This is a genomic window from Azospirillum canadense, from assembly GCF_025961225.1.
Taxonomy (GTDB): Bacteria; Pseudomonadota; Alphaproteobacteria; order Azospirillales; family Azospirillaceae; genus Azospirillum; species Azospirillum canadense.
The window spans coordinates 1,866,390-1,922,457 of record NZ_JAOQNG010000010.1 but is presented as its reverse complement, the minus strand read 5'-3'; the positions used below and the strand labels follow the sequence as shown (position 1 = coordinate 1,922,457).

The following is a 56,068-nucleotide window of genomic DNA, read 5'->3' as shown; positions in this document are numbered from 1 at the left end:
GGCACCGGAGACGCCGCATGCTCCATCCCCTGACATATGAGCCCATCGTCCGCGCCGCCTTGGCGGAGGATCTCGGGCGAGCCGGCGACATCACGACCGACAGCATCATCCCGGCCGACGCCACAGCCACCGCCCGGCTCGCCGCGCGCAAGGACGGCCGCGTCGCCGGGCTGGACGTCGCCATCGCCGCCTTCCGCACGCTCGACCCGGCCGTGGAGGTGGCGGTCGAGCGCCCGGACGGCAGCGACGTCGCCCCCGGCGGCACCATCGCCACGGTCACCGGCCGCGCCCGCGCCCTGCTGACGGCGGAGCGCACGGCGCTGAACATCATGGGCCGCCTGTCCGGCATCGCCACCGCCACCCGTGCCCTGGTGCGCGAGGTGGAGGGGACCCATGCCCGCATCGTCTGCACCCGCAAGACCACCCCCGGCCTGCGCGTTCTGGAAAAGCACGCGGTGCGGCTGGGCGGCGGCTTCAACCACCGCTTCGGGCTGGATGACGCGGTGCTGATCAAGGACAACCACATCGCCGTGGCCGGCGGCATCCGCCCGGCGGTGGAGCGCGTGCGCGCCAACATCGGCCACATGGTGAAGGTGGAGGTGGAGGTCGACACGCTGGACCAGTTGGAGGAGTTGCTGACCCTTCCCGTCGACGTGGTGCTGCTCGACAACATGGACCCGGCAACCCTGCGCCGCGCCGTCGCCCTGGTGGACGGCCGCATGGTGACGGAGGCGTCGGGCAACGTCACGCTGGGCACGGTGCGCGCCATCGCGGAGTCGGGCGTCGACATGATCTCCGTCGGCTGGCTGACCCACAGCGCCCCCAACCTGGACATCGGCCTCGACATCTGAGGGGCCATGCCCGATCCTTCCACGAAAGAACACGTGGGAGGACGCATTGTCGGCTGACGTGAAGGAGTCCCTGTTCCGCCGGATCGAGGAGCGGCGCGACGAGCTGGTCGCGCTGACCCGCGACCTGATCCGCATCCCCACCGTGAACCCGCCAGGCGATGCCTACACCGATTGCGCGGAGTTCATCGGCCGGCGGCTGGCCGCCCGCGGTTTCCAGCTGGAGTATGTGCGGGCGGAAGGCGCGCCGGGCGACAGCGACCGCTACCCGCGCACCAACGTGATCGCCCGGATCGAGGGGCGGCGGCCCGGACCCTGCGTGCACTTCAACGGCCACATCGACGTGGTGCCGGCCGGGCGCGGCTGGACCGTCGATCCGTTCGAAGGCGTGGTGAAAGACGGGCGCGTCTACGGCCGCGGCGCCTGCGACATGAAGGGCGGCATCGCCGCTTCCATCATCGCGGTGGAGGCGATCCTGGAGGAGGGCATCCCCTTCGGCGGTGCCCTGGAGATCTCCGGCACGGTGGACGAGGAATCGGGCGGCTATGGCGGGGTCGGGCATCTGGCGAGGCTCGGCTACTTCTCCCGCCCGCGTGTCGACCATGTGATCATCCCGGAACCGCTGAACGTCGACCGGGTCTGCATCGGCCACCGCGGCGTCTGGTGGGCGGAGATCGAGACGAAGGGGCGCACCGCCCACGGCTCCATGCCCTTCCTCGGCAACTGCGCGGTGCGGCACATGGGCGCCGTGCTGCACCGGATCGAGACGGATCTGATCCCGCGGCTGGCATCCAAGCGCACCGCCATGCCCGTGGTGCCGGAGGGCGCGCGCCAGTCCACCCTGAACGTCAACGCCATCCATGGCGGCCAGCCGGAGGACCGCGAGGGCCTGCCGAGCCCGGTCGTGCCCGACAGCTGCCGCATGGTCATCGACCGCCGCTACCTGATCGAGGAGGATCCGGACGCGGTAAAAGCGGAGATCGTCGGCATCCTGGACGACCTGCGGCGCGAGCGCCCCGGCTTCGACTATGAGCTGCGGGAGGTGCTGGCCTTCCTGCCGACCATGACCGACGCCGACGCGCCGGTGGTGCGCGCGGTGGAGGCGGCGATCGAAACGGTGCTTGGGCGCCCGGCGGTGCAGGTGGTGTCCCCCGGCACCTACGACCAGAAGCACATCGTGCGCGTCGGCCACCTGAAGGACTGCATCGCCTATGGCCCGGGCATCCTCGACCTCGCCCACCAGCCGGACGAGTATGTCGGCATCGACGACATGGTGCATTCCGCGCAGGTCATGGCCCTGGCGACGCTGGATTTGTTGGGGGGACGGTAAAGTCCCCTCTCCCGCCGGAGGCGGGCGAGGGGACTTTACGCCGGCGCCACCCGCGGGAAGCGCAGGGTGAACCGCACCCCCGCCCCGATCTCGCTGGTCACCTTGATCGTGCCGCCCAGGCGTTGGGCGACGAGGTTGTAGACGATGTGCAGCCCCAGCCCCGTGCTGCCGTGGGCGCGGCGGGTGGTGTAGAAGGGGTCGAAGATGCTCGGCAGGTTGTCCGGCGCGATGCCGCGGCCGTCGTCGGTGTAGACGATCTCCACGCTGTCGGGGTCGGGCTCCGTCACCGAAATGCCCAGCTGGCCGACATGCCCGGCCTCAAAGCCGTGCACCAGCGTGTTGGAGATCAGGTTCGTCAGGATCTGCGCCAGCGCGCCCGGGTAATTGTCGAGCTGGATGTGCTCCGGGCAGTCCACCGTCAGCCTGTGGCCCGGCTTCTGCCACATGGGGCGGAGGCTGAGCACGAGGTCGCCGATCCAGTCGTCCAGGGTGAAGACCCGCCGTTCGTCGCTGGTCTGGTCGGCCGCCACCTGCTTGAAACCCTGGACCAAGTCGGCGGCGCGGCTGAGGTTGGACAGCAGAAGCGTCGTGGAATCCACCGCCGTCGTCGCGTAGGCATCGAACTCGGCGCGGCGCAGCTTGCCGGCCTCGATCCCCTTGGCGATGCGGTGCGTCTCGTCGGCCAGGAAGGAGGCGGCGGTCAGCGCCACGCCGAGCGGCGTGTTGATCTCGTGCGCCACGCCGGCCACCAGCTGGCCGAGTGCTGCCATCTTCTCCGCCTGGACCAGCTGCTGCTGGGTTTCCTGCAGGCGGGCATGGGCGGCGCTGACCTCGTCCAGGGTCCGGCGCAGCACCTCCGATTGCTCGCTGAGCGCGCGGGTGCGGTCGGCGACCTGCCCTTCCAGGTTCCGGTTGAAGGCGGCCAGCTCGTCGTAGAGGCGCGCGTTCTCCAGCGAGATGGCGATCTGCGCCGCCAGCAGCAGCGGCGCCTCCAGCCGCTGGTCGACGAAGGCGTTGGTGACGAGGTTGTTCTCCAGATAGAGCAGGCCGACCAGCTGCCCCTGGCGGGCCAGCGGCAGGGTCAGCACCGACTTCGGCCGCCGCGCCCGGATGTAGGGGTCTTCGGCGAAGCGCGGATCGGCGACGGCGTCGGCCAGCACCACCGGCTCCAGCACGCGGGCGGTGTAGGCGACCACGGTCGCGGGAAGGCGCGGCCCGCCGTCCTCGGCCGGCGTGTCCGGCGCCAAGCCCGGCAGGGCGCGGTAGACGTCCGCCGATTCGTCGCCTTCCGCGGCCAGGACAAGCTGGCCGTCCGACCGGCAGAGGAGCAGCGCCCCGCGCTCCGCCCCTGCCACCTCGAACACCGTGCGCAGCAGCCGGTCGACCAGCGCCTCCCGGTGGATTTCGCCGGAGATGGCCTGGGCGGCCTTCAGCACCGCCTCGATGTCCAGCGCCCCGGTGTTCAGCCGGTCGGTGGAGGAGGAGCGACGCGTCGCCCGAGTTGGCGTCCCGTGGTTCTGGGCCGCCAGTTCGGGGAAGCGGCGTTCCATCTCCGCGACCTTGGCCCAGGCCTCCCAGCGGCGGTAGACGTCGCGGGCCTGCGTGCGGTGGAAGAGGGAGAGCGCGCCCATGCCGCGCTCCGCGTAGAAATCAGCGGCGCGCTCGTTCGCGGCGGCCAGCTCATGCGTGAAGCCCGACTCGCCGGCCGCGGCGATGGCGGCGGCGTAGCGCAGGGCCGCGACCTCCGGCTTGTTCAGCAGGCGCAGCTGTTCGGCCTCCAGCAGCAACAGCCGGTGGCGGTGGTTGGCCGGGCCGACGGCCGTGCTCTTGCGGAACCAGCGGATCGTCCGCGTCAGCGCACGCCCGGCGCGCCGCCGCTCCGCCTGGGTGGAGAAGGGGCCCATGGCCTCCACCAGACCGCTTTCGAACAGGGCGACGGCCTGCAGGTAGTTGCCGCGCTGGGCCTGGGTGTAGCCGGCGAACTCCTTGCGGATCGCGCGGGCCTCGGTGGCGGCGCCGAACATGCGGGCGATCTGCATCTTGACCAGCAGGAAGCCGGCGACCGCGAAGCTGTTGTTGGCCGCCTTCAGGTCGGCCAGCGTCTTCTCCTCGTCCAGGTAGCGGCCGGTCAGGCGCCAGGGCGTGGCGGTCCCCTGGCGCAGGTTCTCGATGGCCTGGGCGAGGCCGGCGACGAAGGGCGTGTAGAACTGGAAGCCGATGCGGGTCAGCCGGCGCAGCACGTCCTGCGACTCGGCCTCCAGCCGCGACAGCTCGGTCCCCATGTGCCAGCCGATGCGCAGCCACGTCACCAGCGTGTAGCCGGCGTCGTCGCTTTCCCCGCCGTTGAGCGCCAACTGGTGCGCCTCCAGCATCGCCGGGCGGATCTCCGACAGCGGCCTGACCCAGTGCAGGCCGTAATAGTTGGAGACGTACATGGCCTGGCCCGCGCGCGTGGAGCGGATGCCGGCGTCCGCCATGTCCATCGCGCGCTTGGCGGAGCGGTAGGCGGCCCCGCGCAGGCCGGCGCTGGCGGCGATGGCCGCCCAGGTGACGTGGGCGCCGGCCGTGAAGGTCGGCACGCCGGACCCCAGCGCGGTCCGGATGTTGCGCATGGAGATGGGCACCATCAGGTCGCGCCGCGCCACGAAGGCGGCCGTGCTGAGCACCGACAGCAGCCGGACGGTCATCTGCACGCGCGCCAGCTCCACCGGGTCGGTGACCGGGCGCGCCGGCCGGCGGTTGTGGCGCAGCATGGCCCAGCCGCCGCACGCCAGCGCGGAGAGGATCGACAGCGCACTGCCACGCCGCGGTAGGTGGACGCCCAGCGCCCGCACCGCCTCCATGCCGACGTCCAGCGCCTGGCGCAGGTCGCCGCGCACCGTCGCCGCGCTGACCTGGAAGAAGCGGGCCGGCACGGCGTCGGCCGGATCGCGGACCTTGGATGCCAGCGCCTCGGCCAGCGCGTCGGCCTTGGCGTAGTCGCTGCCCATGCAGGCGGCCCCGACCGCCGCCAGCGACAGCTCCAGCATCAGGGGATAGTCGGGCCCCCAGCCCTCGTCCCCCATGAAGGCCAGCCCGGCCTCCGCGTAGAGGGCGGCGGGCTCGAAGGCGGCCGAGGCGTTGGCCTGCTTGGCGGCGTCCAGGTTCAGGCGCGCCATCCGGTGCCGTTCCTCGGCGTCGGTGACCAGCGCCACGCCCTGGTTGACGTGGGCGACGATGTCGAACAGCCGCTCCCCGCGTTCCCCGGCTTCTCCGCGGGCGAGCAGAAGCCGCCCGATGGACAGGTGGGTCGCCGCCCGCTCCGCCTCCGGGATCAGGGCGTAGGCGGCCTGCTGGACGCGGTCGTGCAGGAAGCGGTAGCGGCTGGCGAGCAGCGCGCTCGCCTCGTCCGCGGTCATTGCGCGCGAGCCGTCGGACGCATAGCGGTAGGCGTCGCCGACGGGGAGGACCAGTTCCTCCCGCAGGGCGGGCCACAGCGCGCCGGCCAGATCCGGCACCGGCCGGTCGGCGGCCACCGCCAGCGTGCCCAGGTCGAAGCTGTTTCCGACGCAGGCCGCGAGGCTGAGCACCCGCTGCGTTTCCGCTGGCAGGCGTTGCAGTTTGGCGACCATCAGCTCGACCACGTTGGCCGTGCTGGCGTGCCCGGCGACGGCGCCCTGGTCCCAGCCCCAGGCGCCGGCCGCGGGATCGAATCGGACCAGCCCGGCCTCGACCAGCGACAGCAGGAACTGCGCCAGGAAGAAGGGGTTGCCCTCGGTCTTGGCGCGGCACACCTCGGCCAGCGCCGCCACTTCCCGCTCCTCGCGGCGCAGCGTGTCGGCGACCAGCCGGCGCACCGCCGTCTCGTCCAGCGGCGCGACCGCCAGCGACTCGACGTGAGTCCCGGCGTCGCGCACCGCCTCCACCGTCTTGTGGAAGGCGTGGCCCTCCGGCACCTCGGCGTCGCGGAAGGCGCCGATCAGCAGCACGTGGCGCAGGTCGGCGCAGCCCGCGAGCTTGGCCAGCAGGTCGAGCGAGGGACGGTCGGCCCATTGCAGGTCGTCCAGGAAGACCACCAGCGGCCGTTCCGGCGTGGCCAGAGCCATCACCAGGTTCTGGAAGGTCATCTGGAAGCGGAACTCGCTCTCCACCGGGCCCAGCGGCGGCACCGGCGGCTGTTCCCCCAGGATCAGGGCCAGCGACGGGATCAGCTCCGTCACCACCGCACCGGTGGAGCCCACCGCCTGCGCCAGCACGGCGCGCCGTTCGGCCAGCTCCGCCTCAGGCTCCGCCAGCAGGCGGCGGGCGAGTTGGTCGAAGGCCTGGATCAGCGCGGAATAGGGGATGGCGCGCTTGACCTGGTCGAACTTGCCCTCGACGAAATGCCCGCGCTTGGCGGTCATCGGCTTGTGCACCTCGTGCACCAGCGCCGACTTGCCGATGCCCGGCGATCCACCGACCAGCAGAAGTTCCGCCCGCCCGCCGCACACCCGCTCGTAGGCGGCGAGCAGAAGCCGCGCTTCCTCTTCCCGGCCGTACAGCCGTTCCGGAATGCGGAAGCGCTCGCTGCGGTCCTGTCGGCCCAGCGCGAAGACGGGCACCGGAAGGCCGGCCTCCAGCGCCTCGATGCAGGCCTCCAGGTCGGCCTTCAGGCCGTGGCCGCTCTGGTAGCGCGCCTCCGGGTCCTTGGACAGCAGCTTCAGCACGATGTCGGACACCTGGGCGGGCACCGACGGGGCGAGCTGGCAGGGCGGGACGGGTGCGCGGGCGATGTGGCCGTGCACCACGGCCAGCGTGTCCTCCCCTTCGAAGGGGACCTGGCCGGTCAGCAGTTCATAGAGCGTGGCGCCCAGCGCGTAGAAGTCGGCCCGCCAGTCCACGGAGCGGTTCATGCGGCCGGTCTGCTCCGGCGCGATGTAGGGCAGCGTGCCTTCGAAGGCCTGGGCGGCGTTGGCCGTCTCGCGGGCCAGTTCGGCGGCGATGCCGAAGTCGATCAGTTCGACCGTGCCGGACTGCCGGTTCCAGATGATGTTCGCCGGGCTGACGTCCTTGTGGATGACGTTGCGCGCGTGCACGGTCCCCAGCGCCGCGGCGGCGGCGGCGGCGATCCGCAGCGACTCCGCCACCGTGGGCCGGCCGGCTTCCAGGATGCGGTCCAGGCTGGCGCCGCCGCGGTCGCGCATGACCAGCGTCAGGCCGTCCCGCCCCTCGTCAAGGTCGAACACCTCCACCACCCCGGCGGCGGCCAGCGCCCGGGCAAGCGCGAACTCCCGGCGGAAGCGCGGCACGTCGGAGGAGTTGGGGCGCGGCCGTTCCAGCCGCTTCAGCACGATCGGCAGCCCGTCGTCCAGGCGCACGCCGCGGTACACGCTCACCAGCGCACCGTGGTGAAGCTTTTCCCCGACCGAATACTTGGACGCGACGGCCAGACCTTCCATTCACAACCCGTTTTCCGCGACGCGGCGCGCTGGTCGCCCCGTGTTTGTCCGCCAGCCGCAAGGCTCGCGCAACACCCAATGGTTTAACCCCTTCATACCACTTGAAACGGCGCACGGAAATCGCCTTGCTCGGTTTCATGAGGTTGGCGCGCAACGGGCGCCGGGAGGGCTTGACCGGGGGGCCGCAAGGCCCGACCTCCATCACGGCGCAGCCGCGCCGGAAGGAGCATCATCCCCATGAAAATCCCCGGTCCCGACCATCCCATCACGATCACGCCGAATCCGAACCGCGTCCGCGTCGTCTTCGCCGGGCGCGTCGTGGCCGATACGACGCGCGCCCTGTCGCTGAAGGAGGCGAGCTATCCCGCCGTCCTCTACATCCCGCGGGAGGACGCCGACCTGTCCGCCTTCGAGCGCACGGCACACACCAGCCACTGCCCCTACAAGGGCGACGCGGCCTACTACAGCCTGCGCGTCGGGGACCGGCGGGCCGAGAACGCCGTCTGGACCTACGAGACCCCCAACCCCGCCGTGGCGGAGATCCGGGAGCATCTGGCCTTCTACCCCGACCGCGTGGACCGGATCGAGGAAGGCCCGTAAAGCCCCTCTCCCGCGAGGGCGAGGGGCTTTTTGCCCGCTATTCCAGCGGGATATCGCCTTTGATCTCGTGCGACAGGTCCAGGCCCTCGATGGTCAGGACCACACGCGCCTTCAGCGTTTCGTTCCCCTTCAGCGTGCCGGCGGCCAGCGCGTCGTTCACGGCGCGCTCGATCTCGCGTTGCGAGGTCACGCCGACCACTTTCAGGAACTTCCGGGTGCCCATGTTGAAGGTGTCGTCGTTCATGGCAACTCTCCTTGGATAACGTCTCCCTGCCCATAACCGACGGAGGATAGCCGCAGGTTCGCGCCAGCGGCGGGCGCAAAGGGGGGGAGAAGCATCGGGGAGGACGGCCATGGCCCACCGCGCGCCCGTCGCAGAGTTCGCAACGCACAGCGTGACCAACCAGCCGCCGGACTTCGCGCCGCGCGACCTCTGGCGCACCGACCCGGTGCTGCGCGAGGCCGTGCGCCGGGAAGGGGCAGACTGGGCGGACGGGGCGCTGGCCGCCTTGGGCGCCGAGGCCGGAAGCGAGCGGGTGATGGAGTTGGGCGACCTGGCCAACCGCAACCCTCCCCAGCTGCGGATCTTCGACCGGGTCGGCCGGCGCATCGGCGAGGTGGAGTTCCACCCCGCCTACCACGAGCTGATGGCGCTGGCCTTCCGCCATCGAATCCACGCCGTCGCCTGGACCCGCGATAGCGGGCAACGCGGTGGCCACGTCGCGCACGCCGCCATGGGCTACCTGCTGACGCAGGCCGAGGCCGGGGTGCTGTGCCCGGTGGCGATGACCTACGCCGCGGTCCCCGCGCTGCGCCGCCAGCCGGAGGTCGCCGAGGCGTGGCTGCCGGGCATCCTGTCCGACCGCTACGACCCGCGGTTCCTGCCGCCGGGCGAGAAGACCGGGCTGACCGTCGGCATGGCGATGACGGAGAAGCAGGGCGGGTCCGACGTGCGGGCCAACAGCACCGTGGCAAAGGCGCTGGGCGATGCCGGGCCGGGGCGCGCCTACGCGCTGACCGGGCACAAGTGGTTCTGCTCGGCCCCCATGTCCGACGCCTTCCTGACGCTGGCGCAGACGGAGCGCGGGCTGTCCTGCTTCCTGGTCCCGCGCTGGCGCCCGGACGGGACGCGCAACGCGTTTCAACTTCAGCGTCTGAAGGACAAGCTCGGCAACCGGTCCAACGCGTCCGCCGAGATCGAATACGACGGCGCCTGGGCGATCCTGATCGGGGAGGAAGGCCGCGGCGTGCTGGGCATCATCGAGATGGTGCACCACACGCGGCTGGACTGCGGCTTCGCCGCCGCCGGGCTGATGCGCGCCGCCGTGTCGCGCGCCCTGCATCACACCGCCCACCGCAGCGCCTTCGGCCGGCTACTGGTCGAGCAGCCGCTGATGCGCCCGGTGCTGGCCGACCTTGCGCTGGAGAGCGAGGCGGCGACCGCACTGGTCCTGCGCGTCGCCCGGGCCTTCGATGAGGGGGAGACCGACCCGGCGGCGCGCGCCTTCGCCCGGCTGGCGGTCGCCATCATGAAATACTGGGTGACCAAGCGCTGCCCCGCCCTGGTCTATGAGGCGCTGGAGTGCCACGGCGGCAACGGCTACGTCGAGGACGGCGGCATGCCGCGCCTTTACCGCGAGGCACCGCTGAACGCGATCTGGGAAGGTTCCGGCAACGTGATCGCGTTGGACGTGCTGCGCACCCTGCAGCGGGAACCCGCGGCGCGCGCCGCGCTGGAGGCGGAGTTGGACTCGGCGTGCGGTCTGGACGGGCGGCTGGACGGCTGGGTCCGCAGCACCCGCGCGCTGTTCGCAGATCCTGCAACGCTTGAGCTTCACGCGCGCCGGCTGGTGGAGCGGCTGGCCCTGGCGCTCCAGGCCGGTCTGCTGCTGCGCCACGCCCCCTCCGTGGTCGCGGAGGCATTCTGCGCCTCGCGCTTGGACGGACATTGGGGCCTGTGCTTCGGCACGCTGCCGCCGAGCGTGGACAGCGGGGCCATCCTTGCCCGCGCCGCCGGGGAGGGTTGAGGTTTTCGCCGTCTGGCTAAAGCCGGCGCGCGCCCTACCCTCTTCCCCGGCAACAACCGGGAGGCAGGGAATGGACAAGCGACGACTCGGCCAGGGGCTGGAGGTTTCGGCCATGGGGCTCGGCTGCATGGGCATGTCGGAGTTCTACGCGGGGCGCGACGACGCGGAATCCATCGCCACCATCCATCGCGCGCTGGACCTCGGCGTCACCCTGCTGGACACCGCGGACATGTACGGGGTGGGCCGCAACGAGGAGCTGGTCGGCCGCGCCATCCGCGGCCGGCGCGACCAAGTGGTTCTGGCGACCAAGTTCGGCAACGTGCGCGGGGCCGACGGCAGCTTCCAGGGCGTGAACGGCCGGCCGGACTATGTCCGCCAAGCCTGCGAGGCGAGTTTGAAGCGGCTGGGCGTCGACGTGATCGACCTCTACTACCAGCACCGCGTCGATCCCAACACGCCGATCGAGGACACGGTCGGCGCCATGGCCGATCTGGTCCGCCAGGGCAAGGTGCGCTTCCTCGGCCTGTCGGAGGCGGCCCCCGCGACCATCCGCCGCGCCCACGCGGTGCACCCCATCGCCGCGCTCCAGAGCGAATATTCGCTGTGGAGCCGCGACCCGGAGGACGAGGTCCTGCCCACCGTGCGGGAGCTGGGCATCGGCTTCGTCGCCTACAGCCCGTTGGGGCGCGGCTTCCTGACCGGCCAGTACAAGCGGTTCGAGGACTTCGCCCCCGACGACTACCGCCGCAACTCCCCGCGCTTCCAGGGCGACAACTTCCAGCGCAACCTGGACCTGGTCGCCCGCATCGAGGAGATGGCCCGCGCCAAGGGCTGCACGCCGGCGCAGCTGGCGCTCGCCTGGGTGATGACGCGCGGGCCGGACGTTGTGCCGATTCCCGGCACCAAGCGGCGCCGCTACCTGGAGGACAACGTCGGCGCCCTGTCGGTCTCGCTGACCGCCGACGACCGCGCCGCCATCGACGCCGCCTGCCCGCCGGGTGCCGCCGCCGGCACGCGCTACCCCGAGGCCGGCATGCAGGCCGTCAACCGCTAAGCAGGATTTCTCCCATGAACCTCGATCTCAGCAACCGCCGCGCCCTGGTGACCGGGTCCACCGCCGGCATCGGCTTCGCCATCGCCCGCGAACTCGCCGGCCTTGGCGCCACGGTGGTGGTCAACGGGCGGTCGGCGGACGGCGTCGAGCGCGCGGCCAAGCGCATCCGCGACGCGGTCCCCAACGCGGCGCTGGAGCCCATCGCGCTGGACGCCGCCACGGCGGAAGGGGCCGATGCGCTGATCGCCCGCGTGCCCGCCGTGGACATCCTGGTCAACAACCTCGGCATCTTCGAACCCAAGCCCTTCTTCGAGATCCCCGACGAGGACTGGCGCCGCTTCTTCGACGTCAACGTGCTGAGCGGCATCCGCTTCGCCCGCGCCTACGCGCCGGGCATGGCGCAGCGCGGTTGGGGGCGCATCCTGTTCATCTCCAGCGAATCGGGCCTGAACATCCCGAAGGAGATGATCCATTACGGGATGAGCAAGACCGCGCAGCTCAGCGTCTCCCGCGGTCTGGCGGCGGAGCTGGCGGGGACGGGGGTGACGGTGAACGCCGTGCTGCCCGGCCCGACCCGGACGGAAGGGGTGGAGACCTTCCTGAAGGACATCGCCCGCAACACCGGGCGCACCGTGGAGCAGGTGGAGGCCGACTTCTTCCGCAACGAGCGCCCGTCCTCCCTGATCCGCCGCTTCGCCGAGCCGGAGGAGGTCGCCAACCTCGCCGCCTACCTGTGCAGCCCGGCGGCGTCGGCCACCACGGGGGCGGGGCTGCGGGTGGACGGCGGGGTGGTCAGCACCATCGCCTGAGGCCGGCGCTGGACGGGATCAGGCCGGAACGACGCCGAGCGCCTCGTCCAGCAGCGCCTTCAGGTCTCGCACGGCCAGCGGCTTGTGCAGGACGCGGTGACCGCTGGCCGCGATGCTGGCGATGAGGTCCGGCGCGGTGTCGCCGGTCAGGATCACGCTGAGCGCCGGCCGGGTCAGCTTGGCTTCCACGGCGCGCAGCACCTCCAGGCCGGTGACGCCGCCGTCGAGCCGGTGGTCGGCGATGACGAGCGCCGGCTGGTCCGGCACGGCGGCCAGATGGGCGAGTGCCTCGGCGGCCGTGGCGGCGGCCAGCACGGTCCAGCCCAGTTGCGCCAGCAGCAGCCCCAGCCCCTCGCGCACCAGGGGATCGTCGTCGATGGCCAGCGCGACGGGCGGGGCCGGCTGCCGGACGCCGAGATCCTCGTCGTCGTCATCGTCCGCGCCCGGCGCGTTTTGGCCGGCTTCCGTGTCGAGCGGGATCGCGATCGTGAAGCAGGAGCCGCGGCCGGGAGCGGACGCAACGTGCACCCGGCATTCTAGCAGCACCGCCAGCCGGTGCACGATGGCCAGCCCAAGGCCAAGCCCCTTGCCGCGATCCCGCGTCGGGTTGGCGATCTGGAAGAATTCCAGGAAGATCCGCTCCAGATGCTCGGGCGGGATGCCGATTCCCGTGTCGTGCACCCGGATCAGCAGGCGGTCGCCGCGCCGCCGGCAGCCGATGAGGATGCGGCCCTGGTCCGTGTAGCGAAGGGCGTTTTCCAGGAGGTTGCGCAGGACCCGCTCCAGCAGCGCCGGGTCGGTGCGCACGGTCAGCGACGACGGGACGACCCGCAGTTCCAACCCCTGCTCCGCCGCGCGCAGCCGGTATTCCTCCTCCAGGTCGTCGAGGACATGGTGAAGGGGCACTGGGCGCAGGTCGACCGGGACGGCGCTGGCGTCGAGCTTGGAGATGTCCAGCAGGGCGTCCAGCATGCGGCACAGCGCCTGGACCGACGTTTCCAGCTTGCCGACCAGGGCTTCGGCCGGGTGGTCGTCCAGACGCGCCCGCAGCGACCCGGTCAACAGGACGAGCGACTGGACCGGCTGCCGCAGGTCGTGGCTGGCGGCGGCCAGGAAATCGGTCTTGGCCTGGCTGGCCCGCTGCGCCGTGTCCAGCGCCTTCACCGCGGCCTGGCAGGCGCGCTGCGCCTCCGCCCAGGCGGCTTCAGCCTCCGCGCGGGCCTGCTCCGCATCGCGGACCAGCGCGCGCTGGACGGCGATCTCGTCCTCGGCCAGCCGGTCGCGGTCGCGCTGGATGCGGTCGATCTGGTCGAGCATCGTGTTGAAGACGCGCGCCAGCCGGCCGACCTCGTCGTCGCTGCGCACGGGCGCGCGCTGGCCGGAGCAGCCGTCGCGCAGGACGGCGCCGGCCAACTGCTCCAGATCCCGCAGGGATCGCGTCAGGTGGTTGCCGGCGGTGCGGCACCCCACCACGATCAGCACCAGGGCCGCCAGCCCCACCAGCGCATAGGCCGACAGGCCGATCCCGGCCGTGGCCGGCAGGCCGACCCCGGCCTGGGCCGATTCCGGGGCCTTCGGCGCGTCCAGCCGCACCGTAAAGCCGAGGCGTGCCAACCGGTCCGGCAGCTGGAGCGGGATGTCCGTCCCGAACCATCCCGCGGCCGGCTCCGCCAGAGCCGCGCCCGCATACCGCAGGTGAGCCTGCGGGTGCAGGACCAGCGCGTCGAGCGGCAGCTTGTAGAGCAGCGCCCCCCATTGCGACAGGGTCGTGGAGTGGACCAGCATCTCCGCCCCCAGCAGGAAGGACCGGCCGTCCTCCTCCACCACCGTCGCGGCGGAGTGCCCCGCCAAGGCCGCCACCGCCAGCCATTCCATGTCCCGCGGCGTCACGCTGCCGATCCGGCCACCCATCAGGTTGTCCGCGATCGCCGTAATCGTGGCGTCGGCGTAGACAAGCGACACCGGGACGCCGGCCACGCGGTCGAAGCTGCGCAGGAAGGGGACGAGGTCGGTCTTGCGCACGGTTCCGCGGGCGATGGCCGCGGCGATGGCGTCGTTGTCGGCCAGTTCCTCCATGGTTCGGACCACGGACGTCAGCAGTTCCTCCGTCTGGCGCGCGACCAGCGTGGCGTTGGCCCGGACGTTGCCGCGGTGCTGCGCCAGCAGGCTGTCGCTCGCCATCACGTGCAGCTCCGCCCCGACGACGATCACCAGCAGAACCGACAGGGTCGCCGACACGAACGCGAAGCGGTGTGCGAGCGGGCGGGAGACGCGGCGCCCCGACGGCCCGACAAAGGGCAGGCTTTCAACCAGGCTGGCAAAGACATGCGAAAGGACCGCCGTCGCGCCATGGGACTCGCGCATGCCACACCCCAAGAACAATCGCAAATTTCGTATTTCGCTAAAAAGTCTGCGATGTTCATCCGGTGGGGTCAATTCGACCGATGTAAAGAGAGCGCGACTCCAAAACGGATCCGGTCACGCTTTTCCAAAGGAATAGGTGTCCATAACACCTATGCAGGGCGAAGCAACGATTCATCGGCGGAACGTATCATTGAAACCGCCGCCGCACCGGAATCGGTTCGATGCTTCCGGCCATACGATGTCGTATGGCCGTCAATCATCCTCGTACAGGCCCTGGGCGGCACCGCGGTGGCAGGCTTCGCAGTTGGCCTTGGACACCACGCTGGGCCTCGTCCAGACGTCGGGACGGAAGTGGTGCTTGCGCGTCCACCAGGGCTGCTCGGTGATCCGCAGCAGCCCGCCATCGCCCCTGCCCGCGGCGTTGCCCGTCAGGTAGGCGCGGATGTCCGCGGCCACGTCCGGCGTCAGGGCAGCGCTTTCGCCGAAATGGTCGTTGAGGGTGTCCATGATCCGGGTCCAGCTCCCGGCCGGCAGGAGGCCGGGCTGGAAGGGCATGTGGCACTCGCCGCATTCCTTGCGGGTCGGCTCGTGGGTCACCGGGCGGACCCGCTCGAACGGGTTGGCGAGGGCCGGAACGGCGGCGAGCACGAGCGCGCCGATAGCAATAGAACGCCGCGGAAAGGTCATGCTCATTCTCCTCATTGACCAGAAAGGTAGGTGATGAAGTCGCCCTTCTCCGCGGCTGTGCAGGCGCGGCCGAGGACGTTGGGGCAGTCGCGGTCGAAGCGCTTTTCCACCTCGGCGCGGTCGGTGAAGCGCTTGGGGTTGGCGGAAACCGCCATCGGCTCGATGGTCCGGCCGGTCTTCGCGTGCCGGCCGGCCGCTGCCGGGTTCGGCGTGTGGCAGGCGGCGCAGGCGTTGGTATCCGCCTTGCCGCCCGCGTGCGGGCCGAGGTAGAGCGCGCGCCCGCGGTCCGCCGAAAAGCCGGCGAAGATCGGTGCCTCGGCTTTTGCCTGGGCGGCGTAGCCGTCGAGGATGGCGCTGCGGGCGGCGCTCTCGCCGGCGGCGTAGGCCACGCCCGCGCCGACGGCGAACAGGGCGGTGGACAGAAGAATTCGGCGCAAGGCGTGCGGGATCATGGGACGGGGGACTCCGTTGGGTTGGGACTGGCCGTGCGCCGTGCGGCGGCGGGTTTCAGCGCGTGCAGGGCGAAGACGAGCGTGAGGTGGCCCAGCACGACGGCCAGGGACCAGTCGGCGACCGCCTCGTGCAGCCGCTCGACCGGCGTTACAAAATCAGCGACGGCCCCGGTCAGGGCGGCGCCCCCGACCACCACCAGCAGGGCTGCGGCCATCCAGGCCAGAAGAGGGCTGCGCTGGGATCGGGCGCGGGCGTCGCCAAAGAGAAGCCGCGCCAGCCAGTCGAGCGCCGCGCCAACCGACGGGCGCGGCAGGCGCAGCCGCCCGGACGGGGCGACCCAGGCCGCCGCCAAGCGCACCGCCAGCGCCGCGAGCACCGTGTAGCCGGCGAATTGGTGCATGCCCTAGGTGTCCTCGTCGCCGGTCAGCCAGCTGACCAGGAAGGCCCCGGACAGCGTCGCGTGGAAGGCCAGCAGGAACAGCATCTTGCCGGGCAGCGGGCGGCGCGTGGGGGTTCGAGGGGCGGAGACGTCAATCGTCGCCATGGCCGCCCCCGGACAGGACGGACACCAGCGCGCCGGCCGTTCCGGCGACGCCCTGCCCCATCGCCAGCGCCTGGAAGGCGAAGGCGGCCAGCGCGACCAGCAGCGCCGCGACGGCGCCCTGGGTCATCATTCGGCGGATCATCCGCGGACTCCGTGTCGGTGGTTTCCGATGCGGTCCGGATGATGCGAGAGGTCCGCTGAACGGGGGCTGAGGGGCGCGTTCAGGTGCCATTCAGGCTTGGGTGTGCTTAACTGATGGCCATGCGCCCACTCCGCCTCATCATCCCGACGCTCGCCCTATTTGCCGGGCTGGGCCAGGCCGTGGCGGCCGACAACACGGTGGAGGACGGGGACGACCACGACCGCGCCCGCGACGCGCTGCGCTCCGGCCGCGCCCGGCCGCTGGAGGAGATCGTCGCCAAGGCCAGCGCCGACTTCCCCGGCGAGATCCTGGACGTGGAGTTCGAGGACGAGGACGGCAGGATCGTCTACGAGATCAAGACCATCACCGCCGAGGGCCGCATCCTGAAGCTGAAGTATGACGCCGCGACCGGCGAGCTGCTGCAGGTGCGCGGGCGGCACGGCCGCCATGATGGCCACCATGATGACCACCGGGGGAGGAAATAAGGCCATGCGCCTGCTCGTGGTGGAGGACGACCCGGCGCTCAGCCGCCAGCTTGCCGACCGGTTGGAAAGCGCGGGCTACGCCGTCGATATCGCGGACAACGGGGAAGACGGGCAGTTCCAGGGCGAGACGGAGCCCTACGACGCCATCGTGCTCGACCTCGGGCTGCCGCGGGTGGACGGGCTGTCCGTGCTGCGCGCATGGCGTGCCCGGGGGATCGCCACGCCGGTCATCATCCTGACCGCGCGCGGCGCCTGGACGGAAAAGGTGCAGGGCATCGACGCCGGGGCCGACGACTACCTCGCCAAGCCCTTCAGCATGGAGGAGCTGCTGGCCCGCATCCGCGCGCTGATCCGCCGGTCCAAGGGCCATGCCTCGGCCGAAATCGCCTGCGGCGGGGTGGTTCTGGACACGCGTTCGGGCCGGGTGACGGTGGATGGCCAGCCGGTGGACCTGACCGCGCACGAGTACCGCGTGCTCGCCTACCTCATGCACCGCACGGGGCAGGTGGTGTCGCGCAGCGAGCTGACCGAACACATCTACGCCCAGGATTTCGACCGCGATTCCAACACCATCGAGGTGTTCATCGGCCGCCTGCGCCGCAAGCTGGGCGTGGACGTCATCAAGACCGTGCGCGGGCTCGGCTACAAGGTGGATCCGCCGTGAGCACCGACGGCGCGCGGCGGGGTTCGGTCATCGGGTCCCTGCGGTTCCGGCTGCTGGCCGGGGCGGCGGTGTGGATCGCGCTGGCGCTCGCCATGGCCGGGGCGGTGCTGTCCGGCCTGTTCCGCGACCACGTCGCCCGGCGTTTCGACGCGGAGCTGACCACCCACCTGAACCAGCTGGCGGCCCTGGCCGACGTCGGGCCGGACGGCACCCCGGTGCTGCGGCACCCGCTGAGCGACCCGCGCTTCCGGCTTCCCCTGTCTGGACTCTATTGGCAGGTCAACGACGCGGGCGGACCGCGGCTGCGCTCCCGTTCGCTGTGGGACGAGGCGCTGGCGCTGCCGCCGGATGAACCAGCCGATGGGGAGTTGCACCGCCACGTCATCGCCGGCCCGGCGGACCGGCGGCTGGTGGTGCTGGAACGGTCCGTCACCCTGCCCAACGCGGCGGCCCCGCTGCGCATCGCCATCGCCGGGGACGAGGGGGAGATGGCGGGCGTCATCGCCGCCTTCGACCGGGTGCTGTGGCTCTCGCTCGGCGTGCTGGCGCTGGTGCTGATCACCGCAGCGGTGGTCCAGGTGTCGGTCGGCCTGCGCCCGCTCGTCCGCCTGCGCGCCGAGCTGGCGGAGGTGCGCGCCGGCCGCAAGAAGCGGTTCGGCGCCGCGGCGCCGCGTGAGGTGCAGCCTCTGCTGGAGGACCTGAACGCTCTGCTCGACCATTCGGAGGAGGTGGTCGGGCGCGCCCGGCTCCAGGCCGGGAACCTGGCGCACGCGCTGAAGTCCAACCTCGCGGTGCTGGCGAACGAGGCCGACGGGCTGGCGCCGGAGAACGCGCGGGCGGTCGGGGCGGCCATTGGCCGGCAGGTGGCGGAGATGCGCCGCCACATCGACCACCACATGGCCCGCGCCCGCGCCGCCGCCGCGCGTGGCCTGCCCGGCATCGCCACGCCGGTGGCCGACAGCGCCGCGGCGCTCAGCCGGGTGATGGCGAAAATCCACGATCGCGACCGCGTGACCGTCACCGTCCGCGTCCCGCGCGAGCATGTCTTCGCCGGGGAACGCGCCGATCTGGACGAGATGCTAGGCAATCTGCTGGACAACGCCTGCAAGTGGGCGCAGGCGCGGGTCGAGGTGACCTCGCGCCTGGAGGCCGGCGGCATGCTGGCGGTCAGCGTGGACGACGACGGGGCGGGCCTGCCCGCCGACCGGCGCGGGGCGGTCCTGGCGCCCGGCGTCCGCCTGGACGAAAGCACGCCGGGGACCGGCCTCGGCCTAGCCGTGGTCCGCGACGTGGCCCGGCTCTACGGCGGCGACGTCCGCCTGTCGCAATCCCCGCTCGGCGGGCTGCGGGCGGAACTGGTGCTGCCGGTCGCGGACGGGTCGTGACGGGCCTTCCCAAACGCCGGACCTTCAGATGCCCAGCCGCCTGCTCCACCCTCAATGCGTCTGCTGCACCTTGCTGATGCGCTCGGTGATGGTGTCGAGGCGACGGATCAGCTGGTCCTCGTCCTCCGGCGCGATCTGGCCCTTGCGTTGGGCAAGCCGCAGGGCCGCTTGCGCCTCTTCCAGGCAATCGAGCGTGTGACGCACGTAATCGTGTTGGGCCATGGTCCGTCGCCTCCTGTGTCGTAATCAATTCGAGCACAAACAGAAAGGCGCGCGGTCGGTTCCGGACGAAAATTCCCGCTTTGTCGCGCCGCTTCCGGATTGCTGCCGCCAAGGTTGTGCCCGTGCCGCCGCCGGGCGGCGGAACCCCGGGGATTGAACCCCAGGGATTGAACCCAAGACATACGACGACCGATTCGTGGCACACGGGAGGCGGGGCGCGGGTTTTCCTCACAGGTCTGCGGAAACGGACCGGTGGCATCCACGGGCGTCACGCCATTCCATCCGGCGGGACCAGCCCATCCCTTCTCCAGGATCCGATGCCACCGGTCGGCGCCCCCGCCGCATCGCGTCCGCAACCCCCCTTGCGCTCCGGCGTCCCCCGCGCCGGCCGCCGCGGCAGCCGTGCATCCCCCTCCGCACGGCTGCCGCCCCATCTTTTCCCCCGAAAAGCCGACCGTTCTTTCCGCGGGCTTCGTCCGGAGCCTTTCCGCGTGTTTTTCCATGGCGAGCGCGCGGCAAAAAGAAACGGGCGCGCCGGAAGGGCGCACCCGTCAGTAAAAGACCCGCAGGCGGAACGGCAACACTCACGGCGCATCGCATCGGGTCGGCTCGGCAGCCTTCCCCACGCCGTCATTCCCGTCACACACGGTCAGGCAACAGGCCGGCCCCGCCGTCCATGCTGTGAACCGGATGCCATATTCCCAAGGACAAGCAAAAGCGACCAAGGCGACGCATCATTTGGCCGTCTCAGGTGTTGCCATTGCAAAAGCCCCGCAGCGCGTGACGTCCCGAGCACTCAAAAAAAAGGCCTGGGCGCGCAAAAAAGGATGGGAGTCAGGGAATGAACCATCGTTTCGGTATCGATCCGACCCGCACAAGCACTATACAGCGCAAGGTCGTTCCGGGTACGGGCGGCCCCCGCATCCTCGTTGCGGACGACCACGCGTTGATGCGGCATGGCTTGGCGCTGGCGATCAAGGTCCGCTTCCCCGGCGCGTCGGTGATCGAGGCGGGCTCGCTGGCCGAGGCCGTCGCGAAGGCCCGCAAGGCGGATGACCTGTCGGCGGTCCTGTTCGACCTGCAAATGGGCGACACCGACGGCCTCGCCGGCGTGGAAACGATGCTTCGCGTGCTCGACGGCGTGCCGCTGGTGGTGGTGTCCGGCACGCTCGACGGCGCCATGGTCGCCGCCTGCATCCACGCCGGAGCCCGGGGCTTCCTGCCCAAGGGCTGCGACGTCGCGGTGCTGGACCACGCGCTGCCCGTCGTCCTGGCCGGCGGAATCTACGCCCCCCTGCCCCAGGGGGTCGCCCCCGCTCCGCCCCACGCCGCGCCCGCCCATGCCCCGTCCGCCGTCAGCGAGGAGAGCGGCGCCCGCATGATGGAGGAGTTGACCGAGCGGCAGCGCGAGGTGCTGAGGCTTCTGCTGCGCGGGCATTCGAACAAGGAAATCGCCCGGTCGCTCGGGGTCCTGGAAGGGACGGTGAAGGTCCACCTGCGCAGCATCATGCAGCGCCTGCGGGTCCGCAACCGGACGCAACTCGCCCTCATCGCTTCGAAATCCGGGCTGGCCTGACGGCCATCGGAACCCCACCAACCGGCGGTGGTTTTCGCCAAAGCACCCGAGCGCCAGGAACGCCGCATGGACCTACCGACCAGGGAATCGCCCAGGAAGAGGGCAGCCGCGAACACCGCGGGACAGCCGTTCCAATGCCGGCATAGAGGGTCCAGACGATATGGGGGCGGCCGATGACCGACGGTCCGGACGACGACCTGCAACGGTTCGGCTCCGACGGCTTCGACGACCAGGAGCCGCTCGACGTGCAGGGCGGCGGGCAGAGCGCCGGCGTGCCGGCCGCCGGCCAGCATGAGGGGCACAGCTTCACGCCGCTGGGAAACCCCGGCGTCCTGCATTGGCAGAAGTCCTACATCTCCCGCCCCGGTCTGGACGACCGCAGCAGCGTCTTCTTCGCCGCGGTCGAGATGACCCGCATGCCGATGGTGGTCGCCGACGCGCGCCAGCCGGACCAGCCGATCGTCTTCGTCAACCGCGCCTTCCTCGACATGACGCTGTACGAGGAAGAGGAGATCCTGGGGCGCAACTGCCGCTTCCTCCAGGGGGCGGAGACCGACCCCGACACCGTGGCGGAGGTCCGCAACGCCTTGCGCGAACAGCGCGCCATCGCCGTGGACATCCTGAACTACAAGCGCGACGGCACGCCCTTCTGGAACGCGCTGTTCATCGGCCCGGTCTTCAGCGACGCCGGGGAGCAGCTGTACTGGTTCGCCTCCCAGGTGGACATCACGCAGCGGCGGGCGTCGGAACGCTCCATGCAGCAGGCCCAGAAGATGGAGGCGATCGGCCAGCTGACCGCCGGGCTGGCGCACGACTTCAACAACCTTCTCCAGGTTATCGCCGGCAACCTGGAACTGGCGGCGACCCGCGCCGGCAGCGACGACCTGCTAAAACGCGCCATCGAGAACGCCGACCGCGCCACCCAGCAGGGCGCCAAGCTGACCCAGCACCTTCTGGCCTTCGCGCGCAAGCAGCGGCTCGACCCCAAGCGCATCAACCTGAACACGCTGATCGTCGAGTTCAGCGACATGCTGCTGCGGACCATGAGCGACGACGTCGACCTGCGGCTGGACCTGAAGCCGGGGTTGCCGAGTTGCACGATCGATCCGGTCCAACTGGAGATGGCGCTGCTGAACGTGCTGATCAACGCCCGCGACGCGATACGCGACCGGGGGCGGGATCAGGGGCGTGACCGGGGTGGGGACGCGGGCCGCAAGGGCGGGCGTGTCACCGTCGCCACCGCCACGCTGGCGCTGGATGGCAACGCCCCGGCCCATCACCTGTCCCCTGGCCACTATGTGGTGCTCTGCGTCCACGACGACGGGCCAGGCATGGAGCCGGAGATTCTGCGCCGCGCGACGGAGCCCTTCTTCACCACCAAGGAGCCCGGCACCGGGCTTGGCCTGTCGATGGTGCATGGATTCGTGCAGCAATCGAACGGCCGGCTGGAGATCGAGAGCGATGTCGGGCGCGGCACCACCGTGCGCATGCTCTTTCCGGTGGCCGTGGAGCGCGCCGTCCCGCCCCAGCCGGGCCTAGTTCCGCCGGGCACGCCCGCGCCGGACGCCCAGACGATCCTGCTGGTGGAGGACAGCGACGACGTCCGCGGCCTTGCCGAAGGGTACCTGCGCGGCCTCGGCTACCGCGTCCTGTCGGCGCGCAGCGGGGAGGAAGCGTTGGCCGTGCTGGAGTCGCGGGATCTGGACCGGGAGCGGGTTGATCTTTTGTTCACGGATTTGGTAATGCCGGGGGGCATGGGCGGGCTTGTGCTGGTGCAGCGGGTGCGTGAGCGGTTTCCGGACATGCCGGTGCTGCTGACCACGGGCTACACCGACGAACTCGCCCTCCCCAACGCCGCCTTCCCAAACGCCGCCGTCCCGAGTGTCCAAATCTTGAACAAGCCCTACCGCCGCACCGAACTGACCGATCGGATCCGCGCCACACTCAACAGAGCCGCCTCCGCAGCGGATGACCCGTCCCGCTCCCGCGACGGCGCGCGGAGCAAGGCCTGAACGCGGTGGCGCATATCCTTCTGGTGGAGGACGAGGTCCTCGTGGCGACGCTGTTCCAGGCGACGCTGGAGATGGCCGGCTACCGCGTCACCCTGGCGAACGACGGCCTCGAAGGGCTGCAGGCGGACGCCCAGGACCCGGCGGACGCCGTGGTGACCGACTTCCGGATGCCGCGCATGAACGGCGGGGAGATGCTGGCCCGCCTGCGCCAACGCCGGGCGGACCTGCCGGCCATCATCGTCACCGGCTACGCCGGGGAGGTGGACCTGTCGGCCCCCTACACCGCCGTCGTGGCGAAGCCGGTCAGCCCGTCGGAACTGACGCGGCGCCTGTCGCTTCTGTTCGAGGACATCGCCACGACGAAGGAGTTCTGACGGGATCAGGCCGCGCGGATTTCGCCTAGGAAGGCGTCGACCTCCGACTTCAGCATCGCCGCTTGCCGGGCCAATTCGTCGGAGGCGGTCTTCACGTTGCTGGTGGCGCCGCTGGTGTCCGCCTCCGCCTGCTGGATGCCGGACACGTTGTGGGAGACCTCCACCGTGCCGGTGGCCGCCTGCTGGGCGTTGCGGCTGATCTCGCCGGTGGCCACGCTCTGCTGCTCCACCGACGCCGCCATCTCCGCCGTGGAGTGGTCGATGTCGGCGACCTGCCCGATGATCGTGCGCATGGCGTCCACGGTGCGCGACGACGCGCTTTTCACCGCGGACAGGTTGGACGCGATCTGGTCGGTCATGGTGTGGGTCTGGTTGGCGAGGTTCTTCACCTCGCTGGCCACGACGGCGAAGCCCTTGCCGGCCTCGCCCGCGCGGGCCGCCTCGATGGTCGCATTCAGCGCCAGCAGGTTGGTCTGGCTGGCCACCGCGTTGATCGACGCGACGATCTGGTCCACCTGCTCGATCGCCGTGGATAGGGCGTCCAGCTCCCGCTGCGCCAGGCCGGCACCGTCGGCCGCGGCCTTGGACCGGCTGGCCGCCAGGGAAACGCGTTCCGACAGGCCCTGGATGGACGACGACATCTCCTCCGACGCCGCGGCGACCGTCTGGACGTTGGCGCTGGCCTGCTCCGACGCCGCGGCCACGGCGACGCATTGGGCGCTGACCTCCTCCACCGCGGCGGACAGCTGGGTGGCGGTGGCTTGAAGCTCGGTCGCGGCGCTGCCGACGCTGTTGACGATGCCGCCGACACGGTCTTCGAACCGGCGCGCGAGGTCGAGCATGGCCTGTCGCTTCTCCACCCGAGCGCGCTCGTCCGCGTCCTTCGCCTCCTGCTCCATCCGGCGGTTGCGGATCAGGTTCTGCTTGAAGACCTGCACCGCCCGGGCCATCGCACCGATCTCGTCCCCGTGGTCGAGCGCCGGCACCTCCACCCCGACGTCGCCGTCGGCGAGGCGGGTCATCGCGTCGGTCATGGTCTGCACCGGCTTCGACACGCTGAGCCGCATCAGCAGCCAAGCCCCCGCCGACAGCAGGCCGGCCAGCGCAACGATGATTCCCGTCAGGACCTTGGCGTGGTCGTAGGTGTCCTCGCCCGCCGTCACCGCCGCATCGCTGCCGTCGCTGTTCATCTGGATGAGGCGGTCAAGCCCTTCGGTCGCGCGTTGGTAGGCGTCGCGCGAGCGGCCCATGAACAGCTCCGCCGCCTTCTGGCCTTCGTTTCGACGGGACAGGTCGAGCATGTCCTTGTGGATCACCAGATACTCGGCCAGCGCGGCCTTCACCTGCTCGTAGACGGCGGCCTCGGCGGGCGTCGTGACGGTCGGCTCGTACTTCGCCTGGTCCGCGCGGACCACCGCCAAGCGTTCGGCGAGGTCGCGTTCGACCTTGGCCTTGCCAGCCTCGTCCGCGGACAGAATGTGGCGGGATTCGGCGATGCGGAACTTGCTGACGTCCATCGCCACGGCCGCGGAATAGCGCACGCTGACCAGCCAGTTGGTGCCGATGTCCCGCGCCACGTCGTTGACGATCGCCAGACGGCTTCCGGCGAAGACGCCGAGCCCGACGACGAGCAGGAACATGGCCGCGAACACGGCGGCCAGCTTGGCCTTGATGCTGATGCTGTTCATGGAGGAACACCGGGAAATCGACAGAGGCGGACAGGAGCGACCCACTCCCGCCAGCCACCACGGATCGCACAGATTGCGCGATGCGCCATTGACGTCGATCAAAGGTGATTAAAGAAATTACAACACGAATGTTATCGTTCCGGATGGTGCGTTCGAAACCAGCGCGAACACAAAAGAAAGCCCGCCGGGGAATGCCCGGCGGGCCAAGGTGCGCTCCAGCAGGAGAGGGATAAACTCAGGTCAAGACATCACGTCACAGGCGCGGGGTTGAACAGCGTCAGGGCGTTGCGCAGGCCCCAATGGTCGGCCCAGGTCTGCTTGCGGCCGCTCGCCACGTCGAGAATCAGGCGGAACAGCTCCCAGCCGATGTCCTCGATGGTGGCCTCGCCGGTGGCGATGCGGCCGGCGTCCACGTCGATCAGGTCGTGCCAGCGCTCCGCCAGGGACGTGCGGGTGGACACCTTGATCACCGGCGCCATGGCGAGGCCGTAGGGCGTGCCGCGGCCGGTCGTGAACACCTCGATGTTGCAGCCGGATGCCAGTTGCAGCGTGCCGCAGACGAAGTCGCTGGCCGGCGTCGCCGCAAACAGCAGACCCTTGCGGTCGGCGCGCTCGCCCGGCGCCAGCACGCCGGCGATGGCGCTGCTGCCCGATTTAGCGACGGAGCCCAGCGCCTTTTCCACCACGTTCGCCAGCCCGCCCTTCTTGTTGCCGGGCGACGGGTTGGCGCTGCGGTCGGTCTGGCCGGCGGAGAGGTAGCGGTCGTACCAAGCCATCTCGCGGATCAGGGCGCGCCCGACCTCCTCGTCCGCCGCGCGCGGGGTGAGCAGGTGGATGGCGTCGCGCACCTCCGTCACCTCGGAGAACATCACCGTCGCCCCGGCGCGCACCAGCAGGTCGGCCGCGAAGCCCACCGCCGGGTTGGCCGTGACGCCGGAGAACGCGTCGCTGCCGCCGCATTGCAGCCCGACCACGAGGTCCGACGCCGGGCAGGTCTCGCGCTGGCGCTTGTTCAACTCGGCAAGGCGCTTGTCGGCCATCTCCATGATCGAGGCGACCATGTCGCCGAAGCCCTGGTGCCGCTCGTCCTGAAGGCTGACGATGGACGATTTGGCGGAGGATTCCGCGCCGGCGGGCAGCAGCCGTTCCGGCTGGAGCTTCTCGCAGCCCAGCCCCACGACCATCACCGCGCCGCCCAGGTTGGGGTTGCGTGCGATGTTCTGGAGCGTGCGGATCGGCACCACCGCCTCCGGCGCGTTGATGGCGACGCCGCAGCCGTAGGCGTGCTCGATCGCCATCACGTCGTCGACGTTGGGGTAGCGGGGCAGCAACTCCTTCTTGATGCGGTCGATGGCGAAATCCATGACGCCGGCGACGCACTGCACGCTCATGCTGATGCCCAGCACGTTCTTCGTGCCGACGCTGCCGTCCGCGTTGCGGAAGCCCTCGAACGTGTAGCCCTCCAACGGCGGCTGCGGGGCGGGAATGTTGGTGGCGAGCGGCAGGCTGTCCAGCGGCGGCGCGGTCGGCAGCCGCACCAGCGACTCCTCGATCCAGCTGCCCTTTTGGATGCTGCGGACGGCGTTGCCGATCACCTCGCCGTAGCGGACGATGGGTGCGTCCTGCGCGATGTCGGCCAGGGCGACCTTGTGCCCCTGCGGCACGAAGTCCCGCAGCACCAGCCCGTCCGGGAACGCCGTCCCCGGCGGCAGGCCGAGCGGGTTGACGACGATGGCGACGTTGTCGTCCCCATGCACCCTGATGTAGAGCGGCGTTTCGGCGAGCACGTCGGTGGTCGGCACGTCGGTCATGGCCCTGGTCCTTGAGAATGATCTTCCGGTGAGCGGTGCGTCAGCCCTGCGTCTTGAAGCGCGCGGCGAGCTGTTCGGAGCCGCGGGCGAGCAGCGCCTGGTCGGAGCCGACCGCCACGTAAGTGCAGCCAAGCTCAAGGTACCGCTTCGCCAGCGCCTCGTCGCCGGACAGGATGCCGGCTGGCTTGCCGCAGGCGAGGATGCGCTTGATGGCGTCCTCGATGGCCTCCAGCACCTCCGGGTGCTTGGGGTTGCCGACATGGCCCATGGCCGCCGACAGGTCGCCCGGGCCGATGAACAGGCCGGTCACGCCGTCCACCGCCGCGATCTCCTCGATGTTGTCCAGGCCGCGGCGCGTTTCCACCTGCACCAGGATCGCCAGTTCGTTCTCGCTGAGCTGGGCGTAGTCCTTGACCCGGCCGAAGCGGTTGGCCCGCGGTGCTGCGGAGAAGCCGCGCACGCCGTTCGGCGGGTAGCGGGTGTAGGACACGGCGTTGGCCGCCTCCTCCGCCGTCTCCACGCAGGGGATCAGGAAGGACTGCACACCGATGTCGAGGTAGCGCTTCAGCGTGACCATGTCGTTCCACGGCACGCGCACGACCGGATGCGCGGTGCCGCCGGTGCAGGCCTGGAGCTGGCTGTAGACCATTGGCAGCTCGTTCGGCGCGTGCTCGGTGTCGAGCACCAGCCAGTCGAAGCCGGCGCCGGCCAGGATCTCCACCGTGACGTGGCTGGAGAGGATCGACCACAGGCCGATCTGCGGCTGCCCGGCCTCCAGGCCGCGCTTGAAGCTGTTCAGCGGAAGCGAGGTGATCGCCATGGGGTGTTCCTCCGGTTTTCGATTCAGGGCGCGATCAGGCCGAAAGGACCAAGATTGCGCGGAAGTCGTTGACGTTGGTCAGGGTGGGACCGGTGATCAGGCTGTCGCCCAGCGCCTCGAAGAAGCCGTGTCCGTCGTTGTTGGCGAGGCTGTCCTTGGGCTTGATGGCGAGCTTCCAGGCGCGGACAAGGCTGTCGGGGGCGAGGTAGGCGCCGGCGATCTCCTCCAGCCCGTCCACCCCGTCGGTGTCGCCGGCGATGGCGTGCACGCCCGGCTGGCCGTTCAGCGCGATGCCGAGGGCGAGCAGGAACTCCACGTTGCGCCCGCCGCGCCCGGTGCCGCGCACCGTCACCGTGGTCTCGCCGCCCGACAGAAGCACGCAAGGGGCGGTGAAGGGCTGGCCGCGCCGGGCGACCTGGAGCGCGATGCCGGCCATCACGGAGCCGACGTCGCGCGCCTCCCCCTCCAGGCTGTCGCCCAGGATGTGCACGGGGATGCCGGCCTTGCGCGCCACATCCGCCGCGGCCTCAAGCGCCATCTGCGGTGTGGCGATCATGCGGGTTTCCACGCGTGCCAGCCGCGGGTCGCCGGGCTTGACGCTCTCGCCGCGCCCGCTCTCCAACGCCTCGCGTACGGCAGGTGGCAGGTCGATGCCGTAGCGCTGCACGATCGCCAGCGCGTCCGCGCAGGTGGTCGGGTCGGCGACGGTCGGGCCCGAGGCGATGTCCATCGGGTTGTCGCCCGGCACGTCGGAGATCAGCAGCGTGACCACGCGGGCCGGGGCGCAAGCGGCGGCGAGCCGGCCGCCCTTGATCGCCGACAGGTGCCGGCGCACGCAGTTCATCTCGGAGATCGTCGCGCCGGACTTCAGCAGGGCGCGGTTGACCGCCTGCTTGTCGTCCAGCGTGATGCCGTCCAGCGGCAAGGCCAGCAGCGCCGAGCCGCCGCCGGAGATCAGGCACAGCACGGTGTCATCGGCACTCAGTCCGGCGACCAGCTTTTGAATGCGCTTGGCGGCGATCATCCCCGCGGCGTCGGGCACGGGGTGGGCGGCCTCAACGATCTCGACGCGCTCGCACGGCACGGCGTAACCGTAGCGGGTGACGACGAGGCCGGACAGCTCACCCGGCCAATGGTCCTCCACCGCCTTGGCCATGGCCGCCGAGGCCTTCCCCGCCCCGATCACCACAAGGCGGCCTTTCGGCGCGTCCGGCAGGTGCGGGGGAATGCACAGCGCCGGCTGCGCCGAGGCCACGGCGGCGTTGAACAGGTCGGTGAGGAGGGCGCGGGGGTCGGTGATGGGCATGGTCGGGATGGTTGTTGGGAGTGAAGCTGTCGCCTTGAAAGTTCCCTCTCCCCTCTGGGGAGAGGGTTGATCGCACTCACACCTTCTGGCCGATCTCGAAGTTGGCCATGATCTCCAGGGCGCGGACCATGCCGGAGTGGTCCCAGGCCTTGCCGCCGTGGGCGGCGCAGGCGTTGAACAGCTCCTGCGCGGTGGCGGTGTTCGGCAGCGACAGGCCCAGCGAGCGGGCGGTGTTCAGCGCCAAGTCCAGGTCCTTCTGGTGCAGCTCGATGCGGAAGCCCGGATCGAAGGTGCGCTTGACCATGCGCTCGCCATGCACCTCCAGGATGCGGGAGTTGGCGAAGCCGCCCATCAGGGCCTGACGGACCTTCGCCGGGTCAGCGCCGGCCTTGGCGGCCAGCAGCAGGGCCTCGCCCACCGCTTCGATGGTCAGGGCGACGATGATCTGGTTGGCGACCTTCGTCGTCTGCCCATCGCCGTTGCCGCCGACCAGAGTGATGTTCTTGCCCATCAGCTCGAACAGCGGCTTCACCGTTTCGAAGGCCTTGTCCGGCCCGCCGACCATGATGGTCAGCGAGGCGGCCTTGGCCCCGACCTCACCGCCCGACACCGGCGCGTCCAGGTAGTCGCAGCCCAGCTCGTTGATCCGCTTGGCGAAGTCCTTGGTGGCGACCGGGGAGATGGAGGACATGTCCACCACGATCTTGCCGGCCGACAGCCCCTCCGCGACGCCGCCCTTGCCGAACAGCACCTTCTCCACGTCCGGGGTGTCCGGGACCATGATGAAGACGATGTCGGCCTTCTCGGCGACCTCCTTGGCGGAGCCGCAGGCCGTGGCGCCGCCAGCGGCCAGAACGTCCGGAACGGAACCGATGGTGTTGACGAACAGCGTGTGGCCGGCGGCCTGGAGGTGGCCCGCCATCGGCGCGCCCATGATGCCCAAACCGATGAAACCAAGCTTGCTCATGGTCATTCCTCGTTTATTGGTTGTGTCTCAGCGCTTCCATTGATTGTGCGTCACCGCACGAGGCAAGGACGCTTGTTGTCGAAGGTCCAGTCGGGGACCAGGAACTGCATGGCGATGGCGTCGTCGCGCGCGCCCAGGCCCCGCTCCTTGTAGAGTTCGTGCGCCTTCTCCAATTCGGCCATGTCGATCTCCACGCCCAGACCCGGCTTTTTCGGCACGGCGACCAGGCCACCCCGGATCTGGAACGGTTCCTTGGTCAGGCGTTGGCCGTCCTGCCAGATCCAGTGGGTGTCGATGGCCGTGATCTTGCCCGGCGCCGCGGCGGCGACATGGGTGAACATCGCCAGCGAGATGTCGAAGTGGTTGTTGGAGTGCGAGCCCCAGGTCAGCCCCCACTCGTGGCACATCTGGGCGACGCGGACGGAGCCCTGCATGGTCCAGAAATGCGGGTCGGCCAGCGGGATGTCCACGGACTGCAGCTGGATCGCGTGGCCCATCTGGCGCCAGTCAGTGGCGATCATATTGGTGGCGGTCGGCAGGCCGGTGGCGCGGCGGAACTCCGCCATCACCTCGCGCCCTGAGTAGCCCTTCTCGGCACCGCAGGGATCCTCGGCGTAGGCCAGCACGTCCCCCCGGCCCTTGCACAGGCGGATCGCCTCCTCCAGCGACCAGGCGCCGTTGGGGTCGAGCGTGATGCGGGCGTCCGGGAAACGCTTGGCGAGTGCGGTGACCGCCTCGATCTCCTCCTCGCCGGCCAGCACGCCGCCCTTCAGCTTGAAGTCGTTGAAGCCGTAGCGGGCGTGGGCGGCCTCGGCCAGCCGCACCACGGCCTCCGGCGTCAGGGCTTCTTCGTGGCGCAGGCGGAACCAGTCGTCCTTGGCGTCCGGCTCGCTGCGATAGGGCAGGTTCGTCCTGTTGCGGTCGCCGACGTAGAACAGGTAGCCCAGCATCTCCACCGCGTCGCGCTGCTGGCCCTCGCCCAGCAGGGCCGCCACCGGCACCTCCAGGAACTGGCCGAGCAGGTCGAGCAGCGAGGCCTCCAGCGCGGTCACCGCGTGGATGGTGGTGCGCAGGTCGAAGGTCTGAAACCCCCGGCCGCCGGCGTCGCGGTCGGCGAACTGGCGGCGCACGCTGTTCAGGACGTTGTTGTAGGCGCCGATCGGCTGGCCGACGACCAGCGGGCGGGCATCCTCCAGCGTCTGGCGGATCTTCTCGCCGCCGGGCACCTCGCCGACGCCGGTGTGCCCCGCGCTGTCCTTCAGGATCACCACGTTGCGGGTGAAGAAGGGGGCGTGCGCGCCGGACAGGTTGAGCAGCATGTCGTCATGGCCGGCGACCGGCACGACGAGCATCTCAGTGACCTTAGGCGAAGAGGAAGCGCTCATGATTCAACGTCCTGAATGGGGTGCGTGGGGGACCGTCAGGCGGCCTGAAGCAGGGCCTGGGTGTAGCCGAGCGCAAAGGCGAAGAAGCGCTCGCGGTCCGGATCGACGTCGGAGAAGGGGACGTGGTCGGGGCAGAGGATGCCCTGGTACCCGACCTCCCTATAGGCGCGGACGCAGGCGGCCATGTCGACCGAGCCCTCGTCCGGCAACGCCTCGCGGAAGTCCAGGTAGCCGCCCTTGATGTTGCGGAAATGGACCATGAAGATGCGGTTCTGCGGGCCGAACTCGCGGATCGCCTCCAGCACCGTCTCCGTCGGGTTGCGCGACATCTCGGCGATGGTGCCCTGGCAGAAGTTGAAGCCGAGCGACTTGCTGCCGGGCGCCAGGTTGACGAAGCGGCGCAGGCCGTCGAGCGAGCCCAGCACATGGTGCACGCCGTTCAGGCCCCCCGGCGGATAGGCCGGGTCGTGCGGGTGGCAGGCCAGCTTCACGCCGGCCTTTTCCGCGGTCGGCAGGATGGCTTCCACCAAGTATTCGATGGCACGCCAGCCTTCGGCTTCCGACACGCCGCCGGCCTCGCTCGCCATCACCTGCCCGCAGGTCTCCGGCGCACCGCGGGACTCCACCGGAGAGGCCTTGGTGCCGGTCTCATCCTCCGGCAGGACGGTGCCCCAGTAGGAGAAGCGGGCGTCGTTCTCCGCTTTGTACTCGGCGGCCTGGAAGGTGCTGCACTTCATGCCGCCGCGCCCGTCCACCACGCCGGTGCGGGTGATGCCGACCATGGCGACCGTGTACTTCACCGTGTCCACCCCGCCGTCGGCGGCGGCGCGGATGTTGTGGCGCAGCCGCTCCGCCGTGGCCGCGGCCTTCTCCGGCGCGCGCAGGCTGTCGAGCAGGATGGAGCCGACGTCCAGCGCCAGGCAGTCGAGGCTGAGGCCGAAGCCTTCCACCCACTGGCGCTGGGCCGCCACCTTCCGGCCGTCCCACAGGCCATCCTCGCCGATGACCGGGTTGTTGGGCCGGCTGTCGATGACGATGCCCTTGGAGCCCAGCTGCGCGGACAGGCGCAGGCGCGCGTCGGTGGGGTTGATCAGCTGCTCGCCGATGTACATCGCGGAACCCTTCTTCGTGGAAATGGGCGGGGGTTTACTTCTTCAGTTCCATCCGCTTGATCTCGCCGACGACGACGAGATAGCTGACCGCGGCGATCAGGGCGTTGGCGCCGACAAAGACCAGCGCGCCGTTGAAGGAGCCCGAGGTCTGGATGATGTAGCCGATGACGATCGGTGTGGAGATCGACGACAGGTTGCCGCACATGTTGAACACGCCGCCGCTGAGGCCGGTGATCTCCTTCGGCGCGCAGTCGGACATGACCGCCCAGCCCAGCGCCCCGATGCCCTTGCCGAAGAAGGCCAGCGCCATCAGCGCCACGACGATCCACTGCACGTCGGTGTAGTTGCAGGCGATCATCGCCATGGACATCAGCATGCCCAGCACGATCGGCGTCTTGCGCGCCGAGGTCAGGGAGAAGCCCTTGCGCAGCATGGCATCCGACAGCACGCCGCCCAGGATGCCGCCGACGAAGCCGCAGATGGCCGGGATGGAGGCGACGAAGCCGGCGTTCAGGATCGACATACCGCGGGCCTGGACCAGATAGACCGGGAACCACGTGATGAAGAAGTAGGTGATGGCGTTGATGCAGAACTGGCCGAGGAAGATGCCGACCATCATGCGGTTGGCAAAGAGCTGGCGGATGTAATCCCACTTCGCGCCACTTTGGACCGCAGACGTCGCCTTCTTCTGGCTGTCGTCCATGTTGATCAGGCCGCCGCCCGCGGCGATGTAGTCAAGCTCCGCCTGATTGACCGAGGGATGGTCCTTCGGCGCGTAGACCGTCTTCAGCCACACACCGGCGACGATGATGCCGAGCCCGCCCATGACGCCGAAGGCCCAGGGCCAGCCGAAGGAATGGGTCAGCCAGCCCATCAGCGGCGCGAAGATCACCGTCGCGAAATACTGGGCAGAGTTGAAGATGGCCGACGCGGTCGCGCGCTCGTGCCCGGGGAACCAGGCGGCCACCACGCGGCTGTTGCCCGGGAAGGACGGCGCCTCCGCAAGGCCGACCGCGAAGCGCAGGGCGAACAGCACCGCGACGGCGGCCCCGCCGGCCAGGAAGCCGACGAAGCCCTGCATCAGGGTAAAGACGGACCAGGTGAAGATGCTGAGCGCGTAGATGATCTTCGACCCGAAGCGGTCGAGCAGCCAGCCGCCGGGCAACTGCCCCAGCACATAGGCCCAGCCGAAGGCGGAGAAGATGAAGCCCATCTCCGCGGCGTTGAGGCCCAGCTCCTTCGACAGGACAGGGCCGGCGATCGACAGCGTGGCGCGGTCGGCGTAGTTGATCGCGGTGACGACGAACAGCATCACGACGATCATCCAGCGCACGCGGGTCTTCGTCGCCGCCATGGCGCCGGCCGCGGCCGCCGAAGATTGGGCCGTATCCGTCATATTGTTCACTGTTTGAACACTCATCTGGGCTCCTCCAGGTTCTTGCCCTTTCGCCGCCCCTTCTTTGTGGGCGTGCGAAAACGATGGATCGGGCGCCTCTGTTAGCGCTCCCTTTCATCCCGCCGTCGGCGCGCACATCTTTGTTAGCGCTCACAACAGCGCTGTGATTGTTAGCGCTACCCGAACCCGGGCGCAAGGGGTCTTCAACGGTCTATCCGCATTTTCCTACAGCGCTTCCGACAAACTGTTGATGCCGCGGAGTTTTCCCAAAAGGCCCTGTCCGACCGGGAGAGATGCCGGACGACGATCGTCCGGCGGACTTTCTTGCGCCTTCCGGCCGCACCACGTATCTAGGACCGTACATCCTGAGGCGCGCGCTTGTCCGACACACCGACCCTTCCCCCCCGCCGCGGTGCGGCCAAGAAAGGCACCGAACCGGCCAAGGCCGCCGCCAAGGCCGCTGGGACCCGGGGCACGCGTCCGTCCAGCGGGCGCGTGACACTGGAGGATGTGGCGAAGCTGGCGGGCGTCTCGATGATGTCCGTGTCGCGCGTGGTCAACCGGCCCGAATCGGTGACGCCGGAGATCCGGGAGATCGTCCGCAAGGCGATCTCGGAGACGGGCTACGTGCCCAACCTCCTTGCCGGCGGCCTGGCGTCGAGCAAGACGAAGCTGGTGGCCGCGGTGGTTCCGACGCTGACCCACGTGATGTTCTCGCACGCGATCCAGTCCTTCAGCGACCGGCTGGCCGCCGACGGCTACCAGATGCTGCTGGGCCTGTCGAGCTACCCGACGGAGCGCGAGGACAGCCTGGTCCACGCCATCCTCAGCCGCCGACCGGACGCGCTCTACCTCACCGGCACCAGCCATTCGGCGGAGACCCGGCGGCAGCTGCGCGCGGCGAAGATCCCGATCGTCGAGACCTGGGATCTGTCGCACAAGCCGATCGACATGGCCGTGGGCTTCTCGCACAGGGCGGTCGGCGAGCGGCTGGGCGAATATCTTTACGGCAAGGGTTACCGGCGGATCGCCGTGATCAGCGCCGACGACGAGCGCGCCATGATCCGCCGCGACGGCGTCGTCTCCGCGCTCGCCAAGCTCGGCGTCACCGACGTCACCACCGTGCCCACCCCGGCCCCCAGCAGCCTGTCCATGGGCCGCAAGGTGCTGGGCGAACTGGTGGACCAGGGATTCCGCGGCGCCATCCACGCCAGCTCCGACGCCATGGCGCACGGCGTGCTGCTGGAGGCGCAGGCACGCGGGCTGTCGGTGCCGCAGGACATCGCGGTCATCGGCTTCGGCGACCTGGATTTCGCCGCCTACACCTCGCCCCCGCTCAGCACCGTCCGGGTGGACCGCTTCACCGTCGGCCGCCTCGCCGCGGAGATGCTGCTGAAGCGGCTGGCGGGGGACCCGGTCTCGCCAAAGGTGGTCGACGTCGGCTTCGACATCGTGGAGCGGGCGACCAGCTGACCGGCGCCCGCCGCACCGCGATCCGCCCTACCACGCCGGGCGGCCAAACCGCCCCGGTGAGGTCGGCTATCCGATCCCGTCTGGGCTGTCGGGTGGTGGCGTCGGGGGAGTTCGAACGGTCGCTCATTCCGGTTTTTCTCCCGCCTTCTTCGCGCAGAACTCGCATGCCACCGCACTGGACCGCAACCCCCGCCACCGCGAAGGCCGACGCTTGCGGGCCCGGCGCGCCCGGCAGATCCGCACCGCCCCCGAAGGCGGCGTCCCCGCCGGCCTGCCCAGAGGGGGCGGGCCTCACCACCGTTTCCTCGTACCCGCTTGCCGATCTGTTCCGGTCCATTGCCAAGTTCCGACTTTCCGTTCGCGCGCCCTTGCGTCAAATTTCCGCAGCACTGTTGCCGAACAGCCTAAAAATTTCGATGATTGCGTTATCAAGATCATTGCATTCATAAGTATTCATAGCCAGCAATCGAAATTTTATTTTTTACTCCACGGGGAATGGTGAAGTAATGAGCGCCGAATGGTGGATGGCCCTGGCTCTGGCGGGGGTGATGGTCGGCAGTTTCCTGAACGTCGTGATCCATCGCCTGCCAATCATGATCGAGCGCGCCGGGAATGGCGCCGAAGGGCGCTATGACCTGGCTTGGCCGCCGTCGGCCTGCCCCGGCTGCGGGCGCCCGGTCCGCGCGCTGGAGAATGTGCCGGTGATCAGCTTCCTCCTGCTGCGCGGACGATGCGCCGGGTGCGGCCGACGCATCGGCTGGCGCTACCCTGCGGTGGAGATCCTGGGCGGCTTGCTGCCGGTGGGGTTCGGCCTTCTGCTGCCCCCCGGCCCGGTCGCCGTGCTGTCCGGGGCGCTGTTCGTGTGGCTGCTGCTGGCCATCACGGTCACCGACCTGGAATCGGGTCTGATCCCGGACGCGCTGTCCCTGACGCTGCTCTGGTCCGGACTCCTGGTTTCCTCCTGCGGCGGACCGTTCATCAGCCCGGCCGATTCCGTGCGCGGAGCCGCCGCCGGTTACCTCGCGCTGCGGGTTGTCGAAGCGCTCGCGGAGCGTGCCTACGGACGGCCGGCGCTGGGGCGCGGCGACGCCAAGCTCCTGGGCGCCCTTGGCGCCTGGGTCGGCTGGCAGGGGTTGGGCGCGACCCTGTTCCTCGGCTCGTCCATCGGCGCACTCGTCGGCGTGGTCCTGGTCGCAACCCGCCGCCTGGACCGCCGCGCCGCCTTCCCCTTCGGCCCGTTCCTCGCGGCCGGAGGCGCCATCGCCCTGGCACTCGACAAGGATTTGGCCGCCTTCCTTCCAGTTTTCCCCTTCCCGCTAAAATAGAAAGAGCAGATTTCCTTGAAGGTGTCACGGGGTAACGACGCAGTTTAGGCAAGAGCCTTGCGCTGGAGCGAAATGCCGGGAAGCCGGTGCATTTCTGGCCGGGCCTCATCGTTGCCATGGAGATGGGCAAACAGGGCCATACGGCGGTTCACCATGGCCTTGCTCTTGGAGACGATGATCGACTTGCGGCGGCAGGTTCCGACCCAATGCCGCTGGCGGCCATTGTTGCGCTCCAGGGCGACACTCTGGTCCTTGCCCTGATAATGCCGCCCGATCGGGAGAACCGTGTCGTAGACGGCGAACTGATCGGTGCAAAACAGGCGTGCGCCCCAGCGTTGCAGACGCTCGTACAGACGCCGGAAGGTGGCTTCGTCGCGCTTGCCGCATTCCCAGTCGATCAGGCGTCCTCTGTCGCGGTCGTACGCCTTCCAGATCCAGAGTTTCTGCGCCTTGCAGCCGAGATAATGCCACATCTCGTCGATCTCGATGACGTTGGCCGGCTCCGGAATCGGCTTGGAGCAATGCCGGTCCACATACTGGCAGACCCAACGCAGCACGGACTGGCCGGTCGTGCCGAGCAACTTGCCGACGGCGCGCAACGACAGCCCATGCCCGTACAGCGTCACCGCCGCTTGCTTCGTCGGCTCCGGCACCGTCGTGTCCGGCAGGCGCGTGAACTGGAAGCCGCACCTGCGGCACAACCAACGTTGTTTGCCCAGCACGTGGCCGGATTTCACCACCCGCACGCTGCCGCAGCGCGGGCACCACGGTCGTTCACCCAAATCGACCCTTCCTCGTAGAATGAGCCGATTACATGGGATGCGTCGTTATCCCGTGACACCCTCTCTTCGAGAGCCAGCGGGCGTCCGGCCGCCCGGACCGGCTGGAGCTGTTCGGCGCGCACGACCGCGTTGCCGGCTTCGCGGATTTCCTGGCCCGGCATCTGCCGGTCGAGCCCGCGGCGGTGGGGATTTTCGACCTGTTCTGCGCGTCGGTGGGCCAGCCCGGCGTCAACCTGCTGGAGGACACCGGCCCCGGCCTGGAGATCGGCCGGATCAAGTACAGCCTGCACGAACAACGGCTGGTGCCCAAGGCCGACCTGCGCGCCGCGAAGGGGACGGAGGCTTCCGCCGCGCGGTCGTCCACCGGTCGGCCCAAACGGAGGATGCGCGGGCGCAAGCGCGCGGACCGGTCGGACGCGGCGGCGTGGAACGGCGGCATGACGCTGGAATCCCTGATGAACCGGCTGATGAACCGTTCCGCCGCCGACCCGGAGTCAGACGCCGTCGGGGAGGATGGGGCTGGCGCGGCGAACAAGGACCGTCCCTATTTCGCGCTGTTCGGCCTGCTCACCGTCCTGCTGCTGATGCTGGCCATGCAGAAGAACGACGAGCTGGAGGCTCAGCGGGCCGCGGCCGCCTCACAAACCGCCCGTGTGTTCGACGAATCGACCCGCCTGCACCAGCGACTGGCCGGGCCGCTGCGCCCGGCCGACCAGGCCGGCGCCGACAAGGTGCTGTGGACGGAAAAGTTCCTGATCATCGGCCGGAACATCGACCAGCGCATGTGGCTGACCGACGTGTATCTGGCCACCGAGGCGGCGGTCGCCGGGTCCAGCAACGTGGTCCGCAAGAAGCTGGTGATCGAGGGAGCGGTGCTGCCGTCCACCGAGGGCCACGTGCTGGAGGTCTCGCGCTTCATCGCGAAGCTGGAGGACGCGGCCAAGCACGATTTCATGAACGACTTCCGCGAAATCCGCTTCCAGGGCGTCACGCTGGACCAGGCGGAATCCGACCCGGTCATCCGGTTCGGCATCGAGGCCGTCTACGACGAGAACAAGCGCGTGCAGGCGCGCCAGCAGGGCGCCGCGCCGGCCGGCACGCTGGGCGACATGCAGGACAAGGTTCGCGGCCGCAACGACGAGGTCGAGCGCTATGCGCCGCGCTGATCCGGACCGGACAATCGGGGAAAACACCATGGATGCCTTCATCAGAACGCACCGGTCCTTCCTGCTGTCGCTGCTGTGCGCGGTCACGGGGTTCGTGCTGCTCGGCTACGCCACCGTCTACCGGCCGAAGGAGGTGGCGATGGCCGACGCCGCCCGCCTGACCGCCATCCTGGTGGAGGAGAACAGGCCGCTCGCCGCCGAACTTGCGCAGCGCCAGAAGAACGCCGCCCAGCCTGAGGCCGGCATCCAGTCCCTTCCCCGCTTCCTGGACCACATCAACGGCATCGCCCAGGACACCAAGGTCATCATCCGCGAACTGATGCCGAGCCGCGACGGCAACCTGAAGTTCGTGCTGAAGATCACCGCCGACTATCTGACCTTCCTGCGCTTCGCCGCGAATCTGGAGGCGCTGAACGTCTCCATCAACGACCTTCAGGTGCGACCCTTCGACAGCTCGCACAATCCGCCGACGCACGCCATCGAGTTTTCCATCACGCCGCGGGCCGACGCCGCCCCCCTGACCGACCAGCGCCTGCAAGCCCTGCGCGACCAGGTGGCCGAACAGAACAAGCGCAACCCCTTCCAGCGCTTCGCCTTCAACAGCACCAGCCGGCAGGTCACGGCGGAGATCGACCTGACCTGGATCCACCGTCTGTCCGGCATCGGTCGCGCCGGCGACCAGGACGTCGCCACCATCAACACCCGCGATTACCGCGTGGGCACGGAGCTGGAGCCCGGCCTGAAGGTCACCAAGATCGAGTCTGACGCCGTGCACCTGCAACGCCAGACGGACGACGGCATGACCCAATACGTCATCCGCTTCCGCCGCTCCAAGCTCGACGGCAAGGCGCCATGACATGACCGCCGGGAAAAGCGTCGCGCGCCTGCGTTCGCTGCTGCTGGCCGCGGCGCTGGCGTCCGGCGTGGCCGCGACCGCATCAACCGCGAACGCGTCTTCGGGCCGGCTGGCCCAGGCGTTGGCCGACTTCCGCATGGGCGAGTACAACAGCGCCGCCCGCGTGATCGAGCCGCTGGCGCGCGCCGGCGACCCGGAGGCGCAGTTCTGGCTCGGCACCCTGCATTACCAGGGCCGCGGCAAACCCCGCCTGTTCCGCGAGGCGCTGGCTTGGTACCGGCTGGCCGCGGAAGGCGGGAACGCCGACGCCCAGAACAACCTGGGCCTGATGCACCGCAACGGCGAGGGGGTGGAGGCGAGCCCGCTGGTCGCCTACGCCTGGTTCACCCTGTCCGCCGGCCAGGGCAACGCCGTGGCCCGCAACAACCTGGACGCCCTGTCCGCGACGCTGACGCCCGCGCAGATCCTGCAAGGCCAGCAGCTGGCGCAGGAAGCGCTGGACCGCATCGGCCGGGCGCGACGCCGCCCCGCGGCGCCGGTCCAGGCGGGTCCGCTGCTGGACGACGTCTACATGGTCCAGGTCGGCCTGTTCCAGAACGCGGACAACGTGCGGCGCATCCGCGATGCGCTGCGGCACGAACGCCTGCCGTTGCTGGACGACGGGGTGGAGATCCGCGGCGCCGCCTACCGCCGGCTGCGCGTCGGCCCCTTCCCGGACTCCGCCGCGGCGCGGACGACGGCGCGGCGGGTGGACAACCTGCTGGGCGTGGAAAGCGCCGTCATCCCGGTGCCCCGCCGGGATTGAAGCCGGGATTTACGGCGGGCGCGAAGGCGCCGCGCAGAGCCGGCGACGGGCCGGCCAGCGCCGGGTCGAAGGGATGGCGCTCGGCGCCGTAAAGCCGCCCGACGCGGCGCACATACTCGCGCGTCTCCGCGTAGGGCGGGATGCCGCCGTAGCGGTCGACCGTCCCCTCCCCCGCGTTGTAGGCGGCCAGCGCAAGCCGCACGTCGCCCCGGAAGCGGGACAGCAGCCAGTTGAGATAGCGCATGCCCCCGATCATGTTCTCCACGGGGTCGAACGGGTCGCGCACGGCGAAGCGGCGGGCGGTGTCGGGCATCAGCTGCATCAGCCCCTGCGCCCGCTTCGGCGACACCGCGCCCGGCTCGAAATTCGATTCCACCGCGATCACGGCCAGGACAAGGCCGCTGTCCAGCCCGAAGCGGGAGGCCAGAACCCCGGCCACCTGCCCGATCGGGCTGCCGGCCGCCATGTCGCGGAAGGCCGCGGCGTCCACCCGCGGCCGGTCGGCCGGCGCGAGCCGCCGCACCGTCCCCGGATGGCAATCGGGTCGCCGCTGCACCTCCAGCGGCGGCAGCTTCCGCATCACGCGGCCCGCCTCGGCGTGGCCCGCGTCCGCCGCCACGGCAAGCCAGGCGATCGCCCGCGCCGGGTCGCGCTCCGTGCCCATGCCGGCCCAATAGAAGCGGCCCAGCCGATAGGACGCCTCGACGTGCCCCGCCTGGGCGGCGCGGCAGAACAGCGCGAAGGCGCGTCCCAGATCCATGCGCACCCCGTCGCCGCGGTCGTACCGGTTCGCAAGCTCGTACTGCGCCGCGGCGTCGCCGTCCCGCGCGCGCTCCTGCAAGACGGCGACGGCTGGATCGTCCAACGCCGGCCGCGCGGCCATGTCCCGCGCTTCCGCGGAACCGCCCGCCAGGGCGAGAACGATGATCAGCGCGGCAGACACCGCAGCGCGCCAGACAAATAAATAGCACACTATTGCATGCATATAGGCTTCGCAAGACTCGCCAAATCTTCGCGATCTCAAGATCATGAGAAAGGATATTGACGCCGCGCTTCCGTTTATTCAACAAAGGTCGCGCATTACCGCCTGATTTTCGAGGCCCTGGCCGACCGCCCCCGGACGGTGGGTGAGCTGCTCGACCTTCTAGCCCTGCGCGACACCCGCCTGACGCACCCGCCTGTTGTGCGGCGGGGAGCGTCTGGTGCGCGACGGCGTGACCCTGCAGGGGGCCGACGAAAGCCGGGCGGCCGTGGCCGACAGCCTTTCCTGGTGCCTGGAGCACAGCCTGCCCGTCTGGCGAAAGCTCGGCGTGATTCAGCGGCCAGCCTCAAGGAAGAAGCGCAGCATCTCCCGCGTGGCGTCCGGCCCGCGCGGATCGGTGTAGGAACCGGCCGCGCTGCCGCCCGCCCAGGCGTGCCCGGCGCCGTGGATCGTCCACTGTTCGCACAGCACCCGCCCCGAACGGTCGGCGTGGAGCGCGCGGCTCCAGCCATGCCCGCCGGGCGCTTGGCCGTTCTCCACCCGGCGGGTCAGCCCGGCGGCCGCGGTCGTCGACTGCTTGACGACCGCGTCGCCGTTGGACGGGTGCACCGTGCTGTCCCGGTCGCCATGGAAGACGATGGTCGGGACCGGAGTGCCGCCCTGCGGCGCACCCCCCGCAGCCGCTCCCTGGCGCATGGCGGCCAGCGCCGAGGGCAGGTTGTGCGCCGCCCCGACCGGCAGGCCCGAATGCACCCCCACCGCGGCGTAGAGGTCGGGATAGGAGGCGCCCAGGATCGCCGCCGCCGCACCGCCGGCGGAAAGCCCGGCGATGAAGACGCGGCGTTCGTCCACGGGATGGTCCTGCATGATCCGCCGGGTCATCCCCGCGATCAGCGACGGCTCCCCCTGATCGCGCTGCTGATGGTCGCGGCTGAACCAGTTCCAGCATTTCTGGGCGTTGGCGGAGGAGTCCTGCGCCGGGTAGGCGACGAGAAAACCAAGTTCCTCGGCAAGTGCGTTCATGCGGGTCCCGGCCGCGAAGTCGTCCGGCGACTGGGTGCATCCGTGCAGCATCACCACCAGGGGAAGCGGCTGCCCGTCCTGCCGGTTGGCCGGAACGTAGAGTTTGTAGGAGCGCGTCCCGGCCGCGTTGCTGAAGGACGCCGTCGTGAAGCTGGCGCCGTCCGGCAGGGGCTCGGGAACGGCGCGCGCGGTTTTCCCCAGGCCGAGGTCGAGCCCGTGCGGCATCGCGCGGGCGGCAAGGTCGCGCAGCGTGTCGCCCAGCCCGGACCGCGGCTCCGCGCGAGCGCGTCCGGCCCGCGCGTCCGGTCCGGCCGGTTGCTGCGGCGCGTCTGCCGTCTTCACCGAGACGGGATCGACATCGATCACGGTCTGGGAGCCGGCGCCCGCCGGTTTGGATGGGGACTCGCCGTGATCGCCACCCAGCAGGCGTTGGATCAGGGCGGTCGCCTCGGCAAGCTTGCCGGCCTGCGTGAGGCGCTTGGCCTTGGCCATTCCGGAGAAGAAGAGGTTGCTCATCGCAGAAGCTTTCTTTCAATAAGGCGGGGCCGCACGGTCAATGCATGCGGCGTCAGCGCATGCGATCCGCCAGCGCGGCCTTGACGGCGGCGCTGGCGTGCAGCGCACCCAGCACGGTGATCGAGGCGATGGTCGCGCGGGCGAGGTCCGGCGTGACGTCCTGGGCGATGCTGGCCAGCCCCAGGACGCGGATGTCGAGCCGCTCGCCGGACGCCTCCACCGCTTCCAGGTCCGCGCGGCTGTAATGGCGCAAGCCCAGGTCGACGCTCTTGCGCGTCACGGCTTGGCGCACTGCGTCGCCATGGCGGTCGATCTGGTTGCGGATTGCGGTGCGGATGAAGTCGGTGCGATTGGAATAGAACCCTTCCTGCACCAGCAGATCGATGTGGCCGAGATCGACGTAGCCGAGATTGATCGTGATCTTCTCGCTGTCCGCGACCTTCATCCTCTGGTCCTGTGCGTCTCCAGCCATCCTCATACCATCCATTCACCATCCAGGTGGATGGTATATGGGAGAATGAGGTCGCCGATCAAGGGCCCTGCGGCGCGACGGCCGAGGACACCCAGACGCAAAGGCATGGCGGGCAGCGTTCGGAAGGCCCGCTTACGATCCCGTCGTCAGCACCATCCGGAAGCGCGCTTTCCCGCTCATCATGCGCGCGTAGGCCTCGGCGGCACGGTCGAGCGGCGCTGTCTCGATCATCGTGCGGACGCCGGTCAGCGCGCTGAAGGCCATGGTGTCCTGCGAGTCCATTGCCGTTCCGGACGGCCAGCCCTGGATCGAGCGCCGCGCTGAGATGAGCTGCAACGGCGTGACCTCGATCGGGTCGGTGGTGACGCCGACGATCAGGAGCTTGCCGTCCACGCCCAGCCCGTCGATCACGGCGGTCATCGCCTTGGAGCTCGTGGCGGTCGCAAGGATCACGCGGGCGCCGCCCAACTTGGTCAGCTCCTCCGCCACGTTCTGCGCTTGGCTGTCGAGGTAGCGGTGGGCGCCGAGCTGCCGGGCCAGCGGCTCCTTGTCCGTGCCGCGCGCGATGGCGACCGTGTGGAACCCCATCTTCACGGCGAATTGCACCCCCAGATGCCCCAGCCCGCCGATGCCCAGGACGCCGACCAAGTCGCCGGCGCGGGCGCCGCTGTGGCGCAACGCGTTGAAGGTGGTGATGCCGGCGCAGAGCAGGGGTGCTGCCTCCTCCGACGACAGCTCGTCGGGCACCAGGGCCAGGGCCTCGGACGGCGCCACCATGAAATCGGCGTAGCCGCCGTCGTAGTGGAGGCCGGGCGTCTGGGCGAAGCGGCAGTTGATGAAGTCGCCGCGCCGGCAGCGGTCGCACCGGCCGCAATGGCCGCCGTGCCAGCCGACGCCGACCCGCTGCCCCGTCGCCCAGGTCTGGACGCCGGCCCCCACCGCATCGATGATCCCGACGATCTCGTGCCCGGGCACCCGCGGGTACTGGATGTTCGGGAAGGCCCCTTCCACGGTGAAGGCGTCGCTGTGGCAGATCCCGCAGGCCTGGACCTTGATGCGGACCTGTCCGGGGGCGGGCTCGGGAATGTCGCGCTCGACCAGTTCCAGCGGCCCGTTGGGTTTGGCAACCTGCACCGCGCGCATCTTCGCCATGTCCGACCCCCCTTGCGTGTCCGGCTTCCGTCCCCCCGCGGGGGAACCCCAACCGTCAACCGTTTCGCCCCACCGATGTCGCGCGCCGGCCTATCCCAAGCTTCCGGCGAAGCGTTTGGGCATCAACGCGGACTTTCCGGACGCTGCACGTCCTCACCGGCCAGGATGCCTTCCACGAAATCCGCGAAGGCGCGCGCCTTGGCGCTCGCCAGCCGGCCGGTGGGGAAAACCGCCCAGAGATCGAGCGGCGGCAGCGTCCAATCCTCCAGCACCCGCCGCACCGCGCCGCTGGCAAGCTCGGGACCGAACATCCAGTCGGACGCGACCGCCAGGCCCATGTCGGCCAGCACCGCCGCGCGAATCCCTTCCGCCGCGCTGACCCGCAGCCGGCCGCGCACCACGACCGACGCCTCGGTCCCGTCCCGGCGGAACGCCCAGCTGTTGCTGAGCTGGCTGTAGACCACCGCGTCATGGTCGGCAAGGTCGGCCGGCGCCTGCGGCACGCCTGCGCGGGCCAGATAGGCGGGTGTCGCCACCACCGACCGACCGCCGCTTGCGATCCGCCGCGCGACCGCCGTGGAGTCCGCCAGCGTCCCCATGCGCAACGCGACGTCAATCCCTTCCGTCACCAGATCGATCACCCGGTCGTCCAGGATCACATCGATCTCCAGCGCGGGATGGCGGGCCAGGAATTCGGGCAGGCGCGGCACGACCAGCAGCCGGGCAAAGGTGGTCGCGGCGGAGATGCGCAGCCGCCCGGAAAGCCCCGCCCCCGCTCCCCGCGCCTCCAGTTCCGCTTCATCCGCTTCCCGAATGGCGAGCCGCGCGCGTTCGTAGAAGCGCAGCCCCGCCTCGGTCGGGGTGAGGCCGTGGGTGGAGCGCAGCAGAAGCCGCACCTGAAGCCTTTCCTCCAACTGCGCGATGGTCTTGGAGATGGCCGGCTGGCCCACGCCCAGCTGCCGGGCCGCGCCGGAGAAGGTGCCGTTCTCCACCACCCGCACGAAGGTGGTCATCGCCTGCAATCGGTCCATCGCCATTCCTGAGGGGAATTACCGTTATCGCCCTTGCCTGTCTGCCATGCGCGATCCGGAATGGCGATAACTTTCCCACCAGCCGCGAACGGTTGGCAACCGCTCCCCAATGCCCCTCGATCAAGGACGTTCCCATGTCGCTCGCCATGTCGCTTCAGGACAAGCTCGACGCCTTCAAGGCCGATTTCGAAGCGGGCAAGCCGCCCTACAGCGTTCCCCGGTCGGTGATCGAGACGATGCACCGCGCCACCGCCGAACTGATCGCCTCGGGCGCCGCCGCCAACGCGCTGAAGGCCGGGGACAAGGCCCCCGACTTCACGCTCAATGATCCCGACGGCAATCCGGTGTCGTCGGCGGAGCTGCTGGCGAAGGGGCCGCTGGTGGTCAGCTTCTACCGCGGCGTCTGGTGCCCCTACTGCAACATGGAATTGCAGGCGTTGCAGGCGGCACTTCCCACCTTCCAGGCGCTCGGCGCCAGTCTGGTCGCCATCTCGCCGCAGACGGCCCCGAACAGCCGCAAGTCGGTGCGCCAGAACGCGCTGGCTTTTCCGATCCTGTCGGACCCTCGCAACGACGTCGCCGCCGCCTTTGGCCTGCGGTTCCAACTGCCCGACTATCTGATCGAACTGTACAAGGGGCTGAAGAACGAGCTGCCGGCGTTCAACGGCGACCCGAGCTGGACCCTGCCGATGCCCGCGCGCTTCGTGATCGGGCAGGACGGGACGATCCTGTACGCCGAGGTGAACCCGGACTACACCCGCCGCCCCGAGCCCGAGGACATGCTCCCCGCGCTGCGCAGTGCAAAGGCCGCCTGATCGCGTCCGACACGGTTCCCCGCTCCGCGCAGGAGCGGGGCCGATTTTCGCAAGTCTGCCGTCAGAACCAGCCGAAACCCCACGCCGCACCACCCGCGACGGCCGCCAGCGCGACGATGGCCATCCCGACCGCGGAACGGCGCTGCTTCGCCGCGCGCTGCTCGACATCGCGCCGTTTGCGGAGGAGATACTGCTGTTCGGGGCTGAGGAACTTCCCGGCGTCGGCGTCGAGCTTGGCGGAGAAGCGCGGTCCCCTCCGCTTCAACACAGCCGACGACGGGGCTCCGAACGAAGTTCCGGCCCGGCCGGGCGATTGCCCGGATGCACCAACCATCTCCGGGACCGAACCGGACCCCAGACCCTTCTTGGCTTTCCGCGGCGCCTTGCGCCTTCTGCTCGCCATCGCATGACCTCACTTTCGACGGCGCGCAGTGTCGCCCACCGCCGGGTGGGTCATCCAGAGACAAAATGGATCCCGCCGTCCGTCGCGGCCCTCCGTCACCGACCGGCGCCGGCATCGGCGGTGCTGCGGAAGCGCTTCCGGTAGTCGAGCGGCGTGATCCCCAGGTTGCGCAGGAAGGCGCGCCGCATGGTGCTGAGGTCGCCGAAGCCGCAGCTGTGGGAGATGCGCTGGAGCGGCGCCTGCGTGTCGACCAGCATCCGGCGGGCGGCGTCCAGGCGGGCGGCGGCGACGAACTCCGCGGGCGTCCGGTTGGTGTCGCGACGGAAGATGCGGGCGAAGTTGCGCGGGCTCATCCCGGCCTGGACCGCCAGCGATTCGACCGACAGGTCGGACGACAGGTTCTCCAGCACATACTGCTGGGACCGCTGGATGGTCGTCCGGCTGGCGGTCTGGGCGGCCAGATGGGCGCTGAACTGCGACTGGCCGCCGGGCCGCTTCAGGAACATCACCATGTAGCGCGCGACCAGAAGGGCCAGTTCGCGCCCGTGGTCCTCCTCCAGCAGGGACAAGGCGAGGTCGATCCCGGAGGTGACGCCGGCCGCCGTGCACAGCGCCCCGTCGCGGATGAAGATCTGGTCGTCGTCGACGATCAGGTTGGGGTATTCGGCGCGCAGCTTGTCCGCGCATTCCCAATGGGTCGTCACCCGCCGCCCGTCCAGCAGCCCGGTGGCCGCCAGCAGGAAGACGCCGGTGCAGATGGAGCCGTAGCGGCGCACGGTCGGCACGCGGCGGCGCAGCCAGGCGATCACCGCCGGGTCGATGGTGTTGAAGGACGGGTCGCCGCCGATCAGAAGCGTGTCGATCGGCTGGTCGGGGTCGTGGATGATCCGGTCGGCCAGGAAGCGGAGGCTTCCGGTCCCCAGCACCGGACCGTCCGCCGTGCCCATCACCTGGACCTCGTAGGCGCCCGGGTCGCCGAGGCGGCGCGCCGCCTCCCAGAACACCTCCGCCGGCCCGACGACATCGAGAGACTGCACCCCCGGCGGGGCAAGGATCACGATTCGCATGCTTCTGGCCCACTCATGGACAAGGGTGGCCGCGCGAACGGCCACCCCCGTTTCGGTCGTCCGTTCACTGGTCCGTTACGCAACAACCGGGCCAGCGAAGGTCGTGTAGCGCAGAATCGGGTTGTCTGTCTTCAGGCGGCCGAGCGCCCGCAGCAGGCCGCAGCTCAGCGCCGGCTCGCACAGCATCACCGGCAGGTAGGACGCCGCGAACACGGCCCAGTCGGCAAGCGGGGTTGCCTCTTCGCCGAGCATCAGCCAGAAGCCGACCATCGCGACCACGCCGCTGTAGTACACGGCGTCGAAGCGCAGCACCGACGACCAGCGCAGCTGGTCCAGCTTGCCGGCGTCCAGCAGGCCGCGCCCGATGGTCAGGTGGGCGCCGACCAGCGGGACGATCAGCGACAGCGCGTTCACGCTGAGGTGCACGAGGTCCTGCGGTTCGAACAGCAGGCCCTGGAGCAGCAGCCCGATGGCGAAGCCGAACATCGTCGGCCGGAAGCCGAAGATGAAGTAGACGGCCGACGCGCCGATGAAATGCAGCTCCGACGGGCCGACCGGCTGGTGCCAGACCTCCATCAGGACCGAGAAGAAGGCCGCGGCCAGCAGCGACTTCACCCATTCCGTCGGCCGCCGCAGGAAGGACGGCGCGTGGGACGACAGGACGCTGATCACGGCGGCGTTGGCGCCCATGATCTTCGCGGCGGACAGCATGCCCGGTTCGATGTGCATGGAAATCTCCTAGGCTTGAAAAGGCGTGCGGGAGGGAAGACCGGTCAGGCCGCGGCAGCGTCGGTGCGGGCAGCCAGTTCCTCCGGCGTGGCAAGCCCGTGCTGGAGCATCGTCGCCTCCAGCGCGGCCAGCCATTGCTCGTAGTAGTTCCAGTCCGGGGTGTGCGAGGTTTCAGCGCGCTCCCAGTCGCCGATGGCGGCGATCAGGTTGCGGCGGAAGTCTTCCCACTCGAAATGGCCGTCGCGGGCGAGCGCCAGGGCGACCCCGAAGGCCGAGCGCTCCCATTCCGACGCGAAACAGAGCGTGCCGTTGGCCCGCGGCGGCGTGTCACCGGCCCCCATCATGCTGGTGACCGCGTACTGTTCGAACTGGGTCAGCATCGCGTGTCCTCCCCTGGTAAAGCGGTGGTGGTCAGGCCGCGTTGGCGACGGCCACGCCCATCATCGATTCCGGCGTGACCAGGGCGGCCAGCTCGGACTCGCTCATGCCCTCGGTGCCGGCGGGGCGTTCGGGGATGACGAACCAGCGGATCTGCGCGCTGCTGTCCCAGACCTTCACCTCGGTGGCGGACGGCACGTCCAGGCCGAACTCCTTCAGCACGGCGCGGGGTTCGCGGGCGGCGCGGCTGCGGAAGGTCGGGTCCTTGTACCAGTAGGGCGGCAGGCCCAGCACCGGCCAGGGATAGCAGCTGCACAGCGTGCAGATGACCAGGTTGTGGACGCCCTCGCCGTTGGCGACGGCGCGCATGTGCTCCCCCTCCGCCCCGGCCATGCCCTCGGGCAGGTCCGTCATTTCCGCGATGGCGGCCGGCGCGTCCGCGACCAGGCGCTGCTTGAAGGCCGGGTCGACCCAGGCACGGGCGACGATCTTCGCGCCGTTGAAGGGGCCCATCTTGGTCTCGAAGACCTTCAGCACCGTGTCCACCGTCGTGGCGTTGATGATGCCCTTTTCGATCAGCAGGGATTCGAGCGCCTTGGCGCGGGCGGCGCTGCGGGCTTCGCGGTCGTTCGGGTACTGGAAGCGGTCGGTCATCGTCGTCTCCCGGATCAGGCGGCGGTGGCCACGTAGGTGGCGTAGAGGTCGGCGTAGAGCGTGACGTTCGGCTCGGTGTTGCCGGGCCAGAGATCCTCGACCGCGAAGCGGACGCAGTAGACGGGCATGGGCGCGCCGATGCCGTCGGTGCCGGTGTCGGTCAGGTAGCCGTAGACGCCGGGATAGACTGTCTCCACCACGCCGCTGCGGTTGCGCAGGAAGCCCGGCAGGCGGGTGTGCTCGATCGAGGGCACGTTGCGGATCTGCACGGCGTCGCCTTCCTTGAAGGCCGGCGCGATGTCCAGTTCCCTCTTCGGGGAATCCCCTTCCATCAGGTACCGCTCGACGCGCTGGTCGATGGTCGTGCCGGCGGCCGGGGTCGCGGAGTCCTGCGGCAGGGGCTTGTCCGGGTCGGCGCAATATTCGGCGGTGCGCGCCTCCAGCTCTTCCTCCGTGATGTAGCCGTTGGCGACGAAGTACCCGCAGATGCCGCCCAGCCACTTTTCGTAATAGCGGAACTTGAAGTAATCGAAGGGATTCATGGCCTCCGCCCCCTTGCGCAGGTCGGCCCAGGTCCAGACGGTGCGGAAGGCGCTGGGCGTGGCGGGCAGCGGCAACTGGCTGCTGAGCGCCATCATGGCGGTGTGGATGCCGAAGATACGCTTTTCCCACTCCTCCACGAACACGCGGGTCTCCGTCGACACGGGGCCGAGACTTTCCAGGCCGCCAAGGAAATGTTGCAGCTTCATCGATCGAACTCCTGATGATTTGACCGGTGATCTTTGGAAGAACCGTCAGGCGGCGACGGCCGCGGCCGGGGACTGGGACGGGGCGGCGACGCAGCCCTCCAGGCCGGCCCGCAGTTCCTCGGCGTCGAGGTTGCGGCCGATGAAGACGATCTGGCTCCGCCGCTCGTCGCCAGCGGCCCAGGGGCGGCCCGGCCGGCCGTCCAGCGTCATGTGGACGCCGTGGAAGACGAAGCGCCGGTTCTCCCCGGCGAGGCTCAGCACGCCCTTCATGCGCAGGAGGTCGCGCCCCTTCTCCTGGACGAGGCGGTTCAGCCAGCCGTCGACCGCCGCCCCGTCCAGGGCGCCGGGCTGCGTGAAGGCGACGCAGGCGATGTCCGCCGCGTGCTCGTGCTCATGCTCGCCGAGGATGTCCGGGTCGAGGCGCAGGATGTTCTGCAGGTCGAAGGCGCGGAGGTCGAGGATGCCGGGCAGGGGGATCGCGCATTGTTCCGTCCGGTGGATTGTCGCCAGCGGGTTGAGGCCACGGATGTCGCGGGCGACCGCGTCGACCACGGCTGGGGATTCCAGGTCCGTCTTGTTCAGCAGGATCACGTCGGCAAAGGCCAACTGCTCCCGCGCCTCGTCGTGGGTGAGTTGAAGCGGCAGGTGTCGGGCGTCGGCCACGGTGATGATCGCGTCCAGCCGGTAATGCAGGCGCAGCCGCTCGTCCAGGACGAAGGACTGGATGACGGGTGCGGGGTCGGCGAGGCCGCTCGTTTCGATCACGACCCGGTCGAAGACGCGTTCGCCATCAATGAGGCGGCTCAGCGCCTCGATCAGGTCCCCGCGCACGATGCAGCACACGCATCCGTTGTTCAGCTCGATGACCGTCTCATCGGTCGAGGTCACCAGTTGTCCGTCGATGCCGAGTTCGCCGAACTCGTTCACGATGACCGCGGTGCGCGCCCCGCCGCTTTCGGCCAGGATGCGGTTCAGCAGCGTCGTCTTGCCGGCGCCGAGGAATCCGGTCAGCACCGTGACAGGGATCGATCGCATGGCGATGCTCCGTGCGTTTTTGATTGTCTGTATTCAGCGATGATCAGCAGGGGCAGAGGCGTTGTGCCTTGACGCCAGGATCTTTACTGTCCATTTCGAATGTGATCCGACTTGGGTCCTGCCGTTCTTTTCAAGGGCATCCGAACTGCGCTGCGGCGATATTGCATCGCATCCACGCTGTTCGTTCAACACACGATTGGAGGCAGACTCGGACAAACCGGCTTACATTTCCTGCCAGCGTTTCATGAGCGCCGATCGGCTCGACTCGGTTGCGGAGGGGTTGAGCATGCCCGCCTGTCACCATCGCCGGGAACACCGCCGTGACAACCGCACGCCTCATTAAGAACCTGCTGCGGCTGGTCTTCCGCCGCACCGCAACGCTGGCGGGCGGCCCCTGGAGCGGCCGTTCCTGGCAGCGGACGAACTCCTACGGTTCGGCCGACCCCGCCGCCATGGCCGCCCGCTGCCGCCGGGATCTTGCCGCAGCGCGGGCGGAGCGGCAGCGCCGCGTCGCGGACCTGCTGCGCTACGGCAACGCGCGCGAGGTGCTGGTCGCGCGGGAGGCCGCGGCCCCACCCGGCGCGGAGAAGGAGTCGCTGCGCCGGTCACTCGCGCGCCTGGACGAGACGCTCACCGCCTGGTTCGAGGAGCTTGACCGGCTGGAAGCGCGCATCGCCGCGCTGGAGTCCGACCTCGCCTTCTACGCCGCCCTGGCCGGGGAGGAGGTGGGCGCCAGCGCCAGCGGGGCCTCCGGCAACTCCGGCGGCAACCCCGGCGGGGCATCGGGCGGGGCATCGGGCGGCACCGGCCGCGAGCGGGCGCGTCCGGCCCATGATGCGGAGCTGGCCCGCCATCTCGCCGCGCTGGGGCTGTCCGCCATGCCCGCCAACCTGCCGGAGCTGAAGGCCGCCTACCGATCACGCCTGAAGGCGGTGCACCCCGACCTCGGCCCGCAGACCGACCCGCGCGCCGCGACGGAGGCCACCGCGGCGGCCACGGTCGCCTTCGCCGAACTGCGCAAACGGTTCATCCACGCCTGAACCTCTGGTGGCGTTCGGCCGTTAAGAAGGTTCGGCACGGGAGGGACCGCTCATCATGCAGCAGCGCTGGCCGCAAAGGCTCTGGATCGTCCGTCATGGGGAAAGTGCGGGCAACGTGGCGCGCGACGCCGCGCACGCGGCCGGGCTCGGCCGCATCGACATCGCGCAACGCGACGTGGACGTGCCGCTGAGCGCGCGCGGGGAGGAGCAGTCGGCCGCCCTGGCCCGCTGGTTCGCGGATCTGCCGGAGGGGGAGCGGCCGGACGTCGTGCTCACCTCCCCCTACCAACGCGCGCGGCACACGGCGGAGATCATCCACGCCGGCGGGGGACTTCCGGTCGTGCCCACCGACTTCGTGGTCGACGAGCGGCTGCGCGAGAAGGAGTTCGGTATCCTCGACCGCCTGACCACGCTCGGCATCCAGCAGCAGCACCCGGACCAGGCGGAATTCCGCCGCATCCTCGGTAAGTTCTACTTCCGCCCTCCGGCGGGGGAGAGCTGGTGCGACGTGATCCTGCGCCTGCGCAGCGCGCTGGACACCATCAGCCTGCACCACGGCGGCCAGCGCGTGCTGATCGTCAGCCATCAGGTCGTGGTGCTGTGCCTGCGCTACCTGCTGGAAGGCATGACGGAGGAGCAGATCCTGGCCATCGACCGGGAGGGCGACGTGGCGAACTGCGCGGTGACCGAATACGGCTTCGACCCCGACCGGGGCGACAGCGGGCGGATGCGGCTGCACCGCTACAACTTCGTGGCGCCACTGACCCAGGCCGGCGCGCCGGTGACCTCCGAACCCGACGCCAACGTAGCCGCCCGATGAACGCTTCTTCAAACGATGGCCCGATCCGCATCACGCGCGACCGCCTGCGCGGCATGGCCCTGCCCCACCCCGGCGACGGGGCCGACAAGGACGGGCGCGGCCGCGTCCTGGTGGTCGGCGGAAGCCTGGAGGTGCCGGGCGCGCTGCTGCTGGCCGGGACGGCGGCGTTGCGCGCCGGGGCCGGCAAACTCCAGATGGCGACCTGCCGCAGCATCGCACCGCAGCTCGGGCTGGCAGTGCCGGAGGCGCTGGTGGCCGGCCTGCCGGAGACGACGGGCGGCGGCATCGCGCCGGAGGCCGCGGACGATCTCTGCAAACGGGCCGAACGCTGCAACGCCGTGCTGATCGGCCCCGGCATGATGGACGCGGACGCGGTCGCCGCCCTGACCGCCAAGGTCGTTGCAGGACTGGAAGGCGGGGAGCCCGGCCCCACGCTGGTCGTGGACGCGGAGGCGTTGATCGGCCTGGACAGCCTGCGGGAGGCCCTGTGCCGCCGCCGGGGGCGCACCATCATCACGCCGCACGCAGGCGAGATGGCCGGGCTGCTGAAGGTCAGCCGCGAGTCCATCGAAAGCGACCCGGCCGCCGCCGCGCGCCGCGTGGCGGACGAATACCAGATCGTCGTGGCCCTGAAGGGCGCCTGCACCTGCATCGCCGAACCGGGCGGCCCGCTCTGGCGTTACGAGGACGGCAACGTCGGGCTGGCGACCTCCGGCTCCGGCGACACGTTGGCGGGGGTGATCGCCGGGCTGGCGGCGCGCGGGGCCGAACCGGCGCAGGCCGTGGCCTGGGGCGTCTTCCTGCACGGGGAAGCCGGCAACCGCCTCGCCGCCCGCCGCGGAACCCTGGGCTTCCTCGCCCGCGAACTGCTGGCGGAAATCCCGCCGATCATGGCGGAGATGGCGGGGTAGGAAAGGACCGGCCGGGAGGGTTTACCACAGAGACACAGAGACACGGAGGGTGCGGCTTCTCTGTGTCTCCGTGCCTCTGTGGTGATTCCAAACGTCAGTAGCCGACCGCCTCACCGGGCTGGCGGCGGTTGTCGTTGGCGCCGAAGTAGCGGAACTTGCCCATGGTCTGGCCGAGCGCCGGCCCGCCGACCAGAACGGCGTCCACGTCGCCCCAGGGCTTCTGCTCCGTGATCTTGTAGCCCATGCCCTCCAGCATCTTCTTGGTGTCGGGGGACAGGGCGAAGGGCTCCGCATAGACGACGTCCGGCTGCCACTGGTGGTGGATGCGCGGCGCGTCGGTCGCCTGCTGGATGTCCATCCCATGCTCCAGCACGTTCAGGATCGTCTGCAGGGTGATGGTGATGATGCGCGACCCGCCGGGGCTGCCGACGACCATGGACAACTTGCCGTCCTTGGACACGATGGTCGGGCTCATGGAGGACAGCGGGCGCTTGCCCGGCGCGATGGCGTTCGCCTTGCCCTGGACGAGGCCGTAGAGGTTGGGCACACCCGGCTTGATGGTGAAATCGTCCATCTCGTCGTTCAGCAGCACGCCGGTGCTGCCGGCGGTGACGCGCGCGCCGAACCAGTCGTTCAGCGTGTAGGTCACCGCGACGGCGTTGCCGTCCTTGTCGGTGATGGAATAGTGGGTCGTGTTGGTGCCCTCGTGCGGGGCGGTGCCCGGCGCCACGTCCTTGGAGTTGGCGGCCTTGTCCGCCGGGATCACGGCGCGGATCGATTCCGCGTATTTCTTGTCCAGCAGCCGGTCGATCGGGTTCTTCACGAAATCCGGGTCGCCCAGCGCGCTGTTGCGGTCCACATAGGCGTGGCGCATCGCCTCGACCATGGTGTGGACGCTCTGCGCCGAGTTGAAGCCCCACTCCTTGAGCGGATAGCCTTCCAGGATGTTCAGGATCTGGCAGATGACCACGCCGCCGGAGCTGGGAGGCGGCGCCGAAGTGATGGTGTAGCCCTTGTAGTTGCACTCGATGGGCTTCAGCTCACGGACGTTGTATTGCTCGAAGTCCGCCTTGCTGAAGATGCCCTTGCCGGCCTGGGAAGCGCGCACGATCTCGTCCGCGATCGGGCCCTTGTAGAAGGCGTCCGCCCCCGTCGAAGCGATCTGCTTCAGGGTGTTGGCGAGGTCCTTCTGAACCAGCTTATCGCCGATCTGGAAGGGCTGGCCGTTCTTCAGGAAGATGGCGGCGGAGGTCGGGTCCTTCTGGAAGTCCTCCGTCGCGTCGCCCAGCAGGTTGACGTCGCCCTGCAACAGCGTGAAGCCGTTCTCCGCGTAGCTGATGGCCGGGGCCATCACCGCGTCGCGCTTCATCGTGCCGTATTTGGCGAGCGCAGTGTCGAACCCGGCGACGGAGCCCGGAACGCCGGCCGCGAGGTAGCCGCGCGTGCTGGCCTTGGGGATCGGGTTGCCGGACGCGTCCAGGTACATGGTCTCCGTGGCGGCCAGCGGCGCCTTCTCGCGGAAGTCCAGGAAGGTCGTGCGCCCGTCGGCGAAGCGGATGGTCATGAAGCCGCCGCCGCCCAGGTTGCCGGCCGCCGGATAGACCACAGCCAGCGCGTAGCCGACCGCCACCGCGGCGTCCACGGCGTTGCCGCCCTGGCGCAGGATGTCGGCGCCGACCTTGGAGGCCAGATGCTGCGCCGTGGCGACCATGCCGTTCTCGCCCGGTACCGGCGGCGGAGAGGCGGCCCCGGCTTGGCCGGCGACCAGAATGACGGCAGCCCCCAAGGTCACGGACAGGTGTTTCAGTCCCATGTCCCGTTTCCCCCTTGCTTCTTTGTTGGTGGAATTGCTGCCACAGCAAAACGTTGCGGGCACGAACGGAGTGTGCCAAAGCAATAGAAGCCCGGCAATCGTCCGTCCGGCAGTGCTGCATATTCCCTCTCCCCTCCGGGGAGAGGGTTAGGGTGAGGGGGCAGCACAGGCAACGCCTGTGCCAGGGGATTGCCAAGGGGCAGAATGCCCCTTGGCGGCGCGCGGAGCGCGCCGGCCCCCTCACCCCCGCGCCTACGGCGCGGGTCCCCTCCCTCTCCCCAGGGGGGCGAGGGCCATTCCTTGTGTCCGCGGACATCACCTCATGGCGCTTTCAAGATCGTGTCGGCGCCCCGCGGCCGTAGACCAGCAGCATGGCGATGATGACGCCGCCGTAGATGACCTGCCGCCCGGCCTCCGGCATCTGCATGATCGAGAGCACCGAGTTCAGCAGCACGATCAGGATCACCCCGACCACGGTGCCGAGGTACCGCCCCCGCCCGCCCAGGATGTGGGTGCCGCCGATCACGACCGCGGCGATGGCCGGCAGGACGTAGGCGTCGCCCATCCCCTGGTAGGCCTTGGTCGAATAGCCG

General features: G+C 69.8%; 53 protein-coding genes and 1 pseudogene (2 of these 54 only partly in view). 22 read left to right on the top strand and 32 right to left on the bottom strand.

Translation table 11 applies throughout. The annotated features are described in order from the left end of the window. The 3 genes in view from M2351_RS44570 to M2351_RS44560 are tightly spaced (at most 46 nt apart) and all read left to right on the top strand, a layout consistent with a single transcriptional unit that may run on beyond the window. On the top strand, window positions 1-33 hold the end of the coding sequence (locus M2351_RS44570) for an L-aspartate oxidase (RefSeq protein ID WP_264662351.1). The gene continues 1,614 nt to the left of window position 1, outside the view; 33 of the gene's 1,647 nt are visible here — the last part of the coding sequence; its start codon lies beyond the left edge, outside the window; its stop codon occupies window positions 31-33. After that, window positions 18-851: a carboxylating nicotinate-nucleotide diphosphorylase gene (gene nadC, locus M2351_RS44565; RefSeq protein WP_264662350.1), complete on the top strand. Its 834-nt coding sequence runs from the start codon at window positions 18-20 to the stop codon at window positions 849-851. Before M2351_RS44570 ends, nadC begins: the two co-directional genes overlap by 16 nt. A 46-nt stretch (window positions 852-897) precedes the next feature. Then, entirely contained in the window at window positions 898-2,178 is a 1,281-nt protein-coding gene (locus M2351_RS44560) for an acetylornithine deacetylase/succinyl-diaminopimelate desuccinylase family protein (RefSeq protein WP_264662349.1), read from the top strand. Window positions 2,179-2,213: 35 nt separating this feature from the next. Here M2351_RS44560 and M2351_RS44555 read toward each other — a convergent pair whose 3' ends face one another. After that, window positions 2,214-7,595 carry a trifunctional serine/threonine-protein kinase/ATP-binding protein/sensor histidine kinase gene (locus M2351_RS44555; protein ID WP_264662348.1) on the bottom strand — a complete coding sequence of 1,794 codons (5,382 nt, stop codon included), beginning with the start codon at window positions 7,593-7,595 and terminating at the stop codon, window positions 2,214-2,216. 237 nt (window positions 7,596-7,832) lie between these two features. Between M2351_RS44555 and M2351_RS44550 the strand changes: the two genes are divergently transcribed. Continuing rightward, window positions 7,833-8,195, top strand: coding sequence for a DUF427 domain-containing protein (locus M2351_RS44550; protein ID WP_264662347.1), 363 nt, complete (start codon window positions 7,833-7,835; stop codon window positions 8,193-8,195). Window positions 8,196-8,232: 37 nt separating this feature from the next. On the opposite strand, the gene M2351_RS44545 is transcribed toward M2351_RS44550, so the two are convergent. Further along, on the bottom strand, window positions 8,233-8,439 hold the full coding sequence (locus M2351_RS44545; RefSeq protein ID WP_209769951.1) for a DUF6494 family protein: 207 nt from the start codon (window positions 8,437-8,439) through the stop codon (window positions 8,233-8,235). Window positions 8,440-8,548: 109 nt separating this feature from the next. On the opposite strand from M2351_RS44545, the gene M2351_RS44540 reads away from it, so the two are divergent. The 3 genes from M2351_RS44540 to M2351_RS44530 all read left to right on the top strand — a co-directional run bounded on the left by M2351_RS44540 (window position 8,549) and on the right by M2351_RS44530 (window position 12,085). After that, the gene (locus M2351_RS44540) at window positions 8,549-10,222 is read left to right on the top strand and encodes an acyl-CoA dehydrogenase family protein (protein ID WP_264662346.1); all 1,674 of its coding nucleotides are present in this window, start codon (window positions 8,549-8,551) and stop codon (window positions 10,220-10,222) included. A 70-nt stretch (window positions 10,223-10,292) separates the two neighbouring features. Further along, complete coding sequence (locus tag M2351_RS44535) at window positions 10,293-11,276, top strand: aldo/keto reductase (protein ID WP_264662345.1); 984 nt, start codon at window positions 10,293-10,295, stop codon at window positions 11,274-11,276. A 14-nt stretch (window positions 11,277-11,290) separates the two neighbouring features. Then, window positions 11,291-12,085 carry an SDR family NAD(P)-dependent oxidoreductase gene (locus M2351_RS44530; protein WP_264662344.1) on the top strand — a complete coding sequence of 265 codons (795 nt, stop codon included), beginning with the start codon at window positions 11,291-11,293 and terminating at the stop codon, window positions 12,083-12,085. Between the two features lie 18 nt (window positions 12,086-12,103). On the opposite strand, the gene M2351_RS44525 is transcribed toward M2351_RS44530, so the two are convergent. The 6 genes from M2351_RS44525 to M2351_RS44500 all read right to left on the bottom strand — a co-directional run bounded on the left by M2351_RS44525 (window position 12,104) and on the right by M2351_RS44500 (window position 16,275). Continuing rightward, complete coding sequence (locus tag M2351_RS44525; RefSeq protein WP_264662343.1) at window positions 12,104-14,449, bottom strand: ATP-binding protein; 2,346 nt, start codon at window positions 14,447-14,449, stop codon at window positions 12,104-12,106. Window positions 14,450-14,701: 252 nt separating this feature from the next. Beyond that, window positions 14,702-15,136: a diheme cytochrome c gene (locus M2351_RS44520; RefSeq protein WP_264662342.1), complete on the bottom strand. Its 435-nt coding sequence runs from the start codon at window positions 15,134-15,136 to the stop codon at window positions 14,702-14,704. An 11-nt stretch (window positions 15,137-15,147) separates the two neighbouring features. Then, window positions 15,148-15,588, bottom strand: a complete 441-nt coding sequence (locus tag M2351_RS44515; RefSeq protein WP_264662341.1) for a DUF1924 domain-containing protein — start codon at window positions 15,586-15,588, stop codon at window positions 15,148-15,150. Beyond that, window positions 15,585-15,989, bottom strand: a complete 405-nt coding sequence (locus tag M2351_RS44510; RefSeq protein ID WP_264662340.1) for a hypothetical protein — start codon at window positions 15,987-15,989, stop codon at window positions 15,585-15,587. Before M2351_RS44510 ends, M2351_RS44515 begins: the two co-directional genes overlap by 4 nt. A gap of 3 nt (window positions 15,990-15,992) precedes the next feature. Continuing rightward, window positions 15,993-16,133: a hypothetical protein gene (locus M2351_RS44505; protein WP_264662339.1), complete on the bottom strand. Its 141-nt coding sequence runs from the start codon at window positions 16,131-16,133 to the stop codon at window positions 15,993-15,995. Next, entirely contained in the window at window positions 16,120-16,275 is a 156-nt protein-coding gene (locus tag M2351_RS44500) for a hypothetical protein (RefSeq protein ID WP_264662338.1), read from the bottom strand. Before M2351_RS44500 ends, M2351_RS44505 begins: the two co-directional genes overlap by 14 nt. Before the next feature lie 113 nt (window positions 16,276-16,388). Between M2351_RS44500 and M2351_RS44495 the strand changes: the two genes are divergently transcribed. From M2351_RS44495 to M2351_RS44485, 3 genes are read left to right on the top strand one after another with little or no spacing between them, the layout of a single operon-like run. Continuing rightward, window positions 16,389-16,760 (top strand): PepSY domain-containing protein, encoded by a 372-nt coding sequence (locus M2351_RS44495; protein ID WP_264662337.1) that lies wholly within the window; start codon window positions 16,389-16,391, stop codon window positions 16,758-16,760. Window positions 16,761-16,764: 4 nt separating this feature from the next. Beyond that, window positions 16,765-17,424, top strand: a complete 660-nt coding sequence (locus M2351_RS44490) for a response regulator transcription factor (RefSeq protein ID WP_264662336.1) — start codon at window positions 16,765-16,767, stop codon at window positions 17,422-17,424. After that, window positions 17,421-18,809 (top strand): sensor histidine kinase, encoded by a 1,389-nt coding sequence (locus tag M2351_RS44485; protein WP_264662335.1) that lies wholly within the window; start codon window positions 17,421-17,423, stop codon window positions 18,807-18,809. The genes M2351_RS44490 and M2351_RS44485 overlap by 4 nt, the downstream gene beginning before the upstream one ends. 51 nt (window positions 18,810-18,860) lie before the next feature. Here the strand turns inward: M2351_RS44485 and M2351_RS44480 are convergent, their stop codons facing one another. Beyond that, the gene (locus M2351_RS44480; protein WP_209769964.1) at window positions 18,861-19,031 is read right to left on the bottom strand and encodes a hypothetical protein; all 171 of its coding nucleotides are present in this window, start codon (window positions 19,029-19,031) and stop codon (window positions 18,861-18,863) included. 841 nt (window positions 19,032-19,872) lie between these two features. Between M2351_RS44480 and M2351_RS44475 the strand changes: the two genes are divergently transcribed. The 3 genes from M2351_RS44475 to M2351_RS44465 all read left to right on the top strand — a co-directional run bounded on the left by M2351_RS44475 (window position 19,873) and on the right by M2351_RS44465 (window position 22,993). Beyond that, complete coding sequence (locus M2351_RS44475; RefSeq protein WP_264662334.1) at window positions 19,873-20,607, top strand: response regulator transcription factor; 735 nt, start codon at window positions 19,873-19,875, stop codon at window positions 20,605-20,607. Between the two features lie 173 nt (window positions 20,608-20,780). Next, window positions 20,781-22,619 (top strand): PAS domain-containing protein, encoded by a 1,839-nt coding sequence (locus M2351_RS44470; protein WP_264662333.1) that lies wholly within the window; start codon window positions 20,781-20,783, stop codon window positions 22,617-22,619. A 5-nt stretch (window positions 22,620-22,624) separates the two neighbouring features. After that, entirely contained in the window at window positions 22,625-22,993 is a 369-nt protein-coding gene (locus tag M2351_RS44465; protein WP_264662332.1) for a response regulator, read from the top strand. Window positions 22,994-22,998: 5 nt separating this feature from the next. Here the strand turns inward: M2351_RS44465 and M2351_RS44460 are convergent, their stop codons facing one another. From M2351_RS44460 to M2351_RS44425, 8 genes and pseudogenes are all read right to left on the bottom strand, one after another. Beyond that, the gene (locus tag M2351_RS44460; RefSeq protein WP_264662331.1) at window positions 22,999-24,681 is read right to left on the bottom strand and encodes a methyl-accepting chemotaxis protein; all 1,683 of its coding nucleotides are present in this window, start codon (window positions 24,679-24,681) and stop codon (window positions 22,999-23,001) included. Window positions 24,682-24,929: 248 nt separating this feature from the next. Further along, window positions 24,930-26,492, bottom strand: coding sequence for a galactarate dehydratase (gene garD, locus M2351_RS44455; protein ID WP_264662330.1), 1,563 nt, complete (start codon window positions 26,490-26,492; stop codon window positions 24,930-24,932). A 40-nt stretch (window positions 26,493-26,532) separates the two neighbouring features. Beyond that, window positions 26,533-27,312, bottom strand: coding sequence for an HpcH/HpaI aldolase family protein (locus M2351_RS44450; RefSeq protein WP_264662329.1), 780 nt, complete (start codon window positions 27,310-27,312; stop codon window positions 26,533-26,535). 34 nt (window positions 27,313-27,346) lie between these two features. Beyond that, window positions 27,347-28,618 carry a glycerate kinase type-2 family protein gene (locus M2351_RS44445; RefSeq protein ID WP_264662328.1) on the bottom strand — a complete coding sequence of 424 codons (1,272 nt, stop codon included), beginning with the start codon at window positions 28,616-28,618 and terminating at the stop codon, window positions 27,347-27,349. A gap of 76 nt (window positions 28,619-28,694) precedes the next feature. After that, entirely contained in the window at window positions 28,695-29,585 is an 891-nt protein-coding gene (gene glxR / locus M2351_RS44440; RefSeq protein WP_264662327.1) for a 2-hydroxy-3-oxopropionate reductase, read from the bottom strand. Window positions 29,586-29,635: 50 nt separating this feature from the next. Beyond that, window positions 29,636-30,970, bottom strand: a complete 1,335-nt coding sequence (gene gudD, locus M2351_RS44435) for a glucarate dehydratase (protein ID WP_264662326.1) — start codon at window positions 30,968-30,970, stop codon at window positions 29,636-29,638. 35 nt (window positions 30,971-31,005) lie between these two features. Next, a complete protein-coding gene (locus M2351_RS44430) occupies window positions 31,006-32,082 on the bottom strand; it encodes a mannonate dehydratase (protein ID WP_264662325.1) in 1,077 nt (358 codons plus the stop codon). 34 nt (window positions 32,083-32,116) lie between these two features. Further along, window positions 32,117-33,529, bottom strand: a pseudogene (locus M2351_RS44425) (MFS transporter); the annotation flags it as partial. Between the two features lie 327 nt (window positions 33,530-33,856). On the opposite strand from M2351_RS44425, the gene M2351_RS44420 reads away from it, so the two are divergent. Then, window positions 33,857-34,951 (top strand): LacI family DNA-binding transcriptional regulator, encoded by a 1,095-nt coding sequence (locus tag M2351_RS44420; protein ID WP_264662324.1) that lies wholly within the window; start codon window positions 33,857-33,859, stop codon window positions 34,949-34,951. A gap of 506 nt (window positions 34,952-35,457) precedes the next feature. Further along, window positions 35,458-36,276: a prepilin peptidase gene (locus tag M2351_RS44415; RefSeq protein WP_264662323.1), complete on the top strand. Its 819-nt coding sequence runs from the start codon at window positions 35,458-35,460 to the stop codon at window positions 36,274-36,276. Window positions 36,277-36,320: 44 nt separating this feature from the next. Here the strand turns inward: M2351_RS44415 and M2351_RS44410 are convergent, their stop codons facing one another. Continuing rightward, the gene (locus tag M2351_RS44410) at window positions 36,321-37,058 is read right to left on the bottom strand and encodes an IS1 family transposase (RefSeq protein WP_264654917.1); all 738 of its coding nucleotides are present in this window, start codon (window positions 37,056-37,058) and stop codon (window positions 36,321-36,323) included. Window positions 37,059-37,240: 182 nt separating this feature from the next. Here M2351_RS44410 and M2351_RS44405 point away from each other — a divergent pair, with 182 nt between their 5' ends. From M2351_RS44405 to M2351_RS44395, 3 genes are read left to right on the top strand one after another with little or no spacing between them, the layout of a single operon-like run. Beyond that, window positions 37,241-38,224: a hypothetical protein gene (locus M2351_RS44405; protein ID WP_264662322.1), complete on the top strand. Its 984-nt coding sequence runs from the start codon at window positions 37,241-37,243 to the stop codon at window positions 38,222-38,224. Between the two features lie 28 nt (window positions 38,225-38,252). Then, a complete protein-coding gene (locus tag M2351_RS44400) occupies window positions 38,253-39,080 on the top strand; it encodes a hypothetical protein (RefSeq protein ID WP_264662321.1) in 828 nt (275 codons plus the stop codon). A 1-nt stretch (window position 39,081) separates the two neighbouring features. After that, entirely contained in the window at window positions 39,082-39,885 is an 804-nt protein-coding gene (locus tag M2351_RS44395; RefSeq protein WP_264662320.1) for an SPOR domain-containing protein, read from the top strand. Here M2351_RS44395 and M2351_RS44390 read toward each other — a convergent pair. The 5 genes from M2351_RS44390 to M2351_RS44370 form a co-directional block, all read right to left on the bottom strand. Continuing rightward, on the bottom strand, window positions 39,860-40,828 hold the full coding sequence (locus M2351_RS44390; protein ID WP_264662319.1) for a transglycosylase SLT domain-containing protein: 969 nt from the start codon (window positions 40,826-40,828) through the stop codon (window positions 39,860-39,862). The genes M2351_RS44395 and M2351_RS44390 overlap by 26 nt on opposite strands. A gap of 372 nt (window positions 40,829-41,200) precedes the next feature. Next, window positions 41,201-42,406, bottom strand: a complete 1,206-nt coding sequence (locus M2351_RS44385; RefSeq protein WP_264662318.1) for an extracellular catalytic domain type 1 short-chain-length polyhydroxyalkanoate depolymerase — start codon at window positions 42,404-42,406, stop codon at window positions 41,201-41,203. A 52-nt stretch (window positions 42,407-42,458) separates the two neighbouring features. Continuing rightward, a complete protein-coding gene (locus M2351_RS44380) occupies window positions 42,459-42,878 on the bottom strand; it encodes a CopG family transcriptional regulator (protein WP_264662317.1) in 420 nt (139 codons plus the stop codon). A 132-nt stretch (window positions 42,879-43,010) separates the two neighbouring features. After that, window positions 43,011-44,030, bottom strand: coding sequence for an alcohol dehydrogenase (locus tag M2351_RS44375; protein WP_264662316.1), 1,020 nt, complete (start codon window positions 44,028-44,030; stop codon window positions 43,011-43,013). Window positions 44,031-44,152: 122 nt separating this feature from the next. Beyond that, complete coding sequence (locus M2351_RS44370; protein ID WP_264662315.1) at window positions 44,153-45,061, bottom strand: LysR family transcriptional regulator; 909 nt, start codon at window positions 45,059-45,061, stop codon at window positions 44,153-44,155. A gap of 134 nt (window positions 45,062-45,195) precedes the next feature. Here M2351_RS44370 and M2351_RS44365 point away from each other — a divergent pair, with 134 nt between their 5' ends. Further along, complete coding sequence (locus M2351_RS44365) at window positions 45,196-45,876, top strand: peroxiredoxin-like family protein (RefSeq protein WP_264662314.1); 681 nt, start codon at window positions 45,196-45,198, stop codon at window positions 45,874-45,876. Window positions 45,877-45,937: 61 nt separating this feature from the next. On the opposite strand, the gene M2351_RS44360 is transcribed toward M2351_RS44365, so the two are convergent. The 7 genes from M2351_RS44360 to M2351_RS44330 form a co-directional block, all read right to left on the bottom strand. Then, on the bottom strand, window positions 45,938-46,144 hold the full coding sequence (locus M2351_RS44360; protein WP_264662313.1) for a hypothetical protein: 207 nt from the start codon (window positions 46,142-46,144) through the stop codon (window positions 45,938-45,940). A gap of 230 nt (window positions 46,145-46,374) precedes the next feature. Beyond that, window positions 46,375-47,346: a GlxA family transcriptional regulator gene (locus M2351_RS44355; RefSeq protein ID WP_264662312.1), complete on the bottom strand. Its 972-nt coding sequence runs from the start codon at window positions 47,344-47,346 to the stop codon at window positions 46,375-46,377. 75 nt (window positions 47,347-47,421) lie between these two features. Then, complete coding sequence (locus tag M2351_RS44350; protein WP_264662311.1) at window positions 47,422-48,075, bottom strand: energy-coupling factor ABC transporter permease; 654 nt, start codon at window positions 48,073-48,075, stop codon at window positions 47,422-47,424. Between the two features lie 44 nt (window positions 48,076-48,119). Further along, window positions 48,120-48,455, bottom strand: coding sequence for a nitrile hydratase accessory protein (locus tag M2351_RS44345; RefSeq protein WP_264662310.1), 336 nt, complete (start codon window positions 48,453-48,455; stop codon window positions 48,120-48,122). 31 nt (window positions 48,456-48,486) lie between these two features. Beyond that, window positions 48,487-49,107 (bottom strand): nitrile hydratase subunit alpha, encoded by a 621-nt coding sequence (nthA, locus tag M2351_RS44340; RefSeq protein WP_264662309.1) that lies wholly within the window; start codon window positions 49,105-49,107, stop codon window positions 48,487-48,489. A 14-nt stretch (window positions 49,108-49,121) separates the two neighbouring features. Further along, window positions 49,122-49,856: a nitrile hydratase subunit beta gene (nthB, locus tag M2351_RS44335; protein WP_264662308.1), complete on the bottom strand. Its 735-nt coding sequence runs from the start codon at window positions 49,854-49,856 to the stop codon at window positions 49,122-49,124. Window positions 49,857-49,901: 45 nt separating this feature from the next. Then, a complete protein-coding gene (locus tag M2351_RS44330) occupies window positions 49,902-50,891 on the bottom strand; it encodes a CobW family GTP-binding protein (RefSeq protein ID WP_264662307.1) in 990 nt (329 codons plus the stop codon). A gap of 320 nt (window positions 50,892-51,211) precedes the next feature. Between M2351_RS44330 and M2351_RS44325 the strand changes: the two genes are divergently transcribed. From M2351_RS44325 to M2351_RS44315, 3 genes are read left to right on the top strand one after another with little or no spacing between them, the layout of a single operon-like run. Next, window positions 51,212-51,931 (top strand): J domain-containing protein, encoded by a 720-nt coding sequence (locus M2351_RS44325; RefSeq protein WP_264662306.1) that lies wholly within the window; start codon window positions 51,212-51,214, stop codon window positions 51,929-51,931. 55 nt (window positions 51,932-51,986) lie between these two features. Beyond that, a complete protein-coding gene (locus tag M2351_RS44320; protein ID WP_264662305.1) occupies window positions 51,987-52,751 on the top strand; it encodes a histidine phosphatase family protein in 765 nt (254 codons plus the stop codon). Further along, window positions 52,748-53,662 (top strand): NAD(P)H-hydrate dehydratase, encoded by a 915-nt coding sequence (locus M2351_RS44315; RefSeq protein WP_264662304.1) that lies wholly within the window; start codon window positions 52,748-52,750, stop codon window positions 53,660-53,662. Before M2351_RS44320 ends, M2351_RS44315 begins: the two co-directional genes overlap by 4 nt. Window positions 53,663-53,756: 94 nt before the next feature. Here the strand turns inward: M2351_RS44315 and ggt are convergent, their stop codons facing one another. Then, the gene (ggt, locus tag M2351_RS44310; RefSeq protein ID WP_264662303.1) at window positions 53,757-55,475 is read right to left on the bottom strand and encodes a gamma-glutamyltransferase; all 1,719 of its coding nucleotides are present in this window, start codon (window positions 55,473-55,475) and stop codon (window positions 53,757-53,759) included. 331 nt (window positions 55,476-55,806) lie between these two features. Further along, window positions 55,807-56,068 carry the 3' portion of an ABC transporter permease gene (locus M2351_RS44305; protein ID WP_264662302.1) on the bottom strand. The gene runs 701 nt beyond the window's last position, so the window shows 262 of its 963 coding nt (coding positions 702-963); the start codon falls outside the window, past its right edge; its stop codon occupies window positions 55,807-55,809.

Bases quoted from the DNA above. Each gene is read 5' to 3' on its own strand.
- M2351_RS44515 (WP_264662341.1), bottom strand. From the start codon at position 15,588: ATGATCCCGCACGCCTTGCGCCGAATTCTTCTGTCCACCGCCCTGTTC.
- gudD (WP_264662326.1), bottom strand. From the start codon at position 30,970: ATGAGCGCTTCCTCTTCGCCTAAGGTCACTGAGATGCTCGTCGTGCCG.
- M2351_RS44445 (WP_264662328.1), bottom strand. From the start codon at position 28,618: ATGCCCATCACCGACCCCCGCGCCCTCCTCACCGACCTGTTCAACGCC.
- M2351_RS44475 (WP_264662334.1), top strand. From the start codon at position 19,873: ATGAACCATCGTTTCGGTATCGATCCGACCCGCACAAGCACTATACAG.
- M2351_RS44510 (WP_264662340.1), bottom strand. From the start codon at position 15,989: ATGCACCAATTCGCCGGCTACACGGTGCTCGCGGCGCTGGCGGTGCGC.
- M2351_RS44480 (WP_209769964.1), bottom strand. From the start codon at position 19,031: ATGGCCCAACACGATTACGTGCGTCACACGCTCGATTGCCTGGAAGAG.
- M2351_RS44540 (WP_264662346.1), top strand. From the start codon at position 8,549: ATGGCCCACCGCGCGCCCGTCGCAGAGTTCGCAACGCACAGCGTGACC.
- M2351_RS44505 (WP_264662339.1), bottom strand. From the start codon at position 16,133: ATGGCGACGATTGACGTCTCCGCCCCTCGAACCCCCACGCGCCGCCCG.
- M2351_RS44370 (WP_264662315.1), bottom strand. From the start codon at position 45,061: ATGGACCGATTGCAGGCGATGACCACCTTCGTGCGGGTGGTGGAGAAC.
- M2351_RS44490 (WP_264662336.1), top strand. From the start codon at position 16,765: ATGCGCCTGCTCGTGGTGGAGGACGACCCGGCGCTCAGCCGCCAGCTT.
- M2351_RS44555 (WP_264662348.1), bottom strand. From the start codon at position 7,595: ATGGAAGGTCTGGCCGTCGCGTCCAAGTATTCGGTCGGGGAAAAGCTT.
- M2351_RS44385 (WP_264662318.1), bottom strand. From the start codon at position 42,406: ATGAGCAACCTCTTCTTCTCCGGAATGGCCAAGGCCAAGCGCCTCACG.
- M2351_RS44355 (WP_264662312.1), bottom strand. From the start codon at position 47,346: ATGCGAATCGTGATCCTTGCCCCGCCGGGGGTGCAGTCTCTCGATGTC.
- M2351_RS44545 (WP_209769951.1), bottom strand. From the start codon at position 8,439: ATGAACGACGACACCTTCAACATGGGCACCCGGAAGTTCCTGAAAGTG.
- M2351_RS44315 (WP_264662304.1), top strand. From the start codon at position 52,748: ATGAACGCTTCTTCAAACGATGGCCCGATCCGCATCACGCGCGACCGC.
- nadC (WP_264662350.1), top strand. From the start codon at position 18: ATGCTCCATCCCCTGACATATGAGCCCATCGTCCGCGCCGCCTTGGCG.
- M2351_RS44530 (WP_264662344.1), top strand. From the start codon at position 11,291: ATGAACCTCGATCTCAGCAACCGCCGCGCCCTGGTGACCGGGTCCACC.
- M2351_RS44430 (WP_264662325.1), bottom strand. From the start codon at position 32,082: ATGTACATCGGCGAGCAGCTGATCAACCCCACCGACGCGCGCCTGCGC.
- M2351_RS44470 (WP_264662333.1), top strand. From the start codon at position 20,781: ATGACCGACGGTCCGGACGACGACCTGCAACGGTTCGGCTCCGACGGC.
- M2351_RS44495 (WP_264662337.1), top strand. From the start codon at position 16,389: ATGGCCATGCGCCCACTCCGCCTCATCATCCCGACGCTCGCCCTATTT.
- nthB (WP_264662308.1), bottom strand. From the start codon at position 49,856: ATGAAGCTGCAACATTTCCTTGGCGGCCTGGAAAGTCTCGGCCCCGTG.
- M2351_RS44375 (WP_264662316.1), bottom strand. From the start codon at position 44,030: ATGGCGAAGATGCGCGCGGTGCAGGTTGCCAAACCCAACGGGCCGCTG.
- nthA (WP_264662309.1), bottom strand. From the start codon at position 49,107: ATGACCGACCGCTTCCAGTACCCGAACGACCGCGAAGCCCGCAGCGCC.
- M2351_RS44330 (WP_264662307.1), bottom strand. From the start codon at position 50,891: ATGCGATCGATCCCTGTCACGGTGCTGACCGGATTCCTCGGCGCCGGC.
- M2351_RS44460 (WP_264662331.1), bottom strand. From the start codon at position 24,681: ATGAACAGCATCAGCATCAAGGCCAAGCTGGCCGCCGTGTTCGCGGCC.
- M2351_RS44520 (WP_264662342.1), bottom strand. From the start codon at position 15,136: ATGACCTTTCCGCGGCGTTCTATTGCTATCGGCGCGCTCGTGCTCGCC.
- M2351_RS44415 (WP_264662323.1), top strand. From the start codon at position 35,458: ATGAGCGCCGAATGGTGGATGGCCCTGGCTCTGGCGGGGGTGATGGTC.
- ggt (WP_264662303.1), bottom strand. From the start codon at position 55,475: ATGGGACTGAAACACCTGTCCGTGACCTTGGGGGCTGCCGTCATTCTG.
- M2351_RS44400 (WP_264662321.1), top strand. From the start codon at position 38,253: ATGGATGCCTTCATCAGAACGCACCGGTCCTTCCTGCTGTCGCTGCTG.
- M2351_RS44380 (WP_264662317.1), bottom strand. From the start codon at position 42,878: ATGGCTGGAGACGCACAGGACCAGAGGATGAAGGTCGCGGACAGCGAG.
- M2351_RS44535 (WP_264662345.1), top strand. From the start codon at position 10,293: ATGGACAAGCGACGACTCGGCCAGGGGCTGGAGGTTTCGGCCATGGGG.
- M2351_RS44525 (WP_264662343.1), bottom strand. From the start codon at position 14,449: ATGCGCGAGTCCCATGGCGCGACGGCGGTCCTTTCGCATGTCTTTGCC.
- M2351_RS44365 (WP_264662314.1), top strand. From the start codon at position 45,196: ATGTCGCTCGCCATGTCGCTTCAGGACAAGCTCGACGCCTTCAAGGCC.
- M2351_RS44320 (WP_264662305.1), top strand. From the start codon at position 51,987: ATGCAGCAGCGCTGGCCGCAAAGGCTCTGGATCGTCCGTCATGGGGAA.
- M2351_RS44450 (WP_264662329.1), bottom strand. From the start codon at position 27,312: ATGGCGATCACCTCGCTTCCGCTGAACAGCTTCAAGCGCGGCCTGGAG.
- garD (WP_264662330.1), bottom strand. From the start codon at position 26,492: ATGACCGACGTGCCGACCACCGACGTGCTCGCCGAAACGCCGCTCTAC.
- M2351_RS44550 (WP_264662347.1), top strand. From the start codon at position 7,833: ATGAAAATCCCCGGTCCCGACCATCCCATCACGATCACGCCGAATCCG.
- M2351_RS44345 (WP_264662310.1), bottom strand. From the start codon at position 48,455: ATGCTGACCCAGTTCGAACAGTACGCGGTCACCAGCATGATGGGGGCC.
- glxR (WP_264662327.1), bottom strand. From the start codon at position 29,585: ATGAGCAAGCTTGGTTTCATCGGTTTGGGCATCATGGGCGCGCCGATG.
- M2351_RS44500 (WP_264662338.1), bottom strand. From the start codon at position 16,275: ATGATCCGCCGAATGATGACCCAGGGCGCCGTCGCGGCGCTGCTGGTC.
- M2351_RS44395 (WP_264662320.1), top strand. From the start codon at position 39,082: ATGACCGCCGGGAAAAGCGTCGCGCGCCTGCGTTCGCTGCTGCTGGCC.
- M2351_RS44350 (WP_264662311.1), bottom strand. From the start codon at position 48,075: ATGCACATCGAACCGGGCATGCTGTCCGCCGCGAAGATCATGGGCGCC.